Source organism: Cellulophaga baltica, assembly GCF_900102165.1.
Taxonomy (GTDB): domain Bacteria; phylum Bacteroidota; class Bacteroidia; order Flavobacteriales; family Flavobacteriaceae; genus Cellulophaga; species Cellulophaga baltica.
The window spans coordinates 574711-632381 of the sequence record NZ_FNBD01000001.1 but is presented as its reverse complement, the minus strand read 5'-3'; the positions used below and the strand labels follow the sequence as shown (position 1 = coordinate 632381).

49 protein-coding genes (2 of these 49 only partly in view) are annotated in these 57671 nt (G+C 34.9%); 24 read left to right on the top strand and 25 right to left on the bottom strand.

What is annotated here, in order from left to right; all coding sequences use genetic code 11:
* Window positions 1-200, top strand: the end of a protein-coding gene (locus BLQ19_RS02775) for a deoxycytidylate deaminase (RefSeq protein ID WP_024482162.1). Its footprint begins 241 nt before the window's first position; 200 of the gene's 441 nt are visible here — the last part of the coding sequence; its start codon lies off the left edge, out of view; its stop codon occupies window positions 198-200.
* A gap of 15 nt (window positions 201-215) precedes the next feature.
* Window positions 216-1853, top strand: coding sequence for a S41 family peptidase (locus tag BLQ19_RS02770; protein WP_074537301.1), 1638 nt, complete (start codon window positions 216-218; stop codon window positions 1851-1853).
* Here BLQ19_RS02770 and BLQ19_RS02765 read toward each other — a convergent pair.
* Both BLQ19_RS02765 and BLQ19_RS02760 read right to left on the bottom strand, forming a co-directional pair.
* Window positions 1850-2053, bottom strand: coding sequence for a hypothetical protein (locus BLQ19_RS02765; protein ID WP_024482160.1), 204 nt, complete (start codon window positions 2051-2053; stop codon window positions 1850-1852). The two genes, BLQ19_RS02770 and BLQ19_RS02765, sit on opposite strands and share 4 nt — an antisense overlap.
* 22 nt (window positions 2054-2075) lie before the next feature.
* Window positions 2076-2654: a MarC family protein gene (locus tag BLQ19_RS02760; RefSeq protein ID WP_024482159.1), complete on the bottom strand. Its 579-nt coding sequence runs from the start codon at window positions 2652-2654 to the stop codon at window positions 2076-2078.
* A gap of 101 nt (window positions 2655-2755) precedes the next feature.
* Here BLQ19_RS02760 and BLQ19_RS02755 point away from each other — a divergent pair, with 101 nt between their 5' ends.
* The gene (locus BLQ19_RS02755) at window positions 2756-3325 is read left to right on the top strand and encodes a DUF3109 family protein (RefSeq protein ID WP_024482158.1); all 570 of its coding nucleotides are present in this window, start codon (window positions 2756-2758) and stop codon (window positions 3323-3325) included.
* Here BLQ19_RS02755 and BLQ19_RS02750 read toward each other — a convergent pair.
* Entirely contained in the window at window positions 3318-5291 is a 1974-nt protein-coding gene (locus tag BLQ19_RS02750; protein ID WP_074537300.1) for a tetratricopeptide repeat-containing sensor histidine kinase, read from the bottom strand. The genes BLQ19_RS02755 and BLQ19_RS02750 overlap by 8 nt on opposite strands.
* A 9-nt stretch (window positions 5292-5300) precedes the next feature.
* Window positions 5301-6041, bottom strand: a complete 741-nt coding sequence (locus BLQ19_RS02745) for a LytR/AlgR family response regulator transcription factor (protein WP_024482156.1) — start codon at window positions 6039-6041, stop codon at window positions 5301-5303.
* A 363-nt stretch (window positions 6042-6404) separates the two neighbouring features.
* Between BLQ19_RS02745 and BLQ19_RS21700 the strand changes: the two genes are divergently transcribed.
* From BLQ19_RS21700 to BLQ19_RS02730, 4 genes are all read left to right on the top strand, one after another.
* Window positions 6405-6539, top strand: a complete 135-nt coding sequence (locus BLQ19_RS21700) for a hypothetical protein (RefSeq protein WP_255352092.1) — start codon at window positions 6405-6407, stop codon at window positions 6537-6539.
* 3 nt (window positions 6540-6542) lie between these two features.
* On the top strand, window positions 6543-7106 hold the full coding sequence (locus BLQ19_RS02740) for a hypothetical protein (RefSeq protein WP_024482155.1): 564 nt from the start codon (window positions 6543-6545) through the stop codon (window positions 7104-7106).
* Between the two features lie 529 nt (window positions 7107-7635).
* On the top strand, window positions 7636-8619 hold the full coding sequence (locus BLQ19_RS02735) for a ribonucleotide-diphosphate reductase subunit beta (RefSeq protein ID WP_024482154.1): 984 nt from the start codon (window positions 7636-7638) through the stop codon (window positions 8617-8619).
* 128 nt (window positions 8620-8747) lie between these two features.
* Entirely contained in the window at window positions 8748-11225 is a 2478-nt protein-coding gene (locus BLQ19_RS02730) for a ribonucleoside-diphosphate reductase subunit alpha (RefSeq protein WP_074537299.1), read from the top strand.
* Window positions 11226-11539: 314 nt separating this feature from the next.
* Here the strand turns inward: BLQ19_RS02730 and BLQ19_RS02725 are convergent, their stop codons facing one another.
* Window positions 11540-12187, bottom strand: coding sequence for a gluconate 2-dehydrogenase subunit 3 family protein (locus BLQ19_RS02725; RefSeq protein ID WP_074537298.1), 648 nt, complete (start codon window positions 12185-12187; stop codon window positions 11540-11542).
* Window positions 12187-13899 carry a GMC oxidoreductase gene (locus BLQ19_RS02720; protein ID WP_024482151.1) on the bottom strand — a complete coding sequence of 571 codons (1713 nt, stop codon included), beginning with the start codon at window positions 13897-13899 and terminating at the stop codon, window positions 12187-12189. The genes BLQ19_RS02725 and BLQ19_RS02720 overlap by 1 nt, the downstream gene beginning before the upstream one ends.
* Before the next feature lie 135 nt (window positions 13900-14034).
* Between BLQ19_RS02720 and BLQ19_RS02715 the strand changes: the two genes are divergently transcribed.
* The 3 genes from BLQ19_RS02715 to BLQ19_RS02705 all read left to right on the top strand — a co-directional run bounded on the left by BLQ19_RS02715 (window position 14035) and on the right by BLQ19_RS02705 (window position 17608).
* Entirely contained in the window at window positions 14035-15030 is a 996-nt protein-coding gene (locus tag BLQ19_RS02715; protein WP_074537374.1) for a sugar phosphate isomerase/epimerase family protein, read from the top strand.
* 178 nt (window positions 15031-15208) lie between these two features.
* Window positions 15209-16435, top strand: a complete 1227-nt coding sequence (locus tag BLQ19_RS02710; protein ID WP_024482149.1) for an MFS transporter — start codon at window positions 15209-15211, stop codon at window positions 16433-16435.
* A gap of 36 nt (window positions 16436-16471) precedes the next feature.
* On the top strand, window positions 16472-17608 hold the full coding sequence (locus BLQ19_RS02705) for a Gfo/Idh/MocA family protein (RefSeq protein WP_074537297.1): 1137 nt from the start codon (window positions 16472-16474) through the stop codon (window positions 17606-17608).
* Window positions 17609-17650: 42 nt separating this feature from the next.
* Here BLQ19_RS02705 and BLQ19_RS02700 read toward each other — a convergent pair whose 3' ends face one another.
* Complete coding sequence (locus tag BLQ19_RS02700; RefSeq protein ID WP_024482147.1) at window positions 17651-18112, bottom strand: ASCH domain-containing protein; 462 nt, start codon at window positions 18110-18112, stop codon at window positions 17651-17653.
* 17 nt (window positions 18113-18129) lie between these two features.
* Window positions 18130-19833: a GMC oxidoreductase gene (locus BLQ19_RS02695; RefSeq protein ID WP_074537296.1), complete on the bottom strand. Its 1704-nt coding sequence runs from the start codon at window positions 19831-19833 to the stop codon at window positions 18130-18132.
* A 162-nt stretch (window positions 19834-19995) separates the two neighbouring features.
* On the opposite strand from BLQ19_RS02695, the gene BLQ19_RS02690 reads away from it, so the two are divergent.
* From BLQ19_RS02690 to nadD, 6 genes are all read left to right on the top strand, one after another.
* Window positions 19996-21048 carry a sugar phosphate isomerase/epimerase family protein gene (locus BLQ19_RS02690; protein ID WP_024482145.1) on the top strand — a complete coding sequence of 351 codons (1053 nt, stop codon included), beginning with the start codon at window positions 19996-19998 and terminating at the stop codon, window positions 21046-21048.
* A 10-nt stretch (window positions 21049-21058) separates the two neighbouring features.
* Window positions 21059-21796: a 3-keto-disaccharide hydrolase gene (locus BLQ19_RS02685; protein ID WP_074537295.1), complete on the top strand. Its 738-nt coding sequence runs from the start codon at window positions 21059-21061 to the stop codon at window positions 21794-21796.
* Between the two features lie 26 nt (window positions 21797-21822).
* Window positions 21823-22629, top strand: a complete 807-nt coding sequence (locus tag BLQ19_RS02680) for a 3-keto-disaccharide hydrolase (protein WP_025616128.1) — start codon at window positions 21823-21825, stop codon at window positions 22627-22629.
* Window positions 22630-22720: 91 nt separating this feature from the next.
* Complete coding sequence (locus BLQ19_RS02675) at window positions 22721-23578, top strand: YicC/YloC family endoribonuclease (RefSeq protein WP_074537294.1); 858 nt, start codon at window positions 22721-22723, stop codon at window positions 23576-23578.
* Window positions 23578-24162 (top strand): guanylate kinase, encoded by a 585-nt coding sequence (gmk, locus tag BLQ19_RS02670; RefSeq protein WP_024482141.1) that lies wholly within the window; start codon window positions 23578-23580, stop codon window positions 24160-24162. Before BLQ19_RS02675 ends, gmk begins: the two co-directional genes overlap by 1 nt.
* Window position 24163: 1 nt before the next feature.
* Window positions 24164-24754 carry a nicotinate (nicotinamide) nucleotide adenylyltransferase gene (nadD, locus tag BLQ19_RS02665; protein ID WP_024482140.1) on the top strand — a complete coding sequence of 197 codons (591 nt, stop codon included), beginning with the start codon at window positions 24164-24166 and terminating at the stop codon, window positions 24752-24754.
* Between the two features lies 1 nt (window position 24755).
* On the opposite strand, the gene BLQ19_RS02660 is transcribed toward nadD, so the two are convergent.
* Window positions 24756-25157, bottom strand: coding sequence for a hypothetical protein (locus BLQ19_RS02660; RefSeq protein ID WP_024482139.1), 402 nt, complete (start codon window positions 25155-25157; stop codon window positions 24756-24758).
* A 217-nt stretch (window positions 25158-25374) separates the two neighbouring features.
* On the opposite strand from BLQ19_RS02660, the gene BLQ19_RS02655 reads away from it, so the two are divergent.
* On the top strand, window positions 25375-27867 hold the full coding sequence (locus BLQ19_RS02655) for a zinc-dependent metalloprotease (protein ID WP_074537293.1): 2493 nt from the start codon (window positions 25375-25377) through the stop codon (window positions 27865-27867).
* 76 nt (window positions 27868-27943) lie between these two features.
* Here BLQ19_RS02655 and BLQ19_RS02650 read toward each other — a convergent pair whose 3' ends face one another.
* Both BLQ19_RS02650 and BLQ19_RS02645 read right to left on the bottom strand, forming a co-directional pair.
* A complete protein-coding gene (locus BLQ19_RS02650) occupies window positions 27944-30232 on the bottom strand; it encodes an inorganic phosphate transporter (RefSeq protein ID WP_024482137.1) in 2289 nt (762 codons plus the stop codon).
* A 160-nt stretch (window positions 30233-30392) separates the two neighbouring features.
* Entirely contained in the window at window positions 30393-30794 is a 402-nt protein-coding gene (locus BLQ19_RS02645; protein ID WP_074537292.1) for a carboxypeptidase-like regulatory domain-containing protein, read from the bottom strand.
* A 175-nt stretch (window positions 30795-30969) separates the two neighbouring features.
* Here BLQ19_RS02645 and dgt point away from each other — a divergent pair, with 175 nt between their 5' ends.
* Complete coding sequence (gene dgt, locus BLQ19_RS02640; protein ID WP_074537291.1) at window positions 30970-32313, top strand: dGTP triphosphohydrolase; 1344 nt, start codon at window positions 30970-30972, stop codon at window positions 32311-32313.
* 4 nt (window positions 32314-32317) lie between these two features.
* On the opposite strand, the gene BLQ19_RS02635 is transcribed toward dgt, so the two are convergent.
* The gene (locus BLQ19_RS02635; protein ID WP_074537290.1) at window positions 32318-33424 is read right to left on the bottom strand and encodes a DUF3078 domain-containing protein; all 1107 of its coding nucleotides are present in this window, start codon (window positions 33422-33424) and stop codon (window positions 32318-32320) included.
* Window positions 33411-35192 (bottom strand): 1-deoxy-D-xylulose-5-phosphate synthase, encoded by a 1782-nt coding sequence (locus BLQ19_RS02630; protein ID WP_074537289.1) that lies wholly within the window; start codon window positions 35190-35192, stop codon window positions 33411-33413. The genes BLQ19_RS02635 and BLQ19_RS02630 overlap by 14 nt, the downstream gene beginning before the upstream one ends.
* 161 nt (window positions 35193-35353) lie before the next feature.
* On the opposite strand from BLQ19_RS02630, the gene BLQ19_RS02625 reads away from it, so the two are divergent.
* Window positions 35354-35803, top strand: a complete 450-nt coding sequence (locus BLQ19_RS02625; protein ID WP_024482132.1) for a nucleoside deaminase — start codon at window positions 35354-35356, stop codon at window positions 35801-35803.
* 61 nt (window positions 35804-35864) lie between these two features.
* Here BLQ19_RS02625 and BLQ19_RS02620 read toward each other — a convergent pair whose 3' ends face one another.
* The 4 genes from BLQ19_RS02620 to aspS all read right to left on the bottom strand — a co-directional run bounded on the left by BLQ19_RS02620 (window position 35865) and on the right by aspS (window position 39998).
* On the bottom strand, window positions 35865-36059 hold the full coding sequence (locus BLQ19_RS02620; RefSeq protein WP_024482131.1) for a cold-shock protein: 195 nt from the start codon (window positions 36057-36059) through the stop codon (window positions 35865-35867).
* An 88-nt stretch (window positions 36060-36147) separates the two neighbouring features.
* Window positions 36148-36405, bottom strand: a complete 258-nt coding sequence (locus BLQ19_RS02615; protein ID WP_024482130.1) for a hypothetical protein — start codon at window positions 36403-36405, stop codon at window positions 36148-36150.
* An 8-nt stretch (window positions 36406-36413) separates the two neighbouring features.
* Complete coding sequence (locus BLQ19_RS02610) at window positions 36414-38207, bottom strand: chloride channel protein (RefSeq protein WP_139150186.1); 1794 nt, start codon at window positions 38205-38207, stop codon at window positions 36414-36416.
* Window positions 38208-38243: 36 nt separating this feature from the next.
* On the bottom strand, window positions 38244-39998 hold the full coding sequence (gene aspS / locus BLQ19_RS02605; protein WP_074537287.1) for an aspartate--tRNA ligase: 1755 nt from the start codon (window positions 39996-39998) through the stop codon (window positions 38244-38246).
* A gap of 241 nt (window positions 39999-40239) precedes the next feature.
* Between aspS and BLQ19_RS02600 the strand changes: the two genes are divergently transcribed.
* Entirely contained in the window at window positions 40240-40590 is a 351-nt protein-coding gene (locus tag BLQ19_RS02600; RefSeq protein ID WP_024482127.1) for a toxin-antitoxin system YwqK family antitoxin, read from the top strand.
* Window positions 40591-40894: 304 nt separating this feature from the next.
* On the opposite strand, the gene BLQ19_RS02595 is transcribed toward BLQ19_RS02600, so the two are convergent.
* Genes BLQ19_RS02595 through BLQ19_RS02580 form a run of 4 tightly spaced genes read right to left on the bottom strand, consistent with a single transcriptional unit; the run spans window position 40895 to window position 47597 of the window.
* The gene (locus BLQ19_RS02595; protein ID WP_025616120.1) at window positions 40895-44398 is read right to left on the bottom strand and encodes an efflux RND transporter permease subunit; all 3504 of its coding nucleotides are present in this window, start codon (window positions 44396-44398) and stop codon (window positions 40895-40897) included.
* A 12-nt stretch (window positions 44399-44410) separates the two neighbouring features.
* Window positions 44411-45580: an efflux RND transporter periplasmic adaptor subunit gene (locus BLQ19_RS02590; RefSeq protein WP_029447331.1), complete on the bottom strand. Its 1170-nt coding sequence runs from the start codon at window positions 45578-45580 to the stop codon at window positions 44411-44413.
* A 39-nt stretch (window positions 45581-45619) separates the two neighbouring features.
* On the bottom strand, window positions 45620-46954 hold the full coding sequence (locus tag BLQ19_RS02585) for a TolC family protein (protein ID WP_074537372.1): 1335 nt from the start codon (window positions 46952-46954) through the stop codon (window positions 45620-45622).
* A 37-nt stretch (window positions 46955-46991) separates the two neighbouring features.
* Window positions 46992-47597, bottom strand: a complete 606-nt coding sequence (locus BLQ19_RS02580; protein ID WP_074537371.1) for a TetR/AcrR family transcriptional regulator — start codon at window positions 47595-47597, stop codon at window positions 46992-46994.
* A gap of 154 nt (window positions 47598-47751) precedes the next feature.
* Between BLQ19_RS02580 and BLQ19_RS02575 the strand changes: the two genes are divergently transcribed.
* Window positions 47752-48726, top strand: coding sequence for a polyprenyl synthetase family protein (locus BLQ19_RS02575; protein ID WP_074537286.1), 975 nt, complete (start codon window positions 47752-47754; stop codon window positions 48724-48726).
* Here BLQ19_RS02575 and BLQ19_RS02570 read toward each other — a convergent pair whose 3' ends face one another.
* The 3 genes from BLQ19_RS02570 to BLQ19_RS02560 all read right to left on the bottom strand — a co-directional run bounded on the left by BLQ19_RS02570 (window position 48727) and on the right by BLQ19_RS02560 (window position 53204).
* Window positions 48727-49869: a lycopene cyclase family protein gene (locus BLQ19_RS02570; protein ID WP_074537285.1), complete on the bottom strand. Its 1143-nt coding sequence runs from the start codon at window positions 49867-49869 to the stop codon at window positions 48727-48729. It lies immediately after the preceding gene.
* A complete protein-coding gene (locus BLQ19_RS02565; RefSeq protein WP_074537284.1) occupies window positions 49869-50861 on the bottom strand; it encodes a hypothetical protein in 993 nt (330 codons plus the stop codon). Before BLQ19_RS02565 ends, BLQ19_RS02570 begins: the two co-directional genes overlap by 1 nt.
* A gap of 69 nt (window positions 50862-50930) precedes the next feature.
* Window positions 50931-53204, bottom strand: coding sequence for a TonB-dependent receptor (locus BLQ19_RS02560; RefSeq protein ID WP_025616115.1), 2274 nt, complete (start codon window positions 53202-53204; stop codon window positions 50931-50933).
* Between the two features lie 115 nt (window positions 53205-53319).
* On the opposite strand from BLQ19_RS02560, the gene BLQ19_RS02555 reads away from it, so the two are divergent.
* The 3 genes from BLQ19_RS02555 (at window position 53320) to BLQ19_RS02545 (ending at window position 55127) form a co-directional block, all read left to right on the top strand.
* Entirely contained in the window at window positions 53320-53973 is a 654-nt protein-coding gene (locus BLQ19_RS02555) for a metal-dependent transcriptional regulator (protein WP_025616114.1), read from the top strand.
* 91 nt (window positions 53974-54064) lie between these two features.
* The gene (locus BLQ19_RS02550; RefSeq protein WP_025616113.1) at window positions 54065-54475 is read left to right on the top strand and encodes a DUF2141 domain-containing protein; all 411 of its coding nucleotides are present in this window, start codon (window positions 54065-54067) and stop codon (window positions 54473-54475) included.
* Window positions 54476-54749: 274 nt separating this feature from the next.
* Window positions 54750-55127: a DUF423 domain-containing protein gene (locus BLQ19_RS02545; RefSeq protein WP_025616112.1), complete on the top strand. Its 378-nt coding sequence runs from the start codon at window positions 54750-54752 to the stop codon at window positions 55125-55127.
* A gap of 9 nt (window positions 55128-55136) precedes the next feature.
* Here the strand turns inward: BLQ19_RS02545 and BLQ19_RS02540 are convergent, their stop codons facing one another.
* On the bottom strand, window positions 55137-57671 hold the 3' portion of the coding sequence (locus BLQ19_RS02540) for a DUF5916 domain-containing protein (protein ID WP_074537283.1). 117 nt of this gene lie beyond the right edge of the window; 2535 of the gene's 2652 nt are visible here — the last part of the coding sequence; its start codon lies beyond the right edge, outside the window; it ends in the stop codon at window positions 55137-55139.

The window sequence follows — 57671 nt, the reverse complement described above, 5'->3', positions numbered from 1 at the left end:
CATCCACGCAGTCTTGTAATGGCGCTACATTATACATTACTTTATCACCTTGTAAGGAGTGTAGTAAGTTAATACATCAATCTGGCATAAAACGTGTTGTATATCAAAATGGATATAAAGACGATTCTGGACTTCAATTTTTACAAAAAGCAGGAGTAGAATTAGTTCACTTATCTGAAATTAAAGAAAATATATCCTAAGTAACCACGCATTAAATGAAGAATAAACAACAGTATTTATGGCCTATTATAGTAGCCGGATCCCTTGCAATAGGTGTTTTTGTTGGTGGAAAACTTCATTTTAACGACTCTCCAGAGAAACTATTTTCAACCAATTCAAAAAAAGATAAGCTAAACAGGTTAATAGATTATATTGATTACGAGTACGTTGACGAGATAAATACAGATAGTATTGTTGATGTTGCTGTAAATAATATTCTAGATAAATTAGATCCGCACTCCGTTTATATTCCTAAAAAAGATATGGCTAAAGTATCTGAGAGTATGAAAGGTGATTTCGTAGGAATCGGAGTGAGCTTTTTTATGGAAAAAGATACTATTTCTGTAGTGAGAACTATAGAAGATGGACCCAGTTTTAATAAAGGCATAAAACCAGGGGATCGTATTTTAATGGCAGATAATGATACCTTGTTTGGAAAAGACATTCCGAATGAAGTTATTATTGAAAAACTCAAAGGAAAGAGAGGAACTTCCGTAAAGCTTAAAATTTACCGTAAGCAAGACGATAAAACATTTTCTATCACCATAAAGCGAGGCAATATACCTTTAAAGAGTGTAGAAGCCGCTTATATGCTAGAAGGTGATATTGCGTATATAAAAGTAAATAGGTTTGCAGAATCTACCTTCAAAGAGTTTAAGCAAGCATTAGGAAAGTTACAGCAACAAGGGGCTAAGAAACTAGTGTTAGACTTGCGAGATAATCCTGGGGGATACTTAGGTATTGCAGAGCAAATGGCCGATGAGTTTTTGGTAGATGGTAAATTAATTTTATTTACTAAAAATAAAAAAGGAGAAATAGATAAAGCGTTTGCAACCGATAAAGGAAGTTTTGAAAATAAGCCTATTTATGTGCTGATTAATGAGCGTTCCGCATCTGCTAGTGAAATTATTGCAGGGGCGTTGCAAGACAATGATGTGGGGACTATAGTAGGGAGAAGATCTTTTGGAAAAGGCTTAGTGCAAAGAGAAATGGAATTAGGTGATGGTTCTGCAGTGCGTTTAACCATTTCTAGATATTATACCCCTACAGGGCGTTCTATTCAAAAAGATTATACCAAAGGACATAAAGATTACTATCAGAAATTTACAGATCGTTATTCAAGTGGTGAGTTGGTATCTGTAGATAGTATTAAAGTGGCCGATTCTTTGAAATTTACAACCCCAAAAGGGAAAGTAGTATATGGCGGTGGCGGTATTATTCCAGACGTTTTTGTACCTATAGGAGATTATGATGAAGAAACTATTTCTTCTTTAGAAAGTGTAGGTATCTTATCTAGGTTTGCATTTACTCATTTAGAAGAAGATAGAACGCGTTATAAGGATTATACCGAAGATCTGTTTATCAAAAACTTTAAGGTAGATGATATCCTATTTCAGAAATTTGTGGATTATATGGTTCAATTTGGTGCACAAGGATATAATGCTTTTAATTATAAAGATTTTGAAGGCAAAATAAAACTGTATATCAAGGCATCTATTGCAGAGCAAATATTTAATCCTAATGCATACGCTATCATAAAAGGACAAGATGATAGTATGCTTCTTAAGGTATTAGATTTGGATAACCCAAATAGAAATTTAAATCAGGAGGAAAGAGTAGAAGCGGTAAACTAATTGCCTTCTACTTTTTGCTGAATTTTCTTAGACATCATAAAGATTACAATTAAAACAATAGCGCAAAGTGCTGCCACGATTCCTATAAGCGCAATAACGCTGTCTCCTTGTAGTGGGTTATTAAAATCTATAACGGTTGCATTATAAACAATTAAGGCAACAGCTATAACGATCAATACAATACTTACGATTTTAGTCATGTTTCAGAATTTTGAAATTTATTTAAAAAAGTTCATTAATATTCGCTGCGAATAATTTTACGGCAATGGCCAGTAAGATAACACCAAAAACTTTTCTTATGACACTTAATCCTGTTTGTCCTAGTAGTTTTTCAATTCTCTTAGAAGATTTCAAAACTAAGTATACAAAGATAATGTTGATGATAATAGCAACTATGATGTTCTCTACAAAATATTCTGCACGTAATGATAAGATAGATGTCATAGTACCGGCACCTGCTATTAACGGAAAAGCTATAGGTACGATAGAAGCGCTTTCTGGAGCATCATCTCGGTAAAGTGTAATCCCTAAAATCATTTCTATAGCTAGAAAGAAGATAATGAAGGAACCAGCAACGGCGAAGGAGTTTACATCTATTCCAATTAAATTTAGGATCTCATCTCCAATAAAAAGAAAAGCTACCATGATAATAGCCGCAACAATAGAGGCTTTTTCAGATTGTATATGACCTACTTTATTTCGTAAACCTATAATAATTGGGATGCTTCCTAATATATCAATGACAGCAAACAAAACCATTGTTGCTGTAGCAATTTCTTTAAAATCGAAATGAAATTCCATAACTTAAAAATATGTGCAAATTTACGGTTTAAATCAAGTATTAGCCGTTTTAATACAAAATAAATCAAGATAAGGGTATCTTTGAGCTTTTAAATACAGTTATGTTTCAAATAGGAAAAACTTTAGTCTCTGAAGAAATAATAGATAACGATTTTGTCTGTAATCTAACCGCTTGCAAAGGTGCTTGCTGTGTAGATGGTGATGCTGGTGCACCACTGGAAGACAAGGAAACCGAAATACTGGTTGATATTTATCAAAAAGTAAAACCTTTTTTAAGGGCAGAAGGTATCGCTGTCATAGAAGAAGAGGGGGCTTTTGTAAAAGGTGAAGATGGTGAATGGGAAACTCCATTGGTAAATGGTAGCGAGTGTGCTTATGTTGTTTTTTCAGATAACGGTACTGCTAAATGTGGTTTAGAAGATGCGTATAATGCAGGGGTTACTGATTGGAAGAAGCCAGTTTCTTGTCATATGTATCCAGTGCGTATCCGGGAGTATACGGAGTTTACGGCTGTAAATTATCATAAATGGCATATTTGTGACCCTGCTTGTTCTTTAGGGGAAGAATTAAAAGTGCCTGTTTATAAATTTTTGAAAGAAGCTTTAATTCGAAAATTTGGAGAACAATGGTATACAGAGCTAGAACTTGCAGCAGCAGAACATACTAAATAGTAGGTATGGAAACAATGACCTTGGTGCCGGCAGGATTTTTTTGGTCATCATAAAGGTCAATAATCTGAACCTCAAAAGTATTCTGGAAGTCTTTAGAGAAATTGGCTAAACGCTCTTTTGTAATATCGATACCTATAGATTTTCTTTTGAGCACTTTATTTTCTTTTATAACTTCTGCGGCGGCACGCCCTATACCGTTGTCTGTTATCGCTATGGTAGTGAAATAATCATTCTCTTGTTTTATTTCTATAACAATGCTCTTATTCTCTTCTCTAGTAGAAAGGCCGTGCCATATAGCATTTTCTAGAAAGGGTTGCAGGATTAAAGAGGGTATTTTAATGTCATTAGCATCAATACCATCGTCTATTTTTATCTGAAAATCTATTTCATTAGAGAATCTAATATTCTCAATATTCATATAGAGTTCAATAGTCTCTAGTTCTTCGGCTAATGATATTTCTTTTAAGGAAGAGGCTTCTAGTATCTTACGTACTAATTTAGAAAATTTGTTAAGGTAGTAAACTGCATTTTTCTTTTCATTGTTGATAATGTAAAGTTTGATGGAATTTAGGGAATTAAATAAAAAGTGGGGATTCATTTGACTTCGAAGCATACTTTGCTCCAAAGTCAGTAGTTTTTTTTCATTTTTAAGCTGAAATTGGCGGTATAAGATGTAAAGTATTAAAGAGGTAAGAGCAAGTAAAAGGGTACTTATTAATAAGGTGTTTTCGTTTTTTCTTAACTTGAGTCTTACAAGTTCATTCTCACGAGCAAGCGCTTCAATTTGGTTGTTTTTCTTTTCAGTATCATATCGGAACAAAACGTCATTCACGTACCTAACATTGGTTTCATTGGTAATAGCATCTTCTATTTCCTTTGATTTTTTGTAGAAATTCAAGGCTTTCTCAAAATCGCCTTTTTTAATGTAAAGATTAGAAAGATGATTATAGCCAATGGTTTGAGAGCGGGGCAAATCATACTTAACAGATAAGCGTATGCCTTCGATTAAATTTTCTTCAGATTCTTCGTAGGCTCCTAGCTCCATCTGCGCCCAACCTAAATTTATAAACACCGAAGAGCTTATAAATTTATCACCTAAAGCTATAGATTTAGATAAGGTGGTTTCTAAAATTTGTCTGGCTTTTAAAGTTTTGTGCTGCTTTATAAAAACTTGCGCGATACTATTATTACAGATAATGCGGCCCATTTCATTATCCATCTCTTCATTAAATGCCAAAGATTTTCTGTAGTAATTTAAAGCGCTTTTTAAATCTCCAAGTTCTTCATAGCATTCTCCAATATTTTGGTTGTTAATAGCTTGCCCTAGTTTGTTATGGAGTTCTTCTTCTAAAAGCAAGGATTTTTCAAAAATTTCAATAGCAACTTTATATTGCTTCAGGTTTTGGTAAATGTTCCCAATGCCATTTAAAGATACATTTTTACTGTGTTTTAAGCCTTCCGTTAGAACTGGGGCCGACTCTGCCAATTCTATGGCTTCTTGAGCGTAATCTAAAGCTGTTTTTACAGCGTCAATACGCCTGTATACAACGCTTAACATGTTTAGACTGTACACCTTGAGTTCTAAGTTGTTTGATTTTTTAGCGAGCTCTAGTGCTTCTTTATGGTATTTAATGGCCTGGTTAAATTTTGAAATGTTGCGATAGCTTGTTCCTATTTGGTTCATAGCGTAAACTTGCCCGTCTAAATATTTTTTTTTGGACGCGCTATTTGCAAAATACAACATTAACAAGGTGTCTTTCCGGCTAGGCCTTAAGGCCTTGTCTATCTCTCGGTATTCTGATGGTGCTTTTGCAATCAGGCTATCGGTTGTATGGATGAATTTTTCTGGAATATTTTGGCTGTATACATAAAAAGATGAGCATGTAAATAAAAAACATGCTATACTAAAAATACTCCAAGAATAAGAACGAAAGGATTTAGGTTTGGTTTTTTTTGTCCCCTGCATAAAATCATGTTATATTAAATCTAAGAAGTCTGATTTCTTCTGTCTTGAGACTGGTATTTTGTGGTTAGATTCTAGTATGATATACCCGTCAGTTTTAATAAACTCTTTTATTTTATTTAGGTTGATGATATAGGAATTGTGAATTCTGTAAAAACATTCGCTTGGTAGAATTTCATTAACTTCTTTTAGTTTTTTGGTGAGGACAATCTTATGGCCATCAGTGAGGTAAATGGTGCTGTAGTTGCCATCAGACTCCACATATAAAATTTGATCGCTCTGTAAAAAAACCAACTTACCATCAGTGTTAATGGTAATTTTCTTTTGAAGTGATGTGGCATTAAAGTTCAATAAGATTTTCTCTAACTTATCTGTGGTTATAGTTCTTGCATTAAATTTTTTAATCTTTGCAATAGTGTCGCTCAAATCATCTGAATCTATAGGTTTTAAGAGATAATCTATAGCCTCGTGTTTCATGGCTTTAATAGCGTATTGGTTGTAAGCTGTAGTGATAACTACGGGGAACTCCTTGTTTTTTAATTTTTGAATAAATTGAAAACCGTCCATAGTAGGCATTTCAATGTCTAGGAAAAGGCAATCTGGGGTGTTTTCTTTTTTTTCAAGGTATTCCAGGGCTTCTATTGGGTTCGTAAAAGACGCCACAACTTCAATCTCATCACTAAAATTTGTTAGCTCCCAAGTTAGACTTTGGAGGGCTTTAATTTCATCATCAACAATTACGGCTTCGAGCATAGGATCTTAAATGTAATCAAAAATACGAGTAAATTCATTTGTTGGCTACCCTTAATGTATCAATGGTGTATTTTTAAGTACATATGGATAAAATGTTTTCATCATGCTTTGTCTTAAATCTTTGAAAGTATTTCAATAGCTATTGTTATTTATAGTCTTGTAAAAAGCCTAAAATGTTAAATATACCATTTATACAGTTTTCTTCACCATTGGTACATTACAGATTAGAAGGGTCTGTAATTGTCATAATTTAGTCCTGTTGTTTAATAAAACGAAGTCCCCCTTAAAGATGGTTCATCATCTTTATTCGGTTCATTGAATTTGATAGAAAATTTATAAGCGTTCCATTAAAAAACAGAAATCATGCAAAAATCATTTATTCTATTTGTAGTGTTAATTATAGTTATAACGGTAGCGGCATTAATAGAGCGAGAACTCAATTATGATCAGAATGATGATTATGCGGCTTTGACAAGTGAACAAATTAAAAAACAATAAAGGGTGTTACTAGTAAACTATTTACGGCGTAGTATTTCTAACTTCAAATTAGTTGCAGGTGGTTTGTTTGCGCTGGTATTGCTGACTTCTTACCTTCCAGATGCTACATTAGATAGTAGCGCTTTTGTAAGCAATTCAGAATATGTATTAAAAACTAGCGGGCACTACACCAATGAAGTGTCTGGTGAAATGACTTTTAAGACCACTTCCAAGAAAAATAGCCTTGGGGAGAATTTTATAACACTTACGGCGGAAGTGAAAGATGTAGAAGATAGCATGTTTTCATTTTTAATATCTCAGAAATTAGAGAGTGATACGATAGAGAAAGGGGTGTATAAAATCACCTATAATAATGAAGGCTCTGTATATAGGGAAGAAGGAGCTTTAGGCTTTTTTAATATTTTAAATTCTAATGAATTGCCCTACTATGCGACTGACGGAAAAATAATTATTTCTAAAATTAATGAGAATAATATCAAAGGTTTTGTACATTTAACCTTAGAAAATTTTCGAAATAATAAAATTTTAATTTCCGGCAATTTTAATGCTAATGTAATAAAGGAATAAAAGTAAACTGTCAGACCATAGTGCTACTCTATTAATGCATATGAATAGTTAGAATATGTGTTGCTGCAAATGCGGCGGAAGGACATTATTTATGACGACAATTAATTATAAAACTGAGTTTTTAATTCTGTTCTAGTTAGGTTTTTAGGTTTCGGGGGGAACTTCCTAAACCAACAAGTAATTTTTTGTTGTAAAATAAGGTCATAGGAGTAGCTAGGTTAGGCAGGATTTTATAGAAACCTACGGGTTTTAGAAATAGACCAAAGAGTATGTTTTTTTAAATACTTTTCGGTCTTTTTTTATGGAGGATACTCTTGTTGAATTATTGATTTTTTTTTGAAGAAAGCTAAAGCCTGTCTAAGCTCAACAAACATCACTTCTAAGAGTACATTTCAACAATCTGTGTTAAAAACTTTGTGTTAGAAAAGAGTAAACTTCCTTTCTTTACAGCCGATTATTTCCAATCTTTGTTAACCTGTCTCGTGAGTTTTTCCACTTACGAATTTTTAATTAGAAATAGAAGAAATATATGTCAGCAATAGAGCCAATCTTGCAAGAGAATAAAGATAGATTTGTAATTTTTCCAATCCAACATAATGATTTATGGGAATGGTATAAAAAGCAAGAAGCTTGTATCTGGACGGCGGAAGAAATTGATTTAAGTGAAGATGCTAACGATTGGAATAATAAGTTAAATGATGATGAGCGCTATTTTATAAAACACATTTTAGCCTTTTTTGCAGCATCTGACGGTATTGTAAATGAGAATTTAGCAGAGAACTTTGTAAATGAAGTTCAATATTCTGAAGCTAAGTTCTTCTACGGTTTTCAAATAATGATGGAGAACATCCATTCGGAAACCTATTCTTTATTGATTGATACGTATGTTAAAGATGAAAAAGAAAAAACAGTTCTTTTTCAGGCGATAGAAAACTTCCCTGCAATTAAGAAAAAAGCAGATTGGGCCTTAAAGTGGATAGATTCTCCAAGTTTTGCAGAGCGTTTAATTGCGTTTGCAGCAGTAGAAGGTATTTTCTTTTCTGGATCTTTTTGTTCTATTTTCTGGTTGAAGAAAAGAGGCTTAATGCCAGGATTAACATTCTCCAACGAGTTAATCTCTCGTGATGAAGGAATGCACTGTGATTTTGCAGTACACCTTCATAACAAACATATTGTAAATAAAGTGCCTAAAGAGCGTATTACAGAGATTCTTGTAGATGCTTTAAATATTGAGAGAGAATTTATTACAGAATCATTACCAGCTAGCCTAATTGGAATGAATTCTAAATTAATGACCCAATATCTTGAATTTGTAACCGATAGATTATTGGTAGAATTAGAGTGCGATAAAGTTTATAACTCAACCAATCCATTTGATTTTATGGATATGATTGGTATGGAAGGTAAAACTAATTTCTTTGAAAAAAGAGTTTCGGAGTATCAAAAAGCCGGCGTTTTAAATAACGATAAAGATGGTGATTCTCAGAAAATTAGCTTCGACGCAGATTTCTAAAAATAAACGATAAATTATCCTTAGTTCCGCAGCCTTTTCTTGCAGAACTAAGGAATTATAAACACCACTTGTTGTGCTTTGAAAAAGGCATGACCAGACCATTGTATCACTAAAAATAATTGTAGCCCATGTATGTACTAAAGAGAGACGGTAGAAAAGAACCAATGATGTTCGATAAGATTACGGCAAGAGTTCGTAAGCTTTGTTACGGACTAAATGAGCTAGTAGATCCTATAAAAGTTTCTATGAGAGTGATTGAAGGATTGTATGACGGAGTAACAACTTCAGAGCTAGATAATTTAGCAGCTGAAATTGCGGCTACCATGACTACTACACATCCGGACTTCGCTAAATTAGCAGCAAGAATATCCGTGTCTAACCTACATAAAAACACAAAGAAATCTTTCGCAGATACCATGAAAGATCTTTATGAATATGTAAATCCTAGAAATGGTAAAAAATCACCTTTATTATCTGATGAGGTGTTTAAAGTAATTTCTGAAAATGCAGAATTTTTAGATTCAACTATAATTTATAACCGAGATTTTGGCTACGACTATTTTGGTTTTAAAACTTTAGAACGTTCTTACTTATTAAAAATTAATGGGCAAATAGCAGAGCGTCCTCAACATATGTTAATGCGTGTATCTGTGGGGATACATTTAGATGATTTAGATGCTGTCGTTGAAACGTACGAATTAATGTCTAAAAAGTATTTTACACATGCTACGCCAACCCTGTTTAATTCAGGAACACCAAAGCCTCAAATGTCTTCTTGTTTCCTTTTAGCAATGAAAGATGATAGTATTGATGGTATTTATGACACCTTAAAGCAAACGGCAAAGATATCTCAATCAGCTGGTGGTATAGGATTGTCTATTCATAATGTACGTGCTACAGGTTCTTATATTGCGGGAACTAACGGAACTTCGAACGGGATTGTACCGATGTTGCAGGTGTTTAATGATACCGCACGTTACGTAGATCAAGGTGGAGGAAAACGTAAGGGTAGTTTTGCCATCTATGTAGAGCCATGGCATGCAGATATCTACGAGTTTTTAGATCTTAAAAAGAATCATGGTAAAGAAGAAATGCGTGCTAGAGATTTATTCTATGCGATGTGGATTCCAGATTTATTCATGAGAAGAGTAGAGGCTAATGAAGAGTGGACCCTAATGTGTCCTAATGAATGTCCAGATTTATTTAAGCATCATAGTGATGTTTTTGAAGCAATGTATTTAAAATACGAAGCTGAAAATAAAGGTCGCAAAACAGTAAAAGCTAGAGAGCTTTGGGAAAAAATTCTTGAATCTCAAATAGAAACGGGTACACCTTATATGTTGTATAAAGATGCAGCAAACCGGAAGAGCAATCAGAAGAATTTAGGGACTATTCGATCTTCAAACTTATGTACTGAAATTATGGAGTATACTTCTCCAGATGAGGTTGCAGTATGTAACTTGGCATCTATTGCATTGCCAATGTTTATTAAGAATGGAGAGTTTGATCATAAAGAATTGTTTAAAGTTACCAAACGTGTAACAAGAAACTTAAATAAGGTTATTGATAGAAATTATTATCCAGTTAAAGAAGCAGAAAATTCTAACGTACGTCATAGACCAATTGGTTTAGGGGTGCAAGGTTTAGCAGATGCTTTTATAATGTTGCGTTTACCTTTTACCAGTGATGAGGCAAAGGCAATGAACCAAGAGATTTTTGAAACCTTATACTTTGCAGCAGTAACCGCTTCAATGGAAATGGCGAAAGAAGAAGGGGCATATTCTAGTTATGAAGGGTCTCCAATCTCTCAAGGAGAATTTCAATACAACCTATGGGGTATAAAAGACGAAGAGCTTTCTGGTCGTTGGGACTGGGATAAACTTCGTAAAGAAGTGAAGAAAAACGGTGTGCGTAACTCTTTATTAGTAGCGCCAATGCCAACAGCTTCTACCTCTCAAATTTTAGGAAATAATGAATGCTTTGAGCCTTATACGTCTAACATTTATACGAGAAGAGTATTGTCTGGTGAGTTCATTGTGGTAAACAAGCATTTATTAGAAGATTTAGTAAATCTTGGTTTATGGAATGAAAACTTAAAACAAGAGTTAATGAGAGCAAATGGTTCTATTCAACACATAGATATCATTCCTCAAGATATTAAAGAATTGTATAAAACAGTTTGGGAATTAAGTATGAAAGACATTATTGATATGTCTAGACAAAGAGGGTACTTTATTGACCAAAGCCAGTCACTTAACTTATTTATGGAAGGTGCAAACTTTTCTAAGTTAACCTCTATGCATTTTTATGCTTGGAAGAGTGGTTTAAAAACGGGGATGTATTATTTAAGAACTAAATCTGCTGTAGATGCTATTAAGTTTACCTTAGATAATACCAAGAAAAAAGAAGTTCCAGTTAGTGTTGCTGCAGAAGCAGAAACTGTAGCGGCGACACCAGTACTTAAGCCAGAGATTAAGGTGGCTGCCACTCCTGCGGTACAGCAGGAGGTAGATATTCAGCCAATGACGCCTCAGGAGATGAAAGAGATGATCGCAAGGGCTAAAGAAGGCCAAGCAGATGATGATTGTTTAATGTGTGGTTCTTAATAGCCCAGATATAAGTACGAAAAAGCCCTTAGAAGTAATTCTAAGGGCTTTTTTTATGACTAGTGATATTGTGTGTTTAATTTTTAAAAAAAGGCTTTAATACCGCCATTGATATAAAAGCAATGATATAGATCGATAAAAGTATATAGTGTCTTTCCATAGTTGTGCATCATTGACAATCCTCTACTTTATATACGAGCCTTTATTCTGGCTTGGATTTTAATACATAGTTAAAAATGAGCAGGTTGCAAAAAGCCCTATGATTTTAGAAGTCTAAAATTATAGGGCTTTATTTATTTTAAAGGTGGTTTCTACTAGATAGACCAGGCTTTACCCCCAGTTAACTCTTGTAAATCTCCACAGCCAATATATTCACCAGGTACTGGCAAGTAAGCTAAAACTTCTTCACCTACATATTCAGATGTTTTGTATCCCCAAATGACCATACCTCTTAAATTGTTAGCAAAGGCAAATCTAGATATAGTGTCATCTAATTCTGGTGTTTCGCCGCTTTCAATAGCTTTATTGTAGGTATTAATCATTTTGAAGTTTTTAACCTCATCTTCCTTAGTTACTTTAAAAGCACTTGCTAATACAGGCTCTAAATCTTCAGCAGTTAAATCTGCAATAGTTTCTTTGCCAGAATCAGCTACTGCTTTGCTTAAGAATTTGCTCATAGACATTCTTAGGAAATTTTGTTCCTCTACTTCCATGATTTCATTAGCAAATTTGTCTATAAATACATGAACATTTACTTCAGATGCAGAAGGTGTGTCTGTTTTAGGTAGAATAATATCCACCAACTTATGTAATGCTGCACCTTCTTCTTTAGATAAAAAGTCCGGTGTCCATTCTACAGCAGTTTGCTCATTACAACTTTGTACTAAGCTTATTAATGTTGGGGTAGCTACCACATAACCAAGTGATAATCCTATGTTCTTGAGGGCGATTCTTCTATCCATTATAAGTTTCCTTTTTTTAGTTGTTCTGCGGCATGGTTTGCAGCTCTTGCAGTAAATGCCATATAGGTTAATGATGGGTTTACACAACTAGCTGATGTCATGAAAGCACCATCGGTAACATAAACGTTAGGTACTGCATGTACTTGATTGTTTCCGTTTAGTACAGATGTTTTAGGGTCTCTACCCATACGAGCAGTTCCCATTTCATGTATTCCTAATCCAAGAGCACCAGGCCTGTCATAAGCCTTAACATCTCGTAGTCCAGCTTTTTCAAGCATTTCTACTGCTTGTTGTTTAATGTCTTCACGCATTTTCCATTCGTTCTCTTTGAATTCGGCATCAAAGACAACAGTAGGTAAGCCCCAACTATCTAAATTATCATAGTCAAGAGTCATTCTGTTATCCTCGTAAGGTAAAACTTCTCCAAAGCCCATAATTCCCATATTCCATCCGCCAGGCTTCAAAATAGTTTCTTTTAAGTCTTTACCAAAAGATACTTCAGCAATAGATTCTTCCCAGTTTCCTCTGCTTGCGCCACCTTGATAACCAAAGCCTCTAATATAGTCTTTTCTGTCGGTATCGCCCCCAATGTTTCTAAAACGTGGTATGTAAACACCGTTTGGTTTACGGCCTTTATAGTACTTGTCTTCAAAACCATCAAACTTACCGTTAGCACCAACACCTAAATGGTGGTCCATGATGTTTCTTCCCAATTGGTCAGAATCATTTCCTAGTCCATTAGGGAAACGTTCTGATTTTGATTGTAGCAAAATTTGGGTAGAAGCCATTGATGAAGCGCATAAGAAAATAACTTTTGCCTTAAAAACAAGTTCTTCTTTTGTTAAACGGTCAATAACTTTAACTCCGATTGCTTTTTTGGTGGCATCATCATAAATAACTTCAGAAACAATAGAATCTGGACGTAAGGTTAAGTTTCCAGTATTCTCTGCAGCAGGTAGTGTAGAAGAATTTGAGCTAAAATAAGCGCCAAAAGGACACCCTCTAATACAACGGTTTCTAAATTGACATTTACTTCTGCCATCAAATTTCTTATCGCCTGTAATATGTGCAACACGACCAGCGGTAACAACTCTACCGTCAAAGTTTTCTGCCACCTTCTCTCTAAAGGTTTGTTCTACACAATTCAATTCCATCATAGGGCCAAATTGACCATCAGGTAATTGTTCTAATCCTAAATTTTCACCACTTACGCCTATATAAGATTCTATTTTATCGTACCAAGGAGCAATATCTTTATAACGAACAGGCCAGTCTACTGCAATACCATCTTTTTTATTAGCTTCAAAATCAATATCACTCCAGCGGTAGCTATGACGACCCCACATAATAGATCTACCTCCTACGTGATAACCACGCATCCAGTCAAATCGTTTTGTTTCGCTATATGGGTGTTCTAAATCATTTACAAACCAGAAGTTGTGCGGTGCTTTAACAGTATACCCTGTTCTAGCTTGTTTAAGTTGTTTATCTCGCTCTTCTTTAGGTAATTCTCCATTATTTGGAAAATCCCAATCATCCATATTTGCTGTTGGGTAATCTTTAATATGTGTGACCATTTTTCCACGCTCTAAAACTAAAGTTTTAAGACCGTTTTCGCATAGTTCTTTAGCAGCCCATCCACCACTTATACCAGTACCAACAACAATCGCGTCATACGACTCTTGTTCTTCGTTGTAAAAAAATTTGCTCATGCAGTAAAATTGTTTATTTCGTAAATTTATTAAATATAAAATAAATTTTTTACATTTAAACGCTTAGAATACAAGGATATCTCACTATAACGTTGTAGTGGGCTGATAATTTAACAAATGATTATTTTATACAATATGAAAGATTTAATTTTTAATAAGCGCAGTTTACTTTTCATTTATTTTTCACTTTTTTTATTCTTTTTATCGTGTAAAGAAGAAAAGAAAAAAGAGGAGGTAATTCCGGAAATAGAAGAAGAGGTTGTAGTTACTCCATTTTTTAAATTATCAATAGCACAATGGTCCATGCATAAAATGGTTTTTGATGATAAGGTAAGCCCTTACACTTTTGCAGAAAAAGCCAAAGCTTTAGGTTTTTCTGGATTGGAATATGTGAGCGGTTTGTATTATGAGGAATTAGAAAAAGAAAATTTTTCTGAAGAGGCAATGGCGGCTTTCGTTGAAAAATGTAATACAGAAAGTAAGAAACATGGAATGACAAATCTTCTTATCATGATTGATGGTCAAGGTAATCTTGCTACGGAGGATGCCGAAGAACGTAAAGCGGCGGTAGAAAACCATTACAAATGGGTAGATGCTGCGGCGGCCATGGGATGCCACTCTATCCGTGTAAATTTAGCTGGCGGAACTACTAAAGAAAAATGGTTGGAAAGTGCTGTAGATGGCTTAACCCAATTAGCAACTTATGCGAAGGATAAAAATGTAAATGTACTGGTAGAAAATCATGGAGGGTATTCTTCAAATGCGTCAGATTTGGCTGCGGTAATGAGTACTGTTGCTATGCCAAATTGTGGTACGCTTCCAGATTTTGGAAACTTCTGTATGAAAAGAAAAGATGGTTCTATCTATAACGGTGAATGTGCAGATGAGTATGATATGTATAAAGGTGTGAAGGAATTAATGCCTTATGCGAAAGGTGTAAGTGCAAAGTCCTACAATTTTGATGCGGAAGGAAATGAAACTAAAATCGATTTTTATAAAATGATGAAAATTGTAAAAGAGGCAGGTTATGAAGGTTTTGTTGGCGTAGAATATGAAGGAGATGTATTGACGGAAGAAGAAGGGATTATAGCGACTAGAGATTTGCTGCTTAAGGTGGCTAAAGAGTTATAATACTAATGATCTATGTATTTAGATAGATGAATTAGATGGGCTAGAAGAGATTCATTATCAAAACCAAAGAACTACCTTCGATATAATTACTTAGGCAGAAAATTTTGATAGAAGAATTGAAAGCAGAAACTCAAAAAGGAGAACAATAGAACAAACAACCAATTTATATATTATCAACATGGAACAAATAAATAAGAGTAAAGTTTTCTTAGCGGCCTGTATGGCATTAATTGTAACGTCTATGACTTTTGCAATTAGAGCAGGTATTTTAACGCAGTTAGGAGAAGATTTTGGAATTACCAATCAAGAGTTGGGTTGGATTAATAGTATGGCATTCCTAGGGTTTCCGTTGGCAATGTTGCTTGGAGGACTTTTGTTTAATTCTTTAGGGGCTAAAAAATTATTAATTGTGGCTTTTGTTTGTCACTTACTAGGATTGGTACTTACCATATTTGCTGGTGGTTTCTGGACGTTGATTATCTCTACCTTCTTTATTGGCTTTGCAAATGGTTCTGTAGAAGCAGCATGTAACCCTATGATTGCAGATATGTATACCAACAATAGAACAGCTATGTTGAATAAATTTCATGTTTGGTTTCCTGGAGGGTTAGTAATAGGATCTTTAGTTTCTAAATTCATGACAGACGGGGGTTTAAATTGGCAGTTACAAATTGCAACCATGTTAATACCAACCGCTATCTATGGTTTCTTGATATTTACCCAGAAATTTCCTCAGAGTGAGAATATTGAATCAAATACATCATCTAATATAAAGGCGCTTGCAAACCCATTATTTTTATTCATGATGGTGTGTATGACCCTTACGGCAACTTCAGAATTTATACCACAACAATGGATAGAAACAATTTTAGGTAGCTCAGGAGCAAGTCCAATGTTAGTATTAGCTCTAGTTACAGGGATTATGGCTTTAGGAAGGTTTTTTGCAGGGCCAATTATTCATAGGCTTAATCCTATTGGCGTTTTGCTAATGTCTGCCATAATTACGGCTACGGCAATTTATTTTATGAGTGTCGCAGACGGTTCTATGATTTATGTGGCGGCAGCTTTATTTGCCTTAGGTGTTTGTTATTTCTGGCCAACAATGATAGGTTTTATATCAGAATATACGCCTAAAACAGGAGCTTTAGGAATGTCATTGGTAGGGGGTGCAGGAATGTTTGCAACCTCTATTTGGAATCCAATCATTGGTTCAAGATTAGATGCGGAAAAAGAAAGTGCAATTGCTTCTGGTTTGGTAGGAAAAGTGGCAGAAGTTGCTGCAGGAAAAGCAGTGTTAGGGTTTATGGTATACTTTCCAGTAGCCTTGATAGTTTTATTCGGAATTCTATTTGTAATTCGTAAAAAAATAGAAGAAAAAAGAGTAAACCAAGCAGCGGCACATTAATTAGAATTATTTAGTAGAAAAGATTAAAACACAAAAATGGCAAAGAAAATTAGATTAGGAATTTTAGGCGGAGGTGGCGACTCTCTTATTGGAATATTACATAGAGTTGCGTCACAGATTAATGATAATTACGAAATTGTAGGTGCGGTTTTCAATCCAAATTTAGAAGATAGTGTTGCATTTGCAGAGGAAATAGATATACCAACAAATCGTATTTATAAAGATTTTGATACCTTGGTGGAAGAAGAGCTAAAGCTTCCGGAATCAGAACGTATTCAAGTATGTTCTGTGCTTACGCCAAATTTTTTACATTTTCCAATGGCGAAGAAATTGTTGGAAAACGGATTTAGTGCTATTTGCGAAAAGCCAATGACAACCACGTATGAAGAAGCTAAAATTTTACAAGCTACCTTAGAAAAAGCAGGAACAATTTTCGCAGTAACACATACATATACCGGGTATCCAATGGTGCGTCAAATGCGTGAAATGATTAAGCAAGGTGCTTTGGGTAAGATCCAGAAAGTAGATGTGCGTTATTACCAAGGTTGGTTAAATCCGGTAATTCACGACAAGGAAAAAAGATCTTCTACATGGCGATTAGATCCTGAGAAAGCAGGAATTAGCTGTTGCATGGGAGATATAGGAGTGCATGCTTTTAATATGATTGAATATACCACAGGAATGCAAGTAAAATCTATCCTAGCCGATTTAAATTACTTGTATGAAGACAATCAAATGGATATAGATGGTACGGTATTGGTTCGTTTTGATGGAAATGCAAAGGGAGTGCTTCGTTCAAGTCAAATTGCAACAGGAGAAGAAAACGGATTAGCAATTGCTATTTATGGCGATAAAGGCGGATTTAGATGGGAACAAGAAAATCCTAACTACTTATATGTTATGAGTGATGATAAGCCGCTACAGGTCTATAAACCAGGTCATGCGTATAATTCTAAACTTTCCTTAAACGGTACAAAATTGCCTCCAGGACACCCAGAAGGTATTTTTGATTCTATGGCTAATATCTACTTAGGAGTGGCAAAAGCTATTAGAGGGCAAGAATATAACGATGGTGAATTTCCTACCATGATGGATGGTGTAAGAGGGTTAAACTTCATAGAAAGCACTGTGGCTTCTCATAAAGATGGGAATACATGGGTGGTGTTAGATTAAGAAATATATTATAAAATAAAAAGCCGCAACATGCGGCTTTTTTTATTCGTATACTTTTTCAAATTCTTGACATACGACAATCATACTGTCTCGAGGTTCTCTTTTAAAAGGTGCTAGTTCTCGCGTATAATAATCCCAATGGCTTTTTTTCCAATGTGCTAAGCTCTTGTCACCTTCACCTTCTAAACGGGCATACGCTTCATTTATACTGAAGAATGGCTTTAGTTTTACGGCGGTAGTTTTTACAATGCATTTAGCGTTACCATCCCAATCTGTAATTACTAGGAAATCACCTATTTTAGGCAGCGTTTCATTTCGTAATTGCAACCCTAAGAGTGAAGGGGAGGTAGCTTTTTTCGTGTTTTTTAAAACTAATTCTACACATTCGTTAGCATCTTTTTCATTATCGCAAAAGTGAATGGTCTTTGGTGCGGTAACAAAAGCATCTTCTAAATGTTTATCTAAATAATCGCCCCACATATTTCGGGCTGAAGCATTGTCCATAAATTCTTGTCTATTACTTATGCAAATTTACCTAATTTGAATTGTTCTGCAGCATGGTTTGCAGCTCTTGCTGTAAAAGCCATATAAGTTAATGATGGATTTACGCAGCTAGAAGATGACATAAAAGCACCATCCGTAACATATACATTAGGTACGTCGTGCACTTGATTGTATTTATTTACAATAGATGTTTTAGCATCGTGTCCCATTCTGGCGCCTCCCATTTCGTGGATGCCTAATCCTGGTCCTGTTTCCTTGTCATATACATTTACATCCTTGAAACCAGCCTCGGTTAATATAGCAGCAATCTGCTTTTTAATATCTTCACGCATGTTGTACTCGTTTTCTTTGAATTCAACATCAAAATTTAATTGCGGTAAGCCCCACTTATCTTTTTTGCTCAGACTAAGCGTAACACGATTTTCGTCATAAGGTAAAAACTCTCCAAAACCTGTGGCACCAATTTGCCATTGTCCAGGTTTTAAAATATTTTCTTTTAAAGCGGCACCGTATCCCATCTCTGCAACAGAGTCTGTCCAGCTGCCACGGCTTGCGCCACCCTGATATCCAAAGCCTCTTAAATAATCTTTCTTTTCAGATGATTCATCTAAGTTTACAAATCTCGGAATGTAAAACCCATTAGGTCTTCGGCCTTTATAATATTTATCTAAATAGCCCTCTACTTTTGCATTGGCACCAAGTTGATAATGGTGATCCATGATTCCTCTTCCTAAAGCATCAGAATCATTCCCTAATCCGTTCGGGAATCGTTCAGATTTTGATTGCAGTAAGATGCCAACGGAAGCCATTGAAGAAGCGCATAAGAAAATCACATCAGCATTAAATGTTATTTTTTCATTGGTTTCTGCATCTATGATTTTTACCCCGGTAGCTTTCTTCGTAGTGTCGTCATAAATAACCTCGTACGCAATAGAATTAGGTCTTAGGGTCATGTTTCCGGTGCGTTCTGCTGCGGGTAAGGTAGAAGAGTTACTGCTGAAGTATCCTCCAAAAGGGCAACCTCTCCAACATCTATTTCTATATTGACAGGGTTGTCTGCCTTCAATAGGTTTTTCTTTATCTGTAATATGAGCCACACGTCCAATGGTTAATAAACGTCCGTCATCAAATTTTTCAGTCATGGATTTTTGAAGGTCTTCTTCTACACAATTCAAATCCATCGGAGGTTGAAATTTTCCATCAGGTAATTGTTTGAGCCCCAATTTTTGTCCGCTTACACCAATGTATTCTTCGACTTTATCATACCAAGGAGAAATGTCTTTATAACGCACAGGCCAATCAACACCATGGCCATCTTTTTTGTTTGCTTCAAAATCTAAATCGCTCCAACGGTAAGACTGTCTTCCCCAGGTCAATGATCTACCACCTACATGGTACCCTCTAATCCAATCAAAACGTTTGGTTTCCTCGTAAGGGTGCTCTAAATCGTTTACAAAAAAATGTTTTGAATCTTCGGTGGGCGCCCAGCCAATCCTTTTCTGAATATGGTATTTTTTCTTGTCTTCTTTGGAGAGTTCGCCTTTTAAATCATAATCCCAATTATCATCATTCATGGTTTTATAATCTTTAATGTGCGCTACCATTGGTCCTCTTTCTAGAACTAATGTTTTTAATCCGTTCTCACAAAGCTCTTTTGCAGCCCATCCTCCGGTAATTCCTGTTCCTACAACGATTGCGTCGTATTTCTCATGCTGATTCATTGCTGTATATGTGTTATTATTCTATTGTAATTAGTATATTTAGTCATTGTCAATTTGAAATGGTAGTAGCATATCAAACATTAAATATAAGAGATTAATTCTTAAATTTTTAGTAATCAAATCATTCAAACAGTAATTTTTTAAATAATTAATAAAATAGTGATGAAAACAATAAAAGGACCAGCAGTTTTTTTAGCACAATTTGTAGATAGTAAAGCACCGTTTAATTCTCTTGATGGAATGTGTAAATGGGCGGCAGATTTAGGCTATAAAGGAATTCAAATTCCAACTTGGGTAGATTTCTTAATAGACTTAGATAAAGCGGCAGAAAGCCAAACCTATTGTGATGAACTTAAAGGCAAGATTAACTCTTACGGATTAGAGATTACGGAACTTTCAACACACTTACAAGGGCAGTTAGTAGCTGTAAACCCTGCTTACGATATAATGTTTGATAATTTTGCGCCAGATAAGGTTAAAAACAATCCTAAAGCGCGTACAGCCTGGGCGGTAGAAACGGTAAAAAAAGCAGCCACAGCTAGTAGACGTTTAGGGATAAATACCCACGCTACTTTTTCCGGAGCTTTACTTTGGCACACCATGCACCCGTGGCCACAGCGACCAGCTGGTTTAGTAGAAATGGGCTTTGAAGAATTAGCAAAACGTTGGATGCCTATTTTAAATCATTTTGATGAACAAGGGGTAGATGTATGTTATGAAATTCATCCAGGAGAAGATTTGCATGATGGCGATACGTTTGAGCGTTTTTTAAAGGCTACAAACAATCATAAGCGTGTAAACATTCTTTATGATCCTAGTCATTTTGTTTTGCAACAGCTAGATTATATTGCCTATATAGATCATTACCATGAGTTTATTAAATCATTCCATGTTAAAGATTCTGAGTTTAATCCAACAGGGAAAAAAGGAGCTTTTGGTGGTTACAATGATTGGGGAGATAGAGCAGGGCGTTATAGGTCTTTAGGTGATGGTCAAATAGATTTTAAAACAATCTTTTCTAAGCTAACACAATATGGTTGTGATGTTTGGGCGGTTATGGAATGGGAGTGTTGTATTAAAAGTCCAGAACAAGGCGCAAGAGAAGGTGCTAAGTTTATTCAAGACCATATTATTGAGGCAACAGAAAAAACATTTGATGATTTTGCGGGTTCAAAAATTGACAACGAGGTATTAAAGAAAATTTTAGGAATTTAATTGCAGTGCGATGAGAAAAGTTATGATGCTTGCCTTTCTGACGATAATTATCAGTTGTAAAGAAGAGGCAAAGAAAGTAATAGAATCGGAAGAGCCGGTTCCCGAAAAGAGTGCGGAAGAAGAGTGGGTTGTATTATTTGATGGGACTAATTTTGATGCCTGGAAAGAGTATGGTAAAGAAGGTATTTCTAAACATTGGAAATTGGAAGGTTCAGCCATGGTATTTTATCCGCCGGAAGAAAGGCCTTCTGGAGATGCTTTCAACTTAGTGACCAAGGAGGAATATACAGATTTTGTTTTGTCCTTAGAATGGAAAATAGCAGAAGGGGGTAATAGTGGTATTTTTTGGGGAGTAAAAGAAGATCCAAAATTTTCTGAAGCTTACCAAACAGGTCCAGAAATACAGGTCTTAGACAATACAAAGCATCCTGATGCTAAAGCAGGAACTACACACCAAGCAGGGGCTTTGTATGATATGGTGGCACCCTCTAAAGATGTTACCAAACCTGTTGGAGAATGGAATTTATGCGAGATAACCATTAACCATAAAACAAACACTGGTAAAGTAGTGCTTAATGGTGTTGATCTGGTAGACTTTGCTGTTAATGATCCAGAATGGAGTGCTATGGTTTCAAAATCGAAATTTGCGGATTGGGAAGCTTTTGGAAAGCATCCTACAGGAAAAATAGGTTTGCAAGATCATGGAGACATGGTTTCATATCGAAATATTAAAATCAAAAAACTTTAATCAAACGCAACTTAACACAACTACCCATGAAATATTTTTATTTAATTACGGTGCTTACTTTATTTTCTTGTAATGCTCAGGTTAAAGAAACTAAGGTTAAAAAAGAAAATGCTGTAATTACGTATGAAGAGTATACGGGAGAAGAACCAACTAAACCTGAACAAACGGAATTTTACACTCCTGTTCCTCCTGTAGTTAAACCTTCTGATGCTAATACGGCTCCAAGTGATGCTATTATTCTATTTAACGGCAATAGCTTAAATGAATGGGTGAGCGCTAAGGATGAAGATAAACCTGCAGATTGGATTATTAATCCGGATAGTAGCTTTACCGTAAAGAATAAATCGGGAGATATTAAAACTGTTAAGGAATTTGGCGATATACAATTGCATCTAGAATGGAAGTCTCCTGCTACTATAAAAGGTAAGAACCAAAGTAGGGCAAATAGCGGGGTTTTTCTTCAAGGACGGTATGAGGTGCAAATCCTAGATAATAATGATAACGATACTTATGTAAATGGGCAGGTAGGTGCTATATACAAGCAGCACGTACCCTTAGCCAAGGCTTCTGTTCCTAGTGGTGAATGGAATACCTACGATATTATTTATCACGCACCTGAATTCAATAAAAATGGACAAAAAACACAATCTGGCACTATTACAGTGCTACACAATGGTATTCTAGTGCAAGATCATGTGGAAATTAAAGGAACTACGCCTTATATTGGTTGGCCTAAAAACGAAGCACATGGCAAAGCGCCAATCATCTTACAAGATCATGGAGATGAAAGCGGAGTTAGCTTTAGAAATATTTGGGTTAGAGCCTTAAACTAATCAGTTTTTTAGAACAGATTAGAACTTTGCATAGATGGGAAATAAGTAAAGGTGATTTTTTAATTACCTTTGCTTAAATTAATAGCTATTTATGATTCAGTCTATGACGGGTTTTGGGAAGCATGTGATACAGCTTCCTAGTAAAAAGATAACCATCGAAATTAAATCTTTAAACAGTAAGAGTTTAGATTTAAACGCCAGAATACCATCTTCATACAAAGAAAAAGAACTTCAACTTAGAAAAACTATAGCAACTGCGCTGGTTAGAGGTAAGGTTGATTTTAGTTTGTATGTTGAGAATACTGGAGATGAAACTACGTCAGTAATCAACGAGGTTGTTGTGCGTCAATATATGAAGCAACTTAGCGCTATAGCTAATGTTGAAGATGCTCATTTGTTAGAAATGGCAATTAGAATGCCAGATGCTATGAAAACAGAGCGTGAAGATATAGACGAGGAAGAATTTGTCGCTATAGAAGAAGCTTTAGTTGTTGCCTTGAAAGAAATTAATATCTTCAGATCTGAAGAAGGTCAGGTTTTAGATGATGATTTTGTTACTAGAATTACAACCATCAAAAACTTGCTTATCGATGTAGAAAAATTAGACGTAGACCGCTTAAGTACTATTCGTGAGCGTTTAGAAAAAGCGGTGGCAGACCTTGCTGTAAATCTAGATGCAAATAGGTTTGAGCAAGAGCTTATCTATTATCTAGAGAAATACGACATCACAGAAGAGAAAGTACGTTTGACCAATCATTTAGATTATTTCATTACGACCTTGAAATCTGTAGATTCTAACGGAAGAAAATTAGGGTTTATCTGCCAAGAAATAGGAAGAGAAATTAATACTATTGGTTCTAAAGCCAATTTTGCACCATTACAACAAGTAGTAGTGCAAATGAAAGATGAATTAGAAAAGATTAAAGAACAAATGCTAAACGTATTGTAATGAAGGGAGGAAAACTTATCATATTTTCTGCTCCTTCAGGAAGTGGAAAGACAACTATTGTTAGACATTTATTAGAAAAAACCGATTTAAACTTAGCATTTTCTATTTCAGCTACTTCTAGACCTAGAAGAGGGAAAGAAAAAAATGGAGAACATTATTATTTTATGTCGCTTTCAGAATTTAAAAGACATATTAAAAATGATGATTTTTTAGAGTGGGAAGAAGTGTATAGAGATAATTTTTACGGCACCCTTAAAACGGAAGTAGAACGTTTATGGGCAGAGGGTAAAAATGTTATTTTTGATATTGATGTTGTTGGAGGTTTAAGAATTAAAAAGAAATTTCCAGATCAAACCTTGGCAGTATTTGTAAAGCCACCAAGTGTAGATGAGCTTAAAATACGTTTAAAAAAGCGTAGTACTGAAAGTGATGATAAGATAAATATGCGTATTGCTAAGGCTTCTGTAGAGTTAGCAACAGCGCCGCAGTTTGATATGATTATCAAGAACTATGACTTAGATACTGCATTGGCAGAATCTTATGAGTTAGTACAAGATTTTTTGAGTTCTAAAAACGAGGAGTAGTTTGAAAAAAGTTGGTTTATATTTCGGAACATTTAATCCAATACATATAGGTCATTTGATTATTGCTAATCATATGGTTGAATTTTCAGACCTTGATGAGGTTTGGTTTGTAATCACGCCTCAGAGTCCGTTTAAAACTAAAAAATCATTAGTAGATAATCAGCATCGGTATCAAATGGTTTTAGAAGCTACAGAAGCTTATGATCATTTAAAACCAAGTACCATAGAGTTTAATTTGCCGCAACCAAATTACACAGTAACCACTTTAGCTTATTTATCAGAAAAATATCCTAGCGGATATGATTTTTCGTTGATTATGGGTGAAGACAACCTAAAAGGGTTTCATAAATGGAAAAATTATGAGGTTATCTTAGAAAACTATTCTATTCATGTCTACCCTCGAATTTCCGAGGGTAAGATTGAACATCAATTTGATGGGCACCCTAAGATTACTATCGTTGATGATGCTCCTATTATGGAAATATCATCCACCTTTATACGTCAGAAACACAAAGAAGGGAAGAATATTAAGCCGCTATTACCCCTAGAGGTCTGGAAGTATATAGACGAAATGAATTTCTACAAAAAATAGATTAATCTGCTATAATAAGCTTCTCCGCCCAAGTTATAGCATCGCTTAAATCATCAAATATATGTACGGGCTTGTGAACAAATGTTTGTTCCATTTCGGCAATTTCTTTATTAATACTATCATAGACAACAACGGCGAACCCCTTGAGGTTTGGGAATATAGGCACTGTTTTGAAATGAGATGTAGGATTAAAAGAATAAGAGTTTACGCGGTTTGATATAAAAACAAAGGGTGTATGTTTTCCATAATGTTCTTTTCCTAATTGTATAGCTTCCTGTGAGGTCTCAAAAGATAATGCAATCCCTTCATTAACTTCTGAGACCACGTAATTTTCATAAAAATAAAACGTACCAATTGTTAGTTGGTATCTTTTAATTAATGTTCTATTTAGTTGAGAAGTCATAGGTGTAATTGTAAACGTACTTTAAGTTAAGAAATAGACGTATAGATGACCCGTTAAAATGTATGCTTTTTAGTAAATAGTGTATAGTATGCACTTTTGTTTAGGATATTGGATGTGTTAGCTAGCCTACTGCAGGTTAAAAATGTTAAGGTTTTTTAAAAACCTTAAGTTTTGAATAGTGTTTTTCTAAATTTAGAAACTATAATCAATCTTATATATGAAAAAACTACTACTACTGTTCATTTGTCTATCTATAGTTTCGTTAGAAAATGCTCAAGCACAAAAAAAGAAAGGTAAAAAATCTAAAGCGGTAGCGGCACCTGCGGCAAAATCAAAAGATAAAGATGCTATTAAATCGTATGCGGATGTAATTACAAAGGAGGCCATTACAGATGATGGTTTGTTTAAAACGCATCAAGTTAAAAAAGAATATTTTTATGAAATACCCTTCAATGTTTTAAACAAAGACATGCTTTGGGTGAGTAGAATTGCTCAGATTCCAGAAGGTTTAGGTGGCGGTTATATGAATGCCGGTTCTAAAACCAATGAGCAAGTGGTGCATTGGTTGCGGTTTCAGGATAAAATTCTCTTGAAAATAAAATCGTTTTCGAATATTGCACCAGATACTAAAGCAATTGCGAAGTCTGTTCAGGTAAATAATTATGAGCCCACTTTATATGCTTTTAATATTGAAGCTTTCAATGCTGATTCTACAGCCGTTGTTATTAATGTAACCAAGTTTTTCTCTGAAGATGTACCTGCTATTAGTGGTCTGTCTAGCAGATTGCGAAAAGAATACAAAGTAAAAAAATTAGATGCCTCTAGGAGTTTTGTGAATAGTGTAAAGAGTTTTCCTGAAAATATTGAAGTTAAACAAGATTTTACCTATAGTGCTTCAGAGCCACCTACCCAAGCTAAGTCAGAATCAATAAGTCTTCAAATGAATCAATCTATGATTCTTTTACCAGAGGTACCTATGCAACCAAGATTGTATGATCCTCGTGTAGGATTCTTTACGGTAAGCCAGAATGATTTTGGAAGTATGCAGTTAAAGGCTGATGAAAAAACATACATTAGACGCTGGAGGTTAGAACCAAAAGATCCTGAGGCGTATGCTCGTGGGGAATTAGTAGAGCCCGTAAAGCCTATTATTTATTATTTAGATCCTGGTACTCCAGAGAATCTAAAGGCTTACATGAAGCAAGGAATAGAAGATTGGCAAAAACCTTTTGAAACGGCAGGATTTAAAAATGCCATTATAGCAAAAGATGCACCTACTCCAGAAGAAGATCCAGAATTTAGTCCAGAAGACATTCGGTATTCTGTAGTGCGCTATGTAGCTAGTACTACTCGTAATGCGGTAGGTCCTAGTGTTTCTGATCCTAGAAGTGGGGAAATTATAGAGAGTGATATTATTTGGTATCACAATCACTTAAGGAGTTATAGAAATAGATATTTATTAGAGACAGGAGCTGCAAATGTTTCTGCACGAACCTTAGATACACCAGAGGAAGAAATTGGAGAGATGATGCGTATGGTAATTGCACATGAAGTGGGGCATGCGTTAGGTTTTCCTCATAATATGGCGGCTAGTTATTCCTATCCGGTAGAGTCTTTAAGAGATGGTGCTTTTACCCAAGAATTTGGTTTAGCTGCAAGTTTAATGGATTATACACGGTACAATTATGTAGCGCAACCGGGAGATAAAAATATTCGTTTTATACGTCAAATGGGGCCTTATGATCATTACGCCGCCAATTGGGGATATCGGTACATTGCAGAAGCAAATTCTGCAGAAGAAGAAGTTCCTGTTTTAGATCAATGGATAGCAGAAAAGGCTAATGACCCTAAGTATAAATTTGGGAGACAGTCAAGTACTTTTGATCCTCAGTCTCAGACTGAAGGCGTAGGGGATGACCCTGTTGCAGCGAGTACCTATGGATTAAAAAACTTAAAATATGTAGCCGCAAATTTACCTGCTTGGACTTCTGATAAAACAAATAATTATGATGATTTAGAGGAATTGTATGGTGAGCTTTTAGGAGTTTATAGTCGTTATGTTGGTCATGTAGTTACCAATGTAGGTGGGGTTTTTGAAGATCTAAAAAAGCCAGAACAAGGCGGATTCGTGTATACGCGTTTAGATGAAAAATCACAGAGGGCATCCATGCAATGGTTGCAGAAAAATATTTTTGCTACGCCAGAATGGTTGATTGATAAAAGTATCCTTCAGAATATTGACCATGCTGGATATTTTGAAAAGGTGAGAAAGCTACAAGAACGTCATTTAAATTCGCTATTGAGTTTTGATCGTCTTGGTAGATTAATGGATGCAGAAACTACGGCTGTAAATTACTATAGTGCTTTAGAGATGTTGAAAGACTTACGTACTGGGCTTTGGAGTGAGGCCAATAGTGCAAAAAATGTAGCTATATATAGGAGAAACTTACAGCGTTCCTATATTGATCGGATGGGGTATTTACTAAAAGAGGAGTATACGCCAAGACGTTTTAATAGAGGAGGTTTTGAAGGAGCTATAAATTATGAGGTTGCTGCGTCTGATGTAAGAGCTTTGGTCAGGGGAGAGCTTACAAGTTTACGCTCTAAGCTCAAAATTGCTAGAAAAGCAGGGGTTAATACCGTAACGCGCTATCATTATGATGATGCTATAGCAAGGATTGATACGTATTTAGATACGTCATCAAAATAAGCAAAAAAGGAAAGGGAGAAATTAGAACAATTTCTCCCTTTCCTTTTTATATATGTTTAAAAAATCTAAGTGATTCTTATTTATTGTTCTGATTAGATAAATCAACCTTAGCTGGTTCAACAGAGCTATCGTGCTCATTGTAATACAGTTCTAAAAGATTCATTAAAGCCGTTAGTAAGTCTTTTGTCTCTTGTAATAAAGAAAAGTATAACGTAGTGTTTTTAGGGCTAGATTCTTCCGTTCTAGTTCGTTCTACTTGTTTCTTAATTTTCTGAGAAACCAAATCAAAGGCTTCATGCTTATGTTTGATAATGTTTCCAATCTTTTCAAAAGATCTAGTTTCAAAGGCTAGCTTAGTTTCATTAAAAACGCTTTCTAGTTTCGAATCAATCTCTTTCAATTCTTTAATTTGGTTGTATTTAAGCTTCTTATGGTTGTTGTGAATGTGTTTATGGCTTACTTTACTGATGTATTCTAAAGATTGAGCCATATCTTGCAAGTAGCCTAATATGCTGATGTAAAAATTACTCGCACCTACACTAGCTTCATCTAAATTTTTAATAAAATAGAAGATATTGTCTCGTAGTTCATCAATCTCTGTAGAAAGTTTGTTAACCTGTTTTTTGTTCTTTTTAAGAGAGTCTAAGTCTTGGCGTGCGAGACCATCAATAGCTATCGTATAAATTTTGTTACTGCGTTTAACTACCGTAGAAATGTTGTTAGCACTTTCTTCTATAACTCCTTGTATAGAGCTGCTTTCAGATTTTCTAAGGCTATCTTCTGCTTTAATTTCTTGTGCTTTCTTGCTTTGTTTAAAGTAATTTCTAAAAATCATTAGAAAAGCTAAGGTTAAGAAAATACCTATAGCGATGGTACCACCATAATTAATACAAATAGCAATAATCGCAGACGCTACAAAAGCTATAATCGCAGTAAAAAACCATCCGCCAATAACATTTAATACCCCTGCAACTCGGTAAACTGCACTTTCTGCGCCCCAAGCCTTATCAGCTAAGGAAGAACCCATGGCAACCATAAAAGTTACATACGTGGTAGACAATGGTAATTTCATAGAGGTAGCCAATGATATTAAGATACTTGCTACCATAAGGTTTACAGCTGCTCTAACTAAATCAAATGCAGGTTTGTCTTGTTCTTTTACCTTTAATACAGATGGTGCTGGTTTTTCAAAACGTGCATTAACACGGTTGTGCAGGCTATTGGGTAAAATAGCAGAAAAAGATTCTGATGCTTTTACAGATAAACGCACTATTTGACGCGACATGAAGTTAGGCTCAAAACGTTCTTCTCCTTCGTCTTGTCGTGAAAGGTCTACACTAGTTTTAACAACGTTTTTAGCTTTAGATGAAAACCAAATGGTTAAAACCATAATAGCGCCCGATAGTAATAGGAGTAGTATTGGGGTTTGTACTGCGTTGGTCAAACCAGACATCCCGTATTCTGTAGCTAAAACACCTGAAGCACTCCAATCTTGATACGATTGTAATGCAGCGATAGGCACACCTATGAAGTTTACTAAATCATTACCCGCAAAAGCCATTGCCAAGGCAAAGGTTCCTAAAAGGATAATTAACTTGTAAATATTTGTTTTAAATACGGTGGTTAATAGTAGTGATAATAAGGTCCAAAAGACAAAGTTTATAAGGATAAAGGCATTGGTTTGGGTAGCTATAAATTCAGAGATAGGGCCATCTAATATGGAAGCACTTTTTAATCCTTTTACGATTATGAAATAGATAATGGCAGTAATTGCAAAGCCACCAAATACGGCACCTACCCATTTTGCTTGCTTTTCAAACTTGAATGTAATAAGTAATCTAGAAAAGAATTGTACAATAGCTCCAACGGTAAATGCAATGACTACAGATAATAAAATTCCTATAATAATTTCGGTAGCTTTATCTGTATTAATGTATTCACCAAGGGTAGATAAACTACCATCAACAGCAAAGATTTTTAATATAGAAATGGCAACAGCGGCTCCTAATAGTTCAAAGACAATAGAAACTGTCGTTGAGGTAGGCATTCCAAGGGTGTTGAAGAAATCTAAAAGCAGAATATCGGTAATCATCACCGCCATGAAAATGATCATGACTTCTGAGAAAACAAAATTATTCGGATTAAAAATGCCTGTTTTGGCAATGTCCATCATACCACTAGAAGATACTGCTCCAAGCGCAATACCAACACTAGCAACAATCATGATGGTTCTAAAAGAAACTGCTTTAGATCCTATTGCTGAATTCAAAAAATTAACGGCATCATTACTAACGCCAACCACTAAATCCGTGATTGCTAATACCGCTAAGGCAACAATCATGAATAAATAAATATTTTCACCCATTAATTCGTGTATCTAACGGCAAAAATGCCATTAATATCTGGTATTAAAGTTAATATAAGGTTATGATATAAGACCTACCTTATTTAGGGCTAAAATATGCAAATTCGATCTGTAATGCCCTAAATGTCGTTCAAAATTCAAAAACTAATCGTTTAGGGGCTTATTTTAAGGAAGAATTTCTTTTAGAAATAGTATTTTTTGATTTTTCTGTAGCGGCAATTTCTTCATCAGAAAGTAAATCTATTGCTATAGTTTTAGACTTTAGCGCTCCATCTACTCTAGAAATTTCATTGTTTTTTACAGAAACAGCTACTTCTTTTGTCTCGTATCCTAGAAAAGTGAATACCAAGGTGTACTCTCCGGAAGCAATATTTTCAAATTCGTAGTTTCCGTGAAAATTAGTTTGAGCAACATTTGGTGTGTCTTTAATTTTTACAGAAGCAAATAATAAGGCTTCATTTTCTATTTCTGCATCAGAAACATTCCCCATAATTTTTCCACTGTTCTGTGAAAAGCTGGCTATTGTAACTAAAAATAGTAAGATGCTAAGTACTTTGTTCATCGCTGATTAAATGCTTTTAAATTGCAATGCAAATTAAAAGACAGAATGTAAACTTAAAGTTACCGCCAAGTTAAAGATATATTTCCAATATGTTATGTTTGTGGTTTTAAAGGAGCTCCGTTTCTACGTGGGCTTGCTTTGAAAAAAATGTATCTTGCATCAAATTATTGAGCTTATGAACTGGGAGCAGCTACTTTCATTGAAACGACAAGGAGATCATCACAAAAGATTGCGTAAAGAGCAAGACGAAACACGATTGGGATTTGAGGTAGATTATGATAGAATTATATTTTCTTCCGCTTTTAGATCCTTGCAAGATAAGACTCAAGTTATTCCTTTATCGAAAACAGATTTTGTGCATACTAGGCTTACGCATAGTTTAGAGGTTTCTGTAGTAGGAAGAAGTTTGGGAAGAATAGCAGGAAAAAAAATAATAGAAAAGCATCCGTATTTAAGTGAGGTTCACGGCTATCAAATGAATGATTTTGGAGCCATTGTTGCTGCAGCTGCCTTGTCGCATGATATCGGAAATCCGCCATTTGGCCATAGTGGAGAAAAAGCTATTGGTGAATTTTTCAAAACTGGCGAGGGCAAAAAGTTTAAACCACTACTTTCCGATAAAGAATACCAAGATATTATAGATTTTGAAGGAAATGCTAATGGCTTTAGGTTACTTACTGCTTCTAGAAAAGGTGTGGAAGGCGGACTAAGGTTAAGCTATGGGACGTTAGGGGCTTTTATGAAGTATCCAAAAGAATCATTACCTAAGAAACCAACGCGCCATATTGCGGATAAAAAGTTTGGTTTTTTTCAATCCGATAAAAATGAATTTATTCCTATTGCGCAGGAGTTAGGCTTGGTGCAAACAAGTGCAGGAGAATCTATTAGCTATTCTAGACACCCTTTGACCTTTTTGGTAGAGGCGGCAGACGATATTTGTTATACGATAATTGATTTTGAAGATGGTATTAATTTAGGTTTGATTTCGGAAGAATTTGCTTTGGAGTACTTAATTAAGTTGGTTAAAAACAGTATCAATACTAAAAAATACAATTCCATGGTGCACATGGAAGATCGTTTGAGTTATTTAAGAGCATTAGCGATTAATACGCTTATTACAGATGCTGTGCGGATATTTGTTGAAAATGAATCCGCTATTCTAGCAGGAGAGTTTCATGTAGCTTTATTAGATAAGAGCGATTATAAAGCGCAAATTGATGATATCATCAAACTTAGTATTGATAAAATTTACCAATCACAAGAGGTCATAGAAAAAGAGATTGCAGGGTATAAAATCATCTCTGATATACTCCAAGTGTATACCGCCGCTTTAATGAATAAGAAAGAAGACAATGCTTCTAATTATGATAAGCTCTTAATTAAAACACTTCCTGGAAACTATAAGGATACCGATGGTTCTGCCTATGCTATTTTATTAAACACCTGCTGTTATGTTGCTAGCTTATCAGACAGTGCTGCAGTGCATATTCATAATAAAATTATGGGAAAACAGCTTTAAGAATCTAAAAATCATATGTAATACCAATGCCTAAAATTTGTTTGAATTGAATTTTAGGCACTCCCTTTGAGGTGACCACGCCAGCGTCATCTACAACTTCGTCAAACAAAATATCATTATCAAAGATAACTTGTGTTCCTATGTTACTCGTGATGTATTTATTGACTTTAAGATTGAAATTTAGCTCCCAATCTACATCAATATTCCCAAAGCTGTTGAGGTAATCCGTGTATAAACTAATCCTGTGATTCATCAGTACGTTGGTCATTATTTCCTTTTCCCAAGTATTAGTGATGAGAAAACCGAGCTCCATAAAGACGTTTTCACCTTCTTCAATAATAGCGCCATCCGCATCTTTTACGGCTTTTTTAACCCCAAAAGAACCGTTGTTGGCAAGGTCCTGATCTAAAACAAAGGTGGCTTTTTGTGTGATTGGTGAAATATAAAGATTAAATTTTTTGCCTTCAGGTATGTAGGAGGTACCTGCACCTAAAAATAGATAACCTGGTGCCATAAAAGTAGAGATCGGGGTTTCAGTATCTGGATACTTATATCCGTTAGAAAATTGCGTATTAAAATTGGTTTTTACAGAATAGTACCAATTGGTAATGGTGTCTTTTCTATAACCAAAAGTAGAACTGAATCTAATGACATCTTCCGTTTTTCTAAGCTCCCGGTCTTCCTGCGCATTTAACCCGTAACGAACTTCCAAATCATTATTCCATTGGACGTATCTAAATTTATAGTTTCTAACAAATTTTGCATTTGCAGCTCCGGCAATTGAATTATTTCCACCGGCATTCCAATTGATAAAAGCTACCTCACTAAAATTAAAACCAATTTTATTCTCATTATCCCAGAAAGACGGAATTTTAAACCGGTTGTATTTGTTTTTTAGGGGTTTTGTTCTTTTAAAAGAGATGACAGGGTTAGTTAAGTTAGCGCCTCTCGGAATATTTTTAATCCGATCTTGAAACGAACGGATTACAATGGTGTCTATAGCTATGGAATCTATTTTTTGTGGTTCAGGAATACTATCTTGTGCATTAACTCTAGCAAAGCATAAGAAAACGACTAGTAGTGCAGTTAATTTTAGGTTATTTGCTTGCATTTAATATGGTGTTGATTTTCAATTTTAATGATAAAGCATCAATTTTAGCGATCTGATACAGTTCTTCTGTGGTCCCCTGTTCGATAATTTTATCTTCTATCCCTAAAACAGTTATTGGTTTTTGGTATAAATTCTCATTGGCAAATTCTATAATCGCACTTCCAAAACCTCCCGTTTTACACCCGTCTTCAATCGTAATAATATGATCGTAAGAGGTGAAAATTTGCTCTAATTCTTTACGGTCTAAGGGTTTAATAAAGCGCATATTATAGTGTCCTATTTTTTCCATGTCCTCAACTTCTTCGAGAACATTACTGACCATATTACCAATATGACCGATGGAAAGCACCACAATTTTCGTTCCAGTTTTTAGTTTTTGCGCCTTTCCTATTTCAATTTTTTCAAAAGGTAATTTCCATTCCTTTAATACACCGCGTCCTCGAGGGTACCTTATGGCTATAGGATGGTTTAAACCCAATTGTGCCGTATACATGATATTTCTAAGCTCCAGTTCATTCATTGGAGCTGCGAGTATTAAGTTTGGTATGCATCTTAAAAATGCAATATCATATAAGCCATGATGTGTAGCGCCATCTTGTCCCACTAGCCCTGCTCTGTCCAGACAGAAGATTACAGGTAAGTTTTGTATGGCAACATCATGAACTACTTGATCATAGGCGCGTTGTAGAAAAGTAGAATAAATAGTGCAAAAAGGTATAAACCCTTCCGTGGTCATGCCTGCTGCTAATGTCACGGCATGTTGTTCTGCAATACCCACATCGAGAGCTCTTTCAGGAATCTCTTCCATCATGTATTTTAAAGAACTACCCGTAGGCATAGCTGGAGTAATGCCTATAATTTTTTCATTCTGTTGTGCTAATTCTACTAGGGTAAGGCCAAATACATCCTGATATTTTGAAGGCTGAAACTCGTTAGATTTTGGAAGTAAATCTCCCGTATCTTTATTGAATTTTCCAGGGGCATGGTAGGTCACTTGGTTTTCTTCAGCTTGCTTAAGGCCTTTGCCTTTCGTAGTAATTAGGTGTAATAATTTAGGGCCTTTCTTATTTTGTAGGTTTTGTAACGTAGAAATAACTACATCAAGATTGTGTCCATCTATTGGACCTGTATAGTCGAAGTTTAAGCATTCAAAAATGTTTTCATCTTTTGCTGTCCCTTTTTTAACATTGGTTAGGTACTTTTTTAAGGCACCTACACTAGGGTCAATTCCAATAGCATTATCATTAAGAATGATGAGAACATTAGCATCTGTGGCACCTGCGTGGTTTAGTGCTTCAAAAGCCATTCCGCTAGCAATAGAGGCGTCGCCAATTACGGCAATATGATTTTTATGTAGGTCGCCCTTTAATTTAGAGGCAATGGCCATTCCTAGAATTGCCGAAATAGACGTAGAGCTATGGCCTGTTCCGAAAGTGTCATACACGCTTTCACTTCGTTTAGGGAATCCACTGATACCATTTAACTGTCGGTTGGTTTCAAAAACATCTCTTCTGCCTGTTAAAATTTTATGTCCGTAGGCTTGGTGACCTACATCCCAAATTAAATTATCTACGGGGGTATTGTAACAATAATGCAAGGCAATAGTTAATTCTATTACACCAAGACTAGCTCCTAAATGACCTTCTTTAGCGGCCACGGCAGCAATAATAAACTCCCTTAATTCTTGGGCAAGTTTAGGAAGCTGTTGAGGAGACAGTTCTCTTAATTCTTTAGGAGAATTAATATGTTGCAAAATGGAGCTATTCATATCATATATAAAATCACGCAAAAATACCTATTTTGCGATACTCTTTCAGTTAGATTTCGATTGAATTATGCACTATATGTTTTAATTTGAATTCTTTCCTTACTTTTTAGGTTTTAGCGTCAAATAGTTCTTGAATAATTATCTTTTAATACTTTTGACTTATGATAGCACCTTTTGATGATACTTACTACATGAAAAAAGCCTTGCAAGAGGCAGAATATGCTTTTGAAAAGGGAGAGGTCCCTGTAGGAGCTGTCATTGTAATCCAAGATAAGATAATTGCTAGAGCACATAACCTAACAGAGCAACTCAATGATGTTACGGCACATGCAGAGATGCAGGCAATTACGGCAGCGGCTAACTTCTTAGGAGGTAAATATCTTAAAGAATGTACTTTATATGTAACCCTAGAACCTTGTCAAATGTGTGCAGGAGCTTTGTACTGGAGTCAGATTTCTAAAATTGTATATGCAGCAACAGATGTAGATCGCGGTTGCGGGGCCATGGGGACCACCTTACATCCTAAAACTAAAATAGTAGGGGGTATATTAGAAGCGGAAGCTTCTGCACTTTTAAAGCGATTTTTTGCCCAAAGAAGAAATCTTAATTAAAATAAGAAAGCTCCAAGAGCAATACTTAGAGCTTATTAATTTTTTTAAAAATACGTAGGGATTAGCCTATTACTTGTACCTGTCCTGCGACAATACCTTTTTTGCCCTCCTCTTCTTCGTATTCTACTTGATCTCCTTCGTTAAGTTCAGCACCATTTAATGAAGTTGCATGAACAAAAATGTCTTTTCCTGTGTTGTCGTTGGTAATGAATCCGTAGCCTTTAGATACATTATAAAATTTTACTGTTCCAGTCATTTGTATAAAAATTAAAATAATATTATATACAAATGTATACTTTTTTACGAATTTCTTACAATTCGGAACAAAAAAACAGCCTTATAGACTACTGGTTATCAGTCTTTTTGGGCTTTTTACCTTGCATTTTAAGGATATTTTCCTCAGTGAGCATGTAGTCTTTTACTTTTTTCCCCTTGCTTTCTTTAATAAGAAATAAAGGCATAGCAACTAAAAAAATTCCCACTGTGCCTAGGCCAATACATTTATGCGCAAATGCAACTTGGGTTTCTTTTATAGTAAAACCATAGATGATTGATGCTAAGGAAGCTAGTAAAACAAGGGAGATAAAATATTTTAATTTCATTAGACCTTTTATTTTGTAAAATTTATTAGTTTTCTTCGGTAGGCGGTAAGAAGTTTAGATTTAGAAATAAATCCAATATAAGATCCGTTTTTAATAACAGGGAGATTCCAAGCGCCACTATCTTGAAATTTACGCATTATTTCTGTCATCTTATCTTTCTCCAATTCTATAATTTCTGGCGGTGTATGCATAACATCACTAGCAAAAACTTCATTATATAGTTTCTGGTTAAACATAATTGCTCTAATATCATCTAGCAATATCACGCCTAACAAACTATTATCTTCCTTGTCAACTACAGGAAAAATATTTCGGTTAGATTTTACTACCGCGTTATGAACCATGTCTCCTAAAGACATTTCTGGATGAATAATAGCAAAGTTATCTTCAATTACTTTATCAATATCCATCAAGGTTAATACTGCATGGTCTTTATCATGTGTAATTAAATCGCCCTTTCTTCCTAATTCCATATTGTAAACGGAATGTGGGTGTGCATATTTAGTTATGGAATAAGAGATAGCTGCGGTGATCATTAATGGGATAAATAGCTCATAGCCGCCCGTAACTTCTGCGATTAAGAAAATTGCGGTAAGCGGAGCATGCAATACTCCGGCCATTAGGCCAGCCATACCAACCAAGGTAAAGTTACTCTCAGATACTTTACTGCCAAAGAGATTGAGGGTGTTGATAATTTTAGCGACACAGTTTCCCATGATACTTCCCATAAAGAGGGTAGGAGCAAATATACCACCAACTCCGCCTGCACCAAATGTGAGTGCACTTGCAATTATCTTGAAAAGAACCAAACCAATTAAAAGGATAATCACCATCCAAACATTGGTAAGATCTAATTCGAAAATATTATTTTTTAAAACTTTTTCAGGGTTCCCTTGTACAAGGCTGTTTATTACATCAAAACCTTCTCCATACAGGGGTGGGATAAAATAAACAAGAATTCCTATTCCTATTCCTCCAATCAACAAACGCTTTATGGGAGACCCAATCTTGTCAAAGAATTTCTGAATTCTATCATATACTTCTGTAAAATAAATAGAGGTCAAACCAGCAATGATTCCTAAGAATATAAAGAAGGGTACATCAGCCAATACAAAAGCATCTTTTGTTTTAAATGGAAGTAATACATCGTCTCCAAAGAAAAAATAGGATGTGATAATAGCAGATATGGATGCTAGAAGTAAGGGAAGCATAGAGGCTATGGTTAAATCTAGACTAAAAACTTCTATAGCAAAAATTATGGCAGCAATAGGAGCTTTAAATATAGACGACAATGCGCCTGCTGCTGCACAACCAATCAAGAGGTTCCTGTTGGTTTGGTTCATGTGGAACATCCTAGAAATGTTGGAGCTAATAGCGGCTCCAGTAGCTACTGTTGGTCCTTCTAACCCCACAGAACCTCCAAAACCTACCGTTAGCGGCGCGGTGAGGAGCGATCCAAACATTTGATATTTACGCATAATACCTTTATGCTGAGATATCGCATGAAGGGTAGAAGGGATACCGTGGCTTACCTTGTGTCTAATGACGAATTTTATAACGAGGTAAACGAGTATAAGCCCAATAATAGGAAACACGAATAGAAAAGCTTGGTGATAGTCATTAACGAGCTTGCCTTCTAGCAAATGCTGAAAAAAGTGTGTTAAGTTTTTTAGTATGACAGCGCCTACACCCGATGTAAATCCTACAAGAATACTTAAAAAATAAATAAACTGGCGTTCAGAAATGTGCTTTACCCTCCAAACCAAAAATTTGGTAAACCAAGTTTTTTTAAGTTTTTCCATTATATAAAGAATCCCGAAATAGTTCGGGATTATAATTTAAGCTTTTAAATCTAGTTTTAGATGTAATTCTTTTAATTGCTCATTATCAATTTTTGCAGGAGCATCAATCATGACATCGCGACCACTATTGTTTTTAGGGAACGCAATAAAATCTCTAATGGTTTCTTGTCCCCCTAAAATAGCAACTAATCTATCTAGGCCGAAGGCTAAACCTCCGTGTGGTGGCGCCCCGTATTGAAAGGCATCCATTAAGAAACCAAATTGAGCTTTTGCTTCTTCTGGAGTAAAACCTAAATGCTTGAACATGGTAGCTTGCATGTCTTTATCATGAATACGAATAGATCCTCCGCCTATTTCATTACCATTTAATACTAAATCATACGCATTAGCTTTTACCGCACCTGGATCTGAATCTAATAATTCTAATTGACCTGGTTTTGGAGATGTAAATGGGTGGTGCATCGCATGGTAATGCCCTGTTTCTTCATCTAATTCTAATAATGGGAAATCAATAACCCATAATGGAGCAAATTCTTCAGGATTTCTTAGCCCTAAACGTTCTGCTAGTTCCATACGCAAAGCACTAAGCTGTGATCTTGTCTTGTTGGCATCACCAGAAAGTACGCAGATTAAATCTCCTGGTTTAGCACCAGTTGCTGCTGCCCATTTTGCTAAATCTTCTTGATCGTAAAATTTATCTACAGAAGATTTAAAGCTACCATCTTCGTTATATTTAGCATACACCATTCCTTTGGCGCCTACTTGTGGTCTTCTAACCCAATCAATCAATGCATCAATTTCTTTTCTTGTATACGTAGCAGCACCAGGAACAGCAATACCTACTACTAATTCAGCATCGTTAAAAACACCAAATTCTTTATGTTGTGCAACCTCATTTAACTCACCGAATTCCATTCCGAAACGAATATCTGGTTTGTCATTCCCGTATGTACGCATAGCATCGTCATACGTCATTCTAGGAAAGTTCTCTATTTCAAAGCCTTTTACTTCTTTTAAAAGATATTTGGTAAGGTTCTCAAAAACATTAAGAATGTCTTCTTGCTCAACAAACGCCATTTCACAATCTATTTGTGTAAACTCTGGTTGTCTATCTGCTCTTAAATCCTCATCTCTAAAACATTTTACAATCTGGAAATATTTATCCATTCCTCCTACCATAAGCAATTGCTTAAAAGTTTGAGGAGATTGTGGTAAGGCATAAAATTGCCCTTCGTTCATTCTACTAGGCACCACAAAATCACGAGCTCCTTCTGGAGTAGACTTAATTAAATATGGCGTTTCTACTTCAATGAAGCCTTCGTCAGATAAAAACTTGCGCACTTCCATGGCAACTTTATGTCTGAATATTAAGTTATTTTTTACAGGATTTCTTCGGATATCTAAGTACCGGTATTTCATTCTTAGATCTTCACCACCATCTGTTTTATCTTCAATGGTAAAGGGAGGAACTAAAGCTTTGTTTAAAACCTTTAATTCTTTTACTAAAACTTCAATATCTCCAGTAGCAATATTTGGGTTTTTTGAAGAACGTTCAATCACCGTTCCTTTTATTTGGATGACAAATTCTCTTCCTAGAGACCTTGCTTGTTCTAATAGTTCTTTAGAAGTACGTTCTTCATCAAAAATTAATTGTGTTATACCATAACGATCGCGTAAATCTGCCCATATGACAAAACCTTTATCTCTTACTTTTTGTACCCAACCAGATAAAACAACTTCTTGATTATTGTTTGAGGCTCTTAATTCGCCACAACTATGACTTCTGTACATGCTAAATTATTTTGATGGCAAATTTAGTAAGTATCTTCTATTTATTAGAATTTAATTAGTACAGATTTATATTTGAATTTTTGTAATAAACTATAATTAGTGATGTGTTAAAGTGTTGTTTTACAATTGTTTATTACTGCAATGTAAAGTTAATGTAAATAAAATGAGTATTTAAGGTAAAATATTTGTATATTTGATACGTTAGTATAAATAAGGAGTAATAATATTAAAAATATATATCATGAAAACATTCACATTTTTTTTAGCACTGTTCTTAACAGTTGCCATATCTGCACAAGAAACTAAGCCAACTTTTACAAAGGATGGTAACAAAGTAATTGCTACGTATTTTCATGATAATGGAGAAATAGCACAAACTGGAGAATTTCTAAAAGGTAAATTACATGGGGATTGGACGATGTTTGACGAAGCTGGTGAGAAAGTTGCTAGTGGAGAATATTTAAATGGTAGAAAAACAGGTACTTGGTTCTTCTGGAAAGGTGAAGAATTACAACAAGTAGATTTTGAAGATAGTAGAATAGTTGGTGTTACTAAATTAGACTCAAAAGGAGCTGTAGTGAGTAACAAATAGTACTATTTAATATATAGTAAAAGCCCTGATAATTTTTATCAGGGCTTTTTTTTGTTTCTAGATATACCTCCTTGTTTTTTATTAAAACTTCGTATGCCATAGTAATCTTCCATCCCATTTTAGGACTAGTCATGTATGCTATCTTGTGAATCTAAGGATAGTAGTGTCAAAAGAAGAGTTATTCGTTACAAGTAACTTACTGCTTTAATGGCGTACAGTTATAAATAACTAGGATGTAAAACAAAACACTCCCTTAAAAGCGCAGCTTTTAAGGGAGTGTTTTGTTCAATTAGTTAAGTGTAAGCTACGATACGTTTTCTTCTAAAGCTGGTGTTTCTGAGTCACTAGAGAACTTAGTGTGCAACCACATCTTTAATTTCATAACGAGAAAGAATAGTACGGGTACTAAAATTAAGGTTAAGAAAGTGGCTATTAATAAACCATAAATAACGGTCCACGCTAAAGGTCCCCAAAAGATAACATTATCACCCCCCATGTATATGTTTGGATTAAAATCTGCAAACAAGGTAAAGAAGTTAATGTTTAAACCTATTGCTAAAGGAATTAAACCAAGAATGGTCGTTATTGCGGTTAGTAATACAGGTCTTAAACGTGCTTTACCAGCTTTTACAATACTTTCATAAAGGTCTTCAGTCTCTAAATAATCAGCATCTTCTAAATCTAAATCGTTCTTTTTACGATCAATTAACAGCTGCGCGTAATCTAGCAATACTACTCCGTTATTTACAACAATACCGGCCAATGATATAATACCTACCATGGTCATCATAATAACAAAGGCACTTCCTGTAATTACTATACCCCCAAATACGCCAATGAAGCTTAAAAAGATGGCTAGCATAATGATAGTAGGCTTAGAAATAGAATTAAATTGAAAAATAAGAATAAAGAATATTAATCCTAGTCCTGTAAAAAAGGCGCCCATTAAAAAGGCCATTTGCTTATTTTGTTCTTCAATCTGGCCTGTATAATCAATTTTGATATTGGAAGGCAGCCCTTCATAACTTTTCATTTCGTTTTGAACTTGAGCCACAATAGCACTGGCATCTGTAAATCCAGGAGATAAGGCAGAATAAACAGTTACTACACGTTGAGTAGCCTTATGTTTAATAGCACTAAATCCAGAATTATTAGCTTGCTTTGCAACAGTAGAAAGTGGAACACTTTTCATTTGTCCTGTATTGTCTCTAAACGTAATGTTTTGATTGAATAAAGCGCTCGTATTATAACGGTTTTCTTCATTAAAACGAATATAGATGTCATAATCTTCACCATCTTCTTTGTAAATACCCGCTTTAGAACCAAAAATAGAATTTCGTAATTGTGTACCCACTTGAGCAGCACTAATTCCTAATTCTCCAGCTTTTTCACGATCAATAACCACACGCATGGTGGGCTTGTCTTTATTTACATCAATCTTCAACTCATCAATACCTGCAATGTTTTTAGTATTGATAAACTCTCGCATTTTTTCAGCAGTATTAATTAGCTCATTGTAATCATCACCTTGAATTTCAATGTTTATTGGAGATCCCGCAGGAGGTCCGGCAGCATCTTTCTCAACAGAAATTAAAACACCAGGATAAATTCCTACTAAGGCTTTTTGTACTTTTTGACGCAGCAATTCACTATCTTCTCCCTTACGAAATTTATATTCGCGCATAGAGGCTGTAATTTTCCCTTTATGGGGCATTTCTGCAGAAGAACCACCGTCTGTTTGAGGATTGCCAGCACCTTCACCAACCTGAGAAACTGCGCTTTCTACCAAAAAGTTATAATCTCCATCTTTATATTGATTGTCATTGATAACCTTGTACACACGTTCTTCAATTTCTTTGGTAATTGCGTTGGTTTTCTTAATATCAGTACCTTGTGGGTATTCTATATATACAATAATCTGATTGGGCTTATTATCTGGGAAAAATTCTACTTTAGTTCGTTGAGAAGCTAATGAAGCACCGAACGCAATAAAAGATAAGATCAACAGCACAAAAGTACCTATAGATAATATGTAAGGCATTTTATTGGAAAGGGCACCGCGTAATTGGCGTTCATACCAATTCTCTAATTTTACTAGTGTTTTATCTTGGAAGGTATTGGCCCACTTACGGATAAACCAACGATACAACCAAAGCATCACGGCGGTAAAAATCATTACAGTTCCTAGTCCACGATAAGCACCGCCCACAAGTAGAATTAAGATACCAACAGCAGCAACGATGCTTGTAACTTTAATGATTTGTTGTAATGGCATGTCTTTATCTTGAATCGTCATATAGCGCGATACCAATACCGAGTTAAAGAAGATTGCAACGAATAGCGAAGACCCCAATACTACCGATAAAGTTATGGGTAAGATTTTCATAAACTCTCCCATAATTCCGGGCCATAAGCCTAATGGAATAAAGGCAGCTACTGTTGTTGCAGTAGAGATAATTATAGGAAAAGCAATTTCTCCAATTCCTTTTTTAGCAGCTTCTATTCTGCTCATACCTTCGTCTTCCATTAAACGGTAAACGTTTTCTACGACTACAATACCGTTATCTACCAACATACCTAGCCCCATAATAAGACCAAATAATACCATGGTATTTAAACTTTGACCAAGCCAACCTAATATCATTAATGACATGAACATAGACATCGGGATTGCAAAACCTACGAACAGGGCATTTTTAAATCCTAAAAAGAACATTAATACGGTAACTACTAAGATAACCCCGAAAATAATGTTGTTCACCAAATCATCTACTTGACCGATGGTTACAGAAGATTGGTCATTAGTAACCGTTACTTTTAAATCTTGAGGAAATTGATTTTTTATAGCATCATCTACGATAACGCGAATTTGCTCAACAGCAGCAACCATGTTTTTACCAGCACGTTTCTTAACGTCTAACATCACTACAGGCTTACCATATTCACGAGCAAAAGTGGTTTTGTCTTCTTCTTTAAAAGCAACAGTGGCAACATCTTTTAAATAAATAGGGTTTCCACTTTCCGCTTTAACAACAAAGTTTTCTAATTCTTTAGGGTTTTCAATTTCACCTAAAATTCTAATGGTACGTCTTTGACCGCTTGAAATTAAATTACCAGCAGCCATCGTAACGTTTCCGTTATTAATAGCACCAATTATATCATTAAAAGTAACCTCGGCAGCCATCATTTTATAGATATCTACAGCTACTTCTACTTCTTTTTCTTGAGCTCCTCGAATGTCTACCTTTTTTATTTCTAAAAGATTTTCTATTTCGTCTTGTAAAAACTCGCCATATTCTTTTAATTTTTCAATTGGATAATCACCCGTAATATTGATATTTAGAATAGGCATTTCTTCAGATAAACTAAGCTCAAAAACATCTGGTTCTACTTTGGCACCATTAAACGTCGGCCAGTCTTCACTAGAAGTTTCTGTATCTATTTCATCTTTAACCTTTTGTTTTGCTTGCTCTACAGTGATGTTTTCGTCAAACTCAACAATGACCATCCCGTAATCTTCTTGAGAGGTAGAAGTTATTTCTACAACATTACTTACCGTTTTAAGTTTATCCTCTAAAGGATCTATAATAAGTTTCTCTATATCTTCAGCGGTATTTCCAGGGAACACAGAGCTGATGTATATTTTAGTTTCATTCACCTCTGGAAAATTCTCTCTAGGCATGCTAAAAAATGCAGCAATACCTAAGTAGAAAATTACAGCAATAAGTACATACATGGTTGTCTTATTGTTAATGGCCCAAGAGGATAATCCAAACTCTTTTTCGACTTGTTTTTTCTTTTTAGTCATTCGTTTTTTGGTTTAAAGATTAATTACTTTAACAGTTTGGCCATCTTCAACACTACGCGCACCTTCTTTGATTATTTCAGCACCATTTTCTAAACCTTCTAAAACCTCAATAACATCACCTTGAGTTTTACCTGTTTTTATAATGATTTTTTTGGCAACCCCTTCTTCATTCGCTTTTTTATCACTCACTAAATACACATACTGTTCTCCGTCTGCATTTTCAGAAATAATACTTTGAGGAATTAATACGGCATTTTCATTTGTATAATCATTAATTTTTAGACGAGCTGTTAAATTAGGTTTTACGCCAGATTCTTTTGATGGAATACCAACCTCTACTTTAAACGTTCTATTAGATGGATTAATGAAATCTCCTGCTTGTCTAATTTTAGTGCTAATTGTTTTTCCAAGAATAGGAAACTCTACTTCTACGCTTTTACCTTTCGAAACATTGGTGATGTAATTTTCAGGTACATCTGTTTCAATATACATATGGTCTAAATTAACAATACGCATTATTTGAGATTGCCCTGCAGCTACAACACTACCTTGCTCGGTAATAACATCATCAATAGTACCAGAAAAAGGAGCTCTAATAACTGTTTTAGCGATTTGTTGTTGTAATTGCGCTACTGCTCTAGATTGAGCTTCGTAAGTAGATTTTGCTTGCAGATATTGAATTTCACTTCCTATTTGCTGATCCCATAAACGTTTTTGACGCTCAAAAGTAGTTTTAGCTAATTCTGCTTGAATTTCTAACTGGGCAACTTGCTGACTTAAGCCACCATCATCAATTTTTCCTAAGATTTGACCTTTGCGGACATTTTGACCTTCCTTAACGTATATGTTAGTTAGAATGCCGTTATATTCAGGAGTAATTACTAAAAGGTCTTTCGTAGTTACATTTCCTTGTAATTCTAAATAGTGATTAAATACTTCGTTTTTAGCAGTAATGGTGGTAATTAAAGGAACCTTTTTAACCGTATCATATTGCGTTAAAGCTTCATCTAGCTGTTTAATTTTATCATGAATTGTTTGTTGCTCTCCAACCAATTCAGCACGTTTAGTTCTAATTTCTTCAGGGTTCGTAGTTGCGATAACATCTTCAACTGACTTCTTTTTATCTCCACCACATGCTACAAGTAGGAAGGCGGCTGCGCTTGCAATTAATAATTTTTTCATTGTATATTTTTTCTAGTTGATTGTTTTATTGTAATGGGCTTAATTGTTAAGAACTACCTCTAGTTCTGTCTTGGTATTAATAACATCTACCATAGATTGTAGATAAGTGTTTTGAGCATCATATAGTTGTAGTTGTGCTTGTCTTAGCTCAAAACTACTGGCAATACCTTCAGAATATTTAATCTGATTTTTGTTTTCGATGCGTTCTGCAAGGGCTAAGTTTTCTTTATATGTTGCATATTGTTCAATAGCTAAAATATAATCACTTTGTGCTTTTTTGAGCTGAAGTTTTATTTGCTGTTCGGCCTCTGTTAATTGTGTTTTTGATTTCTCTAAAGCAATTTTAGCACGCTGCGTACTCGCACTTCTTTTTAGGGAGCTAAAAATAGGAATGTTTAAGTCTACTCCAACAACGGAATAATCAAACCATTCTGTTTCGTCTTTGAAAAAATTAAATTGATCACTATAGGAAGAACTACCGTAGTTTATAAAAGCATTTAAGGTTGGTAATGCTTTACTGCGTTGTAACTTTAACTCTAGAGCACGTTGCTCGTTTAGATTTAAGGCCATTTTGTAGTCTACATTGTTTTTGAGATTAAATGAGGTGTCTGCAAAGGCTAAATCTGTTTCTTGTTGCGCCAAATCATCTAAATTGTCAGACAATAACGTAGGGCTGTCTGTTGCAATACCCATCGTTAAGTTTAACATTTGAAGCGTAATAATTTTTAAACGTTCGGCATTTTTGAGCTGATTTTCAACAGAAGATAAGGTGATCTGTAACTGTTCAACACTTTCTTCATCTCCTAATCCATTTTCATAAATCTTCTTTGTTTCAAAAAGATTCTTCTCTAAAGTAGCAATGTTGTTTTCTAAAATTTTAACACTCTCTTCTGCTAATAGTACATTACCATAAGCTTGTACTACGGCTTTTTTAACCTCTAATTTGGTTTTCTCTTGATTGTTTTTGCTATAAGCAATAAAGGTTTTTGTAGCCTGAACCCCAACGATATACGAGCCGTCAAAAATTTGTTGGCTAAGGGTAGCGGTTGCTGTTAAACTTTGAGGTTCGCTAAAAATTACAGGGGCAAAAGTACCTTCTTCTCCTCCAAAAAATTCTGCCGGAATCAGAGATATTGGTTGCTTCAATTGGTTCTGATAACTAACGGCTCCATTAATTTGCGGTAAGCCAGCAGCAATGGTTTCCCATTTTTGTTTTTTGGCATCAGCGATATCTCTACTGGCATTAATAGCGCTATAGTTATTCTCTAGAGCAAAATTAATAGCCTCATCTAGCGTAAAGCTATTTTTAGTTTCCTGCGCCATGCCTATAGAAAGGTATAGTAAGGCTAGGAAGGTTAAGAAATGATTTTTCATACGTTGATTGTTATTGGGTTTTCTACTATTGTTTGTTTTATTCTTGATTTGAATTAATAAGTTCATTTAAAACTTTTCTTCCCTCCGGAGTTACAATTCCTCTAAGGTGATATTCTAAATATTCATCTTGTAGTTTATTAACAGGAAATAAATCTGGCGGAAATAAGCTAAAATCTTTTATACTAGTTACTCCGGTGAAATATATTCTAGAGACAAATTCGATATTTAGATTAGGTCTGTAAATACCCAGGTCTATACCTTTCTTGATATTGTTAATGACGCATGATCGCATCGCGTCATATTGCTTAGATCTTAGTGAAGCATATATTTTAGGGTAATATTTTTGTAATTGGTACTGGGGAGAAGATTTTTCGTCCTTTAGGTGCTGCATCACAAACTTCTTAATTTCTAAAAGCTCTTCAATAGGGTTTTTTTGTAACGTACAAATAGCATCAATACCTGTTGATATGAAGCAAAATAATTGCAGTGTACACTCTTCTATTAATTTGGTTTTATTTTCATAATGAGCATATATGGTTTTTTTAGAGATACCCATTTCATGGGCTAAATCATCCATAGTAACGCTTTTGAACCCTAGGGTCAAAAACATTTCAGTTGCCTTATCTAAAACTTTTTCTTTCATAATTGGTTGCAAATGTAATTCGGAAACTTTAAAAACAAAAAAAGTTTCCAAAGTATTTACGATAATTTAACATTTGATTTTTTGTAAGCTTCCTTTAAGAAACACTTTTGTACTATTTGGGAGGTTTAATGTATTTTTGATAAAAAATTGCCAGATGCAACGCATAGAAGATTACCGTAAAGAATTTATAGCTTATTTAGAAGCGCATACCAAACTTGAAGAGCCTATTAATTTATATGAACCTATCAATTATATTTTAGCGTTAGGAGGGAAGCGTTTGAGACCTATTTTAACGTTAATGACTGCTGATATTTTTGGTTCAGATTATAAAAAAGCATTAGATGCTGCCTTGGCTGTTGAGGTTTTTCACAATTTTTCACTGGTGCATGATGATATTATGGATGATGCTCCCTTGCGAAGAGGAAAAGCTACCGTTCATGAGAAATGGGATATCAATACCGGGATACTTTCAGGAGATGCCATGTTGATTAATGCCTATCAGCTTTTTGAAAATTACGAAGGAGAGGTATTTAGAAGTCTAGCGAAACTATTTAGTAAAACAGCTATTGAGGTTTGTGAAGGGCAACAATATGATGTAGATTTTGAAACTAGAGATGACGTTACAATTCCGGAGTATTTGAAAATGATAGAATACAAAACGGCAGTTCTGGTAGGAGCAGCTATGAAAATGGGAGCCATTATCGCGAATGCTTCTTTAGAGGGTCAAAATAGTATTTATGAATTTGGAAGAAATTTAGGGATTGCATTTCAGCTACAAGATGATTATTTAGATGCCTTTGGAGATCCAAAAACATTTGGAAAACAAGTAGGAGGAGACATTATAGAGAATAAAAAGACGTTTCTATATTTAAAAGCAATAGAGCATTCTGCTCCAGAACAAGTAAAAGAATTAGAGCATTTATTTTCTATACAACCCGCAGATGCTACCGAAAAAATTGAAACAGTAAAAAGTATTTTTATAGACAGCGGTGCTGCAGAACGTACTCAAGAAGAAATATCTATCTATACTGAAAAGGCTTTTGTGGTATTGACCAAATTAGAGATTTCTGAAGAAAAGAAATTGCTTCTTAAGAAATTTGGAGAAAGTTTAATGCAACGAAAGGTATAATTAAAAGATACGACGTAACAAGGCTTTAATAAATGGCATAGGAGAAAGTGCGGAAATAAATTTTACGTCCTCTAAAAGGCTTGTTTCTTCATCTAAAAACTTGAAGATGAGCTGTGGTTTTCTATTCTTAAAGAGCGCCTCAAAGATAGACTGGCCAAGACCATTTCTGCGGTGTAGAATATCTAGCAGTAAAAGGTCATAAAACCAAAATTTATCTCTTTTTCCAAAATTTTGAAGTGGCTTTTGATCTTTCAAATGTTGGATTAATAAGGTTACTTTTTTCTGTGTGCTTTTAAAAGTGTAGCCGGTACTCGCTTTTGTCCATCCGCCAGCGGTACCAATGAATATTTGTTTCGAAGTATTTTTGCTTGTAAAATTATAAGAAGTCATAGGGATACTGCCCTGTTCTGTTTCTACAATTTCATAGTTATTTACTCCAATTTTCTGGGAGATGTATTTTTTTATTGCCTCTTCATATTCAGATGCCTTTAATAAGTGCTCAGAAAATAAAGTGTATTCAATTAACGCTTCATGTGCTGTGGTTGGTAACAGATACATAAAACGCGTATTTCCTCTTTGAGGAATTGAGAAGTCCATAAATGTAGCCACTTTAGGATCAAATACAGGCTGCTCTGTTTTAATAAACCAACCAATAAAATGCTGTTGTAAAACAGGATATTTTTGCTGCTGTAAAGCTTCTTTATAATCAAAGATACTATTGAATAGGGTAGCGGCTATAAAAGTGTTATTTGCAGTCTTTACCGTATTAACGGTGGCAGTATTAGTTACAGATATCACCTCTTCGTTTAAAAAAGTAATGTTCGGATATTCATCCAACTTTTTGAACATAGAGGCGTAAAAATCTAACCCTTGAATCATTTTATACTCATAGGGCGCAATCGGATATTTTTGATCAATCTGCTGTCCAGCAAATTGTATTGAGCTCCATTTTTTATGTAGAATATCATCAAAATCTCCTTCACCTTTTTCCCAAAAACACCATGTTCTATCATTAGTTTGCTTAGCATTTTTATCGAGAAGTAAAATAGACTTTTTAGAAAAAAAAGAATCCTTACCCATAGCATTCGCTAACGATAAACCAGCTGCTCCTGCACCAATGATTATGTAATCAAAAGAATTCATTAGTCTATTAAATAGGGTATCTGGTAACTTTTAATGATTGGAATATTTACAGTCTCTTTTACTTTTTCTGTTTTTGCTACCAAAGCTATTATTTCAATAGCTATATGTATTCCATAAATATTATCAGGGTTTCTAATGCCTAAGTAACTTTTATCTGTTGTAGATACTTTTACAATACCAGACTTGAAATTTTCACGAGTACCTTCTAAATTAGATTTGAAATCTTCTTTTTCTTTAAATAATTCGGCATCTTTATCAGAATTTATCACATAGATATCGCAAATATTAGCTCCGGGAGGAGGATTTAAATTGCTTACTGCACTCTGTATTTCATTATCTTCTTTGATAAACTTTGTAAGTTGTGATGCAAAATTAAATGATGATAAGGTGTTTTTTATGTCATTTTCTTCTCTTGAAGCGCTAAATACATAATACCATTCTATCGTGTTTTTTGGTAAACTTACGGGCATAATAATTCTATTTTTACCGCCTTTTAATAATGCGTTGGAGGTGCTATTTAAATAAAACTTCTCATTTTGAATAGAAACAGATTCTAGTTTTTTCTTATCTACCAAACGCTCTGTAGGAAAACCGTAGGTAGTATCTTTTTTTACTTTATAGCCTATTTGTGGTTTCTTTTTCCGCGAGGATACTATTTCATAGTTAAGCTGATAATCACTAAGCTTAGAATTATTATTTCTAAGAACTAACTTATAAATACCGTTGTTAGAAATTGTAATGGTTTGCGAGAAGGTTTTCTCGCCTTCTACCTTTACTAATAATTTGCTCGGGTATTGGTATAGTAGAAAATTGTTCTTTTTTGCTTTTTTACTCTTAGGTGTTATACTTATAGTAACCACATCATTCTTATAAGCGGGAATCAAGATTTCTTTTTCTTCATCTGGACCTAAAGCTACAATTTCGCTATTAGAGGTTTGTGCCTGGGTGCTAAAAACAATCAAAAAGATAATTAGGTAAAATGTAGGTTTCATTATCAGCTATTTTTTTCAAAGATACCAATTTAAACTATCCGTAATAAAGTAACAATACCCTAGCTTTTATTAATCTATTCTATAGCGTAGGCCAAGAAATCCTCTGATACCTTGATTGGGTCCATAAACATAGGTGGGATCAAAAGTTAATGCGTATGGATTATCAGGTGTTGCCATGGCATTTCCGTTAGGATCAAAAGTTACATTTTTATCAAAAGGATCTTCTGCTCGAGCTATAATAAAAGGATTTCCTTTGTTGGGTGTCCAATTCAATAAATTTTTCAATCCGCCATAGATTTCAAATTTATCTATTCCTTTATAGGTGAGTTGTACATTTTGTATACTCCATGTTGGAGAATATTCATTTCGCGGATCTAAATTACCTAAAAGCGGTAAGCGCATGGGACCATAAATAGTTCCTGTATAATCAATGCTTAATTTACTTTTAGGTATAGTGTATGATATATTCCAGGTACCAGAATATTTCTCCGTAAGAATTTGTGGTGTCTTAATGCCTTTTTCTGTAGTAGTTACCTCTTGAATTGTAGCTCCTAATAGTACTTTAATTCCATTTGGGAAGGCTATATCAATATTTCCGCTTATACCTTGTGCAATAGATTTGCCTTCTAAATTATCATAGATAATTTGATTGGGGTTGGTATCATAATCAGGTAGTATGGCATTGCTAAAGTTGGTATAAAATACAGATAAATCTAAGCCGAGAAATAACCCGCTGGTACTATATATTTTTTTTAGGTAATTAAGGTTGATATTAAAAGATTGCTCTGGTTTAAGAGCTTCTGCTATAATAACATCTCTAGATCCTGTAAGTGCGGCATGTTCTTCTGTGAATATATTAACCACACGGAACCCTGTTCCGGCGTTTAAACGTAAGATATTATTGTCGGTCATTTTCCAGCGGTATGCCACTCTTGGGGTAAAAATTGCACCATGGCGTATATCATAGTCATAGCGAAGCCCTAAGAGTAGGGATTGTTGCTTTGTAAAAGCTATCTCATCTTGAGCAAATACACTAGGGATTACAACTTCATCTGGCTTGTTTTTATCTAACTCTGCGGTAGCAGTAGTATTGTCATCATAATAGTTATACCGTAAAGACGTTCCTATTAAAACATCATGCTTGTTTTTACTTAGATCCCAAGTTAATTGAGAAAAACCAATACGCTGTTTCGCTAAATAAGCAACATCTCCATAGACAGAATTTTGATCATGATCTGTATAGGAAAAAGAAAACATCATTTTTTCTTTTATGGGAAGCTCATATTTTCCTAATACTTCAAATCTTCGCGTGTAGATGCTTTCCCCATATATTTCATTTCCACCACGATATTCTGGAGTCCATTGTAACTCTCCTCCCCATCTGTCTTCGTAGAAAAATCGTCCGGCAAGTGATAAAACCCGATTTTCATCTCGTTGAAAATTCCACTTTTGGAATACGGAAATTCGATCTTGTAACGTTAGATCTGTAAAATTATCCCCATTATTATCGATCTTGGAATTAAAATTAAAGTAGTTGATGCCAAGTAAAACGTTTGTTTTTTTACCGATGTTAATGTTACCGCCAGCGTCTAAATTATATTCACCCCAACTAGTTGCAAAACCATCCATAGAAAATTTTGGTGCTTGTCGTGTGTTTTTTGTAATGATGTTTATAAGACCTCCAACGGCTTCACTCCCGTATAAACTGGAGGCAGGACCTTTTATAATTTCAATCTGTTCTATTAAGGAGTTAGGAATCCCAGATAAACCATAAACCGTACTTAGACCACTAACAATGGGCATTCCGTCTATTAGAACCAGAGTATAGGGCCCTTCAAGACCATTAATATGTATGTCGCCCGTGTTGCATACATTACAATTTATTTGTGGTCGTACTCCGTTTACATTTTGTAATGCTTCAAAAATACTGGCTGTAGGGTTTTGTTTTAGAAAAGTGGGACTGTATACTTCTACGGGTACTGGGCTGTCTGACCTGCTGACAGCTTTTAAAGTTCCTGTAACTACCATTTCTTCTAATTGCTCAGAGTGGCTTATTAGATTTATGACTATAGTACTGTTTTCTGTTAGTGTAACATTTTGTATCGCTGAGGTATAGCCTATGGCAGAAACTTTAAAGGCGTATGATCCTGGAATAAGATCAAAGGAAAACTTTCCGTCCGCATCAGAGGATGTTCCCAGGGTAGTGCCTGCAATTAAAATAGTAGCAAATGGCACTGGTGTTTTTTGATCTAGAATTATCCCAGATATTTGAGTAGTTTGCCCTATGGCAGCATATGGTAGAATTAAACAGAGCGTAAATAGTAGCTTTATTAGGGTTTTCATGTATAAATTTATTTAAGGCTAATTTAATTTTTAGACAAAGCTAAAAATATATTTATAATAACAAAAATTATTATGATGTGTGAAATAAAAATGTACTTTTGGGTAAATTTTGTTGATGACACATTCTGAAGAAGATTATTTAAAAGCGATTTATCATTTGGGAGGTACGGAGAACGAAACAGTATCTACAAATGCCATAGCGGAACAGATGGATACAAAACCTTCTTCTGTAACAGATATGATTCGTAAGCTTTCAGAAAAAGAATATGTTTCTTATAAGAAATATCAAGGGGTGAGTTTAACCGATGATGGGAAGGAAAAAGCTTTGTCTATCGTTAGGAAGCATCGCTTGTGGGAGGTTTTTTTAGTCGATAAGTTAGATTTTTCTTGGGATGAGGTACATGAAATCGCAGAACAATTAGAGCATATTAAAAGCGAAAAATTAATAGACAGTTTAGATAAACATCTAAATTACCCCAAGTTTGATCCGCACGGAGATCCTATTCCTTCAAAAAACGGGGAATTAATGAAAACCACTAAGCGATTGCTTAATGAAGTGGAATTAAAACAAACAGGCATTTGTGTGGGTGTTAAAGATTCTTCGGCTCCATTTTTAAAATTCTTAGACAAACATGGTATTGCCTTGGGCGATAAAATTACGGTGCTTGATAAAGAAGATTTTGATGGCTCATTACAAATCAATATCAATGATAGGTCTATTTTGATCTCGCACCTCATTGCTTCTAATTTATATGTAAAATGCGATTAGAGGTACATACGTATGCCATAATTATTTAGATATTCTCAAATTTGGCAAGGCTATTGTTTATCAGAAGTATATAGTATAAGAAATCAACCCTATGAAAAAAATCTTATTTGCACTTTTCTTTTTACCTATGGCGATGTGGTCACAACATACTTTAAAGGTACATGTTGAAAATGTAACAAATTCTAACGGACATATTAGAATAGCTATGTATAATTCATCTGATGGTTTTCTGGCTTTTGATAAAGTATATGCATCTAAAACAGGAGCTGCTGTAAAGGGGAAAACTACTATTGTTATAGGTGGAATTTTAGAAGGTACTTATGCTTTGGCCGTTTTTCATGATGAGAATTCTAATGAGAAATTAGACACTAATTTTTTAGGAATTCCTAAAGAACATGTTGGTTTTTCAAATTCTAAAATGAAAACCTTCGGTCCGCCTAGCTTTGAGGATTGTTCCTTTGTATTACAAGAAGATAAAGAAATAAAGGTAACTATTAAATAAAAAAGGGATGCTTATTAGCATCCCTTTTTTAATATGAATTTAAAGGAATTACTTCCCTTTGAAAATTCTTACTTCTTTACCTTTACTGTAATAAATATCTTCATAAACATAATCTACATCATAGATTGGCTTATTGTTTTCTAAGATGATTTTAACGACTTATTCTGCTAGCTAGTTAATTCATATTAAACGCTATTTATTTTTTTAAAGAGTACATGGTTGGTAGGGATTCGGATTCTACCGTATTTGCTATCTTCGTTGAAAAATTGACACGATGATTGTTTTTACACAAGTGATAGGTGCGCTCTATGGAATGCTTGCAGTAGTATTTGGTGCCTTTGGTGCGCATGCCCTTAAAAAAATATTTACAGAAGAGCAATTGAAGAGTTTTGAAACTGGCGTTAAATATCAAATGTATCACGCCATTGTTTTACTTGTAATTGGGTATAATTTTGATTTTTCTAGTAGTTTAGAACCTTATATTGTCTACTGCTTTAGTATTGGAACTTTGCTATTTTCTTTCAGTATATATGGCCTCTGCCTAAGTGCTTCGAAGAATAAAAAGATAAAAATACTGGGGCCTATTACACCTCTTGGGGGTTTATTTTTGGTAATAGGCTGGGGATTGCTTCTTTTTTCATACCTTGATTAAACCTTGCGTTTAAAAAACAAAACGGTAGGTTGCTTTTAATAGAAAAATATTCTTAGGCTGTAAGTCTCCGAAAAGATTTTTATCTAAAGTTGCAAATAAGCCATCATTAGGGTTTCCGCCACTAGATAAGTCTTGTGACCATACTAAAAATATTTCTGAGCCAGGCTTATACTCCCAACGTACCACGAGGTTGGATCTAAATTGGGTAAAAGAAAAGTCTGGATTATCAAAGCTGTAATCCGATGAGCCATCTATATCTTCATCAATACTATAGCGACTATCGCTAAATGAAACTTGATTTGGAGTGTACGATGTTATTCTATCTTCAAAATTTTTGGCTAATGGATTTGCGATTTCTTTAAAATTAGAATACACACCATTTGAGACAAAAGGCTGGCCCCAATACTGTATAGATAAATTAGGATTTATCGTATAGTTTATACGTAAAGACATGCTTATAGTTTCTTGATCTACGGTGCCGTTTATATATTTTGTTCCGCCGTTGTACGCTATATTATCTACAAATTGCAATTGGTCTTTATTGGTGCCGTAACTAGGGTAAGCAGAGATACTCAAAGCATTTATGGGTTGGTACCGAACGCCAAATTCAATCTCATAATTTTTATACGAGTTGTCTACGCCTTTTGTACCTGATTGAAAAATGCTTAATTGTAATTTTTTTCTGCCATCAGATTCTATCCCATTGGCATAGCTGATTTCAGAGGACTTTCGTAACCTTGGTCCGCCTCTTAAAGCAAAATTATCATATTGCGTAGGAGCATAATTGAAGCTTACGTTTGAGAACCAATTGTTTTTCCAATTTTGCCAGCTATTGGTATTAAAGCGCAAGTTGTTGTGGTTGCCGCCAAAATCCCAAACACTCCAATGGTTATAGTTTATACCTACTCTTCTAAAAGTGTTGTCTGGTTTTAGTGTTTGGTATCCTACCCAAGTATAATGTCTTAAATCATCTGCTTGCCTTTGAAACCCCACATCATTAAGTTCCAATTCTGGAGAACGCCAGGTAGCGCCAGTCTCAAATTTCCAATGACCATTACCAACTTTTCCTAATTGCATATTACCGCCCGTTCCGGTTAGAGACGTTGCGTTTTTATCTACATTTAAATAGCTGGTAGATGCTCTTTGAAACAAGTGGGTAATAGATTGCTGGGTTCTTGTTATGGCTTCTGTACTACCCGAGACGTGGCTAAAAAGTAAATTGCCTCCTAGGTACCAATCTCTATCATTCCATTGGTGTTTAAAATCAAAACCACCGGTATACGCTGCTTCGTGTAAGAAATTTAAATTATCGGGTAGGTTGTTTCTATTTGTTGCAGTAAACATACCGCCAACAAAAGTATTTCGGTTATTAAAATCTTTCTGTAACCGCCCTATAAAATAATTAGTCAGTGGTTCTACAAGTTCTTTTCTCTGAGCTCCGTTGTTATCAATAACCGCATATTTTTTGGCAGTAACACTCTCCAGAACACCAATAGACCATCCATTTTTAGTTTTTCCGCTGAACTTAGCGGCACCAATAATTTCGGTATTTTCAGGATGATTTACAAATTCTCCATCGGTTGTATTGGGGTAGCCTTGTGGACTTCTTCCTATTCGTCTTGAGTAAAAAACATTATCAGAGCCAAACGTATTTCCTGCTTCTGAACGCGACACTCGATAGTCAAAAATATTCTTGTTTTCTACAAAGAAGGGCCGTTGTTCTTCAAAGAAAATTTGAAAACCATCTAAAGCAATAGCCGAAGGATCTGCCTCTACTTGCCCAAAATCGGGATTAATAGTGAGGTCTAAGGTAAGATCATTTGTGATTCCAATTTTTGCATCTACACCTCCTGTAAATTTGGTGTCATTTCCTTTTTTAAACGGGTTTCCAGGTTCCGCCTCATAGGTCTCAAATTTGGCAATTGTATACGGCTGTATTTCTAACTGTTTTTGTGGTTCGATATTTATTAATCCTTTTAAAACACCAAATTCACTTGTCCAACCAGGGGTGTCTTGTGGTACTCTTTGCCATATAGAGCGTTCTTCTTCTCTAAATAATTTTCGCATTAATTGTAACCCCCACTCTTGTTCTCGAGATTTGCCAAATTTTAATTGGCTCAGCGGGATTTTCATTTCAGCAGACCAGCCTTCAGTATCAATACTGGTTTTTGTATACCAAATAGGATTCCAGCTTTCATCAGAATCATTTCCATTATTTGTAGAAAACTCGTCTCCTTTTACTCCCGCGGCTGTGACTATGAAATTAAATGATGTTCGTTTATCACTATAACTATCAAAGAATATACCTACCCAGTCTCCTTCAAAGCCATCTCTACGGGAAAGTCTCTTAACAATTTTTTCAGGAGTAGCATCTATACATCGGATAGCTACATATATGTAATTTTTGTCATAGACAATTTTAAATTTAGTCTGATGATCTGGTGCCGTATTTTCATTGGGCTGCTGTTCAATAAAGTCACTATCCCAGTCCACGGTATTCCATGCTTCCTCATCAATAATGCCATCTATATATAGACCGTTTTC

Bases quoted from the DNA above. Each gene is read 5' to 3' on its own strand.
- BLQ19_RS02615 (WP_024482130.1), bottom strand. From the start codon at position 36,405: ATGAAATTAAAATATTTTATCTCCCTTGTTTTACTAGCTTCCTTAGCA.
- BLQ19_RS02730 (WP_074537299.1), top strand. From the start codon at position 8,748: ATGTATGTACTAAAGAGAGACGGTAGAAAAGAACCAATGATGTTCGAT.
- BLQ19_RS02625 (WP_024482132.1), top strand. From the start codon at position 35,354: ATGATAGCACCTTTTGATGATACTTACTACATGAAAAAAGCCTTGCAA.
- BLQ19_RS02710 (WP_024482149.1), top strand. From the start codon at position 15,209: ATGGAACAAATAAATAAGAGTAAAGTTTTCTTAGCGGCCTGTATGGCA.
- BLQ19_RS02770 (WP_074537301.1), top strand. From the start codon at position 216: ATGAAGAATAAACAACAGTATTTATGGCCTATTATAGTAGCCGGATCC.
- BLQ19_RS02635 (WP_074537290.1), bottom strand. From the start codon at position 33,424: ATGCAAGCAAATAACCTAAAATTAACTGCACTACTAGTCGTTTTCTTA.
- BLQ19_RS02570 (WP_074537285.1), bottom strand. From the start codon at position 49,869: ATGAATTCTTTTGATTACATAATCATTGGTGCAGGAGCAGCTGGTTTA.
- BLQ19_RS02600 (WP_024482127.1), top strand. From the start codon at position 40,240: ATGAAAACATTCACATTTTTTTTAGCACTGTTCTTAACAGTTGCCATA.
- BLQ19_RS02580 (WP_074537371.1), bottom strand. From the start codon at position 47,597: ATGAAAGAAAAAGTTTTAGATAAGGCAACTGAAATGTTTTTGACCCTA.
- BLQ19_RS02650 (WP_024482137.1), bottom strand. From the start codon at position 30,232: ATGGGTGAAAATATTTATTTATTCATGATTGTTGCCTTAGCGGTATTA.
- BLQ19_RS02690 (WP_024482145.1), top strand. From the start codon at position 19,996: ATGAAAACAATAAAAGGACCAGCAGTTTTTTTAGCACAATTTGTAGAT.
- gmk (WP_024482141.1), top strand. From the start codon at position 23,578: ATGAAGGGAGGAAAACTTATCATATTTTCTGCTCCTTCAGGAAGTGGA.
- BLQ19_RS02555 (WP_025616114.1), top strand. From the start codon at position 53,320: ATGACACATTCTGAAGAAGATTATTTAAAAGCGATTTATCATTTGGGA.
- BLQ19_RS02725 (WP_074537298.1), bottom strand. From the start codon at position 12,187: ATGGATAGAAGAATCGCCCTCAAGAACATAGGATTATCACTTGGTTAT.
- BLQ19_RS02585 (WP_074537372.1), bottom strand. From the start codon at position 46,954: ATGAAAAATCATTTCTTAACCTTCCTAGCCTTACTATACCTTTCTATA.
- BLQ19_RS02750 (WP_074537300.1), bottom strand. From the start codon at position 5,291: ATGCAGGGGACAAAAAAAACCAAACCTAAATCCTTTCGTTCTTATTCT.
- BLQ19_RS02655 (WP_074537293.1), top strand. From the start codon at position 25,375: ATGAAAAAACTACTACTACTGTTCATTTGTCTATCTATAGTTTCGTTA.
- BLQ19_RS02680 (WP_025616128.1), top strand. From the start codon at position 21,823: ATGAAATATTTTTATTTAATTACGGTGCTTACTTTATTTTCTTGTAAT.
- BLQ19_RS21700 (WP_255352092.1), top strand. From the start codon at position 6,405: ATGCAAAAATCATTTATTCTATTTGTAGTGTTAATTATAGTTATAACG.
- BLQ19_RS02675 (WP_074537294.1), top strand. From the start codon at position 22,721: ATGATTCAGTCTATGACGGGTTTTGGGAAGCATGTGATACAGCTTCCT.
- BLQ19_RS02550 (WP_025616113.1), top strand. From the start codon at position 54,065: ATGAAAAAAATCTTATTTGCACTTTTCTTTTTACCTATGGCGATGTGG.
- BLQ19_RS02705 (WP_074537297.1), top strand. From the start codon at position 16,472: ATGGCAAAGAAAATTAGATTAGGAATTTTAGGCGGAGGTGGCGACTCT.
- BLQ19_RS02610 (WP_139150186.1), bottom strand. From the start codon at position 38,207: ATGGAAAAACTTAAAAAAACTTGGTTTACCAAATTTTTGGTTTGGAGG.
- BLQ19_RS02620 (WP_024482131.1), bottom strand. From the start codon at position 36,059: ATGACTGGAACAGTAAAATTTTATAATGTATCTAAAGGCTACGGATTC.
- BLQ19_RS02720 (WP_024482151.1), bottom strand. From the start codon at position 13,899: ATGAGCAAATTTTTTTACAACGAAGAACAAGAGTCGTATGACGCGATT.
- BLQ19_RS02715 (WP_074537374.1), top strand. From the start codon at position 14,035: ATGAAAGATTTAATTTTTAATAAGCGCAGTTTACTTTTCATTTATTTT.
- BLQ19_RS02685 (WP_074537295.1), top strand. From the start codon at position 21,059: ATGAGAAAAGTTATGATGCTTGCCTTTCTGACGATAATTATCAGTTGT.
- BLQ19_RS02695 (WP_074537296.1), bottom strand. From the start codon at position 19,833: ATGAATCAGCATGAGAAATACGACGCAATCGTTGTAGGAACAGGAATT.
- BLQ19_RS02755 (WP_024482158.1), top strand. From the start codon at position 2,756: ATGTTTCAAATAGGAAAAACTTTAGTCTCTGAAGAAATAATAGATAAC.
- BLQ19_RS02560 (WP_025616115.1), bottom strand. From the start codon at position 53,204: ATGAAAACCCTAATAAAGCTACTATTTACGCTCTGTTTAATTCTACCA.
- BLQ19_RS02595 (WP_025616120.1), bottom strand. From the start codon at position 44,398: ATGACTAAAAAGAAAAAACAAGTCGAAAAAGAGTTTGGATTATCCTCT.
- BLQ19_RS02645 (WP_074537292.1), bottom strand. From the start codon at position 30,794: ATGAACAAAGTACTTAGCATCTTACTATTTTTAGTTACAATAGCCAGC.
- BLQ19_RS02760 (WP_024482159.1), bottom strand. From the start codon at position 2,654: ATGGAATTTCATTTCGATTTTAAAGAAATTGCTACAGCAACAATGGTT.
- dgt (WP_074537291.1), top strand. From the start codon at position 30,970: ATGAACTGGGAGCAGCTACTTTCATTGAAACGACAAGGAGATCATCAC.
- BLQ19_RS02545 (WP_025616112.1), top strand. From the start codon at position 54,750: ATGATTGTTTTTACACAAGTGATAGGTGCGCTCTATGGAATGCTTGCA.
- BLQ19_RS02660 (WP_024482139.1), bottom strand. From the start codon at position 25,157: ATGACTTCTCAACTAAATAGAACATTAATTAAAAGATACCAACTAACA.
- BLQ19_RS02630 (WP_074537289.1), bottom strand. From the start codon at position 35,192: ATGAATAGCTCCATTTTGCAACATATTAATTCTCCTAAAGAATTAAGA.
- BLQ19_RS02735 (WP_024482154.1), top strand. From the start codon at position 7,636: ATGTCAGCAATAGAGCCAATCTTGCAAGAGAATAAAGATAGATTTGTA.
- BLQ19_RS02700 (WP_024482147.1), bottom strand. From the start codon at position 18,112: ATGGACAATGCTTCAGCCCGAAATATGTGGGGCGATTATTTAGATAAA.
- aspS (WP_074537287.1), bottom strand. From the start codon at position 39,998: ATGTACAGAAGTCATAGTTGTGGCGAATTAAGAGCCTCAAACAATAAT.
- BLQ19_RS02565 (WP_074537284.1), bottom strand. From the start codon at position 50,861: ATGAAACCTACATTTTACCTAATTATCTTTTTGATTGTTTTTAGCACC.
- BLQ19_RS02575 (WP_074537286.1), top strand. From the start codon at position 47,752: ATGCAACGCATAGAAGATTACCGTAAAGAATTTATAGCTTATTTAGAA.
- BLQ19_RS02765 (WP_024482160.1), bottom strand. From the start codon at position 2,053: ATGACTAAAATCGTAAGTATTGTATTGATCGTTATAGCTGTTGCCTTA.
- BLQ19_RS02590 (WP_029447331.1), bottom strand. From the start codon at position 45,580: ATGAAAAAATTATTAATTGCAAGCGCAGCCGCCTTCCTACTTGTAGCA.
- BLQ19_RS02745 (WP_024482156.1), bottom strand. From the start codon at position 6,041: ATGCTCGAAGCCGTAATTGTTGATGATGAAATTAAAGCCCTCCAAAGT.